This is a genomic window from Hyphomonas sp. (assembly GCF_016125515.1).
Taxonomy (GTDB): Bacteria; Pseudomonadota; Alphaproteobacteria; order Caulobacterales; family Hyphomonadaceae; genus Hyphomonas.
This window is the reverse complement of sequence record NZ_WGLO01000011.1, coordinates 1-55,337: the sequence shown is the minus strand read 5'-3', so window position 1 is coordinate 55,337 and position 55,337 is coordinate 1. Positions and strand designations below refer to the sequence as shown.

Below are 55,337 nucleotides of genomic sequence, written 5' to 3'. Positions count from 1 at the left end.
CTGTTGGACACGACGGTATCCTTGTCGGCGAAGCGGGCGGCTTCGCGGATGACGGTGCAGCCCAACCCCTCGAACCGCTCCTGGCTGTCGACCGGTGCAATCGTCTCGATCACGCCGGCAACATAGGCCTTCACCTTGTTCCAGTCGGCGCGGGCAGGCGGTGCATCGACGCCGTACCTCGCCGCTTCTCTCGGCGCATGCGCCGCCTTGGCAGCAGACAGCAGCGCCTTTGAAGGCACGCAGCCATAGTTGAGGCAGTCGCCGCCCATCTTGTGCTTTTCAAACAAGACGACCTTGAGGCCCAGCATCGCCGCGCCGGCCGCCGCCGAGAGGCCGCCGGAACCCGCGCCGATGACGCAGAGGTCCGCCTTGAGGGTTTTCACGTCAGCCATCAGGCAGGCACCTTTTTCGGGAACAGTTTCTTGTAGGCGACTGGCAGCAAGGAGACGACGCCCAGTGCGGCAAAGGCCGGGATGAGGTTGCGCGCCACGCTGGCAAGGTCGGGATCACCCCCGGCCGCGAACGTCGCGCTCAGCCCAGCGCCGATCCAGGTATAGGCCAGCACGCCCGGCACGATGCCGAGCGCCGTGGTGATCACATAGTCCCGGAATTTGGCGCCGAAGATCGCAGGCGCGATATTGGCGACCGGAAAGGGAACGACCGGCAGGAAGCGCAGCGCGAACATGTAGGAGACCGCGTCCTCCTGGAACCCTTTCTCCATCTTCTGCACGAAGGGGCCGGCGCGTTCGCGCAATGCGGCGCCTACGGAGGATTTTGCAGCCAGGAACAGCGCGCTCGCGCCCAGCGTGGCGCCGGCAATTGTGGCCGGCGTGCCGCCCCAGAGCCCGAACAGGAACCCGCCCGAAATGGTGATCCACAATGCGCCCGGCAGCATCAGCATCGTGGCGGCGGCATAGATGGCGATATAGGCGGCGACGGCGAGCACAAGGTGATCCGAAACGAAGGCTTGCAGGACGCCGCGCTGTTCGCGCAGGGTCTCCAGCGAGAGATAGTTTTGCACGCCGCCGGCCCAGGCCGCCGCCAGCGCGACGATTATGAGGGCAAGCGGCCAGAGGCGGCGCCAGAGCGGGGCGGGGGTGTCGGCCATCGTCTCAGCCCTTCTTCAGCTTCGCCGCATCGTTCAGCGACCAGTCATACCGGTAGCGCACGATTTTCGGGTTGGCGCGGATTTTCTCGGCGAGTTCCGGTTCTGCATATTTCAGGAGATGCGCAATCACGGCGTCTTTGGATCCGCCGAAATCGGCCTGGAACCAGTCATAGATGGAGGACAGGACAAGCCCTTTCGACGTCACCGTCACGCCGCGGGCCTGACTGATGTAAGCGCGTGCGGCTGCGGCGAGGTCCTTGTCCAGCGTGGCGGCCTCCCAGGCCCTGGGGGGCAGGTTCGGGCAGGAATAGGAGGCGCAGTTGATCGAATAGTGCACTTGCGGCGTGCCCCAGGTCTTGCGCAGGATCTTGTGCTCGATGTCATCCAGCGAGACCAATTGGCCGCCCGCGTCCACCTTCACATCCTTCCACGGGCCGCCGGTGAAATAACCGTCCTTGATCGATTTGACCGGATAACGCTCGACGATGTAGCGGACGGTCACCGCGTTGTAGAGGTTCGCCCAGGTCGCAAAATTGGCGTCGGTCTTCGCCGAAAGGTCCATCGCCGCGAAACGGGCGATGTAGGCGTCCAGGGCGGCCCGGTCCTTTTCGGATGCGGCGAGGCGGCCATAATCAAACCGCGTGATGCCGTCGCTGCCCATTTTGACATAGGCTTTCAGGAGACGGGTCCAGTCGGCATGTTTGGCGGGCACGGTTGTCTCCTGTCGGGGTGTCTGCGCTGTATCGGCCGATCCGGGGGCCGGGAAAAGGCTGCCCGCAAGGGTAACAAGGCATAGGGCGGCCAGGCGCATGGGAAACTCCGTTGATCGGTTCAGAGCCCCCATATAGATCAAAGCGCCGGCATGCATCTCACGAGGCGGTGAGGCCGGCCTGCGCGCGACGCGCATTTTTGCATCTCGCCCGGCTTGACCGCGCCGCCGCCCGCCTGTATCAGCCGCGCTTCCCAGTTTCCAAGCCCAGAGCAGTCCCATGAAACGCACTTTCCAGCCGAGCAACCTCCGCCGCAAGCGCACCCATGGCTTCCGCCTGCGTATGGCCACCAAGAATGGCCGCAAGGTGCTCGCGCGCCGCCGCGCCAAGGGCCGCAAGACCCTTTCGGCCTGATTCTCCCTTTTCGGGCGCTTCGGGCCCGGTAAACCGGGAGGCCGAAGATGCCCGGCCCCGAAAATCCTATCCTTCCCGAAACGCGCCGCCTCAAGAAGCGGCGCGAATTCACATTTGCACGTGACGGCGTCACCGAACGACGAAAATCGGTGGTCATCCAGGCCCGCGCCCGGGCGGGTGACGAGCCCGGAACCCATGTGGGCGAGGGCTTTACGGCGACAAAGAAGATCGGCGGCGCCGTGCAGCGCAACCGCGCGAAACGCCGCCTCCGCGAGGCGTCCCGGCGCCTTCTGGCCCGGTATGGCCGCCCGGGCTGGGATTATGTGTTCATCGCCCGGGAGGCGACACTCGAAGTGGGCTGGTCCCGATTGCTTGACGATATGGAAAGCGCGCTGATAAGCCTCGCGCGCATTTGATGCCCCTTGCGCCGCTTCCTGGCGCCCAGCCTACAATCTTGCGGAACGCTCCCGATGGAAAAAGAAGATCAGCGCAATTTCCTGCTCGCCATGGTGGCGATGATCGCGTTCGTCTTCCTGTACCAGACATTCGTGATGGAGCCGGCGCAGAAGCGCTATCAGGCCCAGCAGGCCATCGTCGCTGCGCAGGAGCAGACCGCGACGGTCGACACCGCCGCCGCCGAAGCGGCAGGTCCGAAGCCTTTGCCCGAGGCGCTTGCCGCCTCGCCGCGCGTGCCGATCGATGCTGCGTCGCTTGACGGCTCGCTCCGCCTCGCCGGCGCCCGCCTCGATGACCTGCAGCTCAAGAAATACTTCCTGACCGTCGATGACGAGGAAGAGATCCGCCTGCTTCGCCCTGAAGAAACCGAGTTCGGCTATTTCACCACGTACTACTGGGCGGACGGCAATACGCTCGTCGCGGGCCGCAATTCGGCCTGGACCCAGGTGGGGGAGGGCACGCTGACGGCCACGACGCCTGTCACGCTCCGTCTGGAAACCGAAGGCGTCACCATCGACCGGATTGTCTCGGTCGACGAGAACTACCTCTTCACCTTCACTGACACGGTGACCAACACGTCCGGCGCCGCCAAGACGCTCCGCCCCATTGGCTCGATCGAGCGCGAGGGTGACTGGCAGAGCTTTCTGAAGGCGACCGACCCGGCCTCTGCAGCCTCCAGCGGACTTGCCCATATGGGCCTGATGGGGGTCACCGAGGAAACCCTCCGCCTGCAGAAGTACAAGCCGCTGATGGCTTCGAAGAAAGCCAAGGGCGAAGCGGCCGATGGTGTTTTCCCGTCCACGAAAGGTGGTTGGTGGGGCCTCACCGACATGTACTGGATGAGCGCGCTCGTCCCGGACCAGGCGACGCCGTTCGCCGCTTCCGTCAACCGCGCCAGCCTCGCGCGCGGCGGCCCGCTCGAAGTGCGCACCGAGGGCGCCGATGTCAGCCTCGCGCCGGGCGCGAGCGTGACCGTCCAGAACCGCATCTTCGCCGGCGCCAAGAAGTTCGAAGTCCTGCGCGACTACGAGAACAATCAGGACATCCCCATGATGATCGACGCGATCGACTGGGGCTGGGCCTACTTCCTGACCAAGCCGTTCTTTTACATCCTGCATTGGCTGCACGGCCATGTCGGTTCTTTCGGCTGGGCGATCCTGGCCTTCACCGTCCTGATCAAGCTGCCGCTGGTGCCGCTCTACAATGCCAGCTTCAAGTCGATGGCGAAGCTCAAGAAGCTTCAGGAGCCGATGAAAGAGATCAACGAGCGCTTCGCCTCTGATCCCCAGCGCAAGCAGCAGGAGATCATGAAGCTCTACAAGCAGGAAGGTGCGAACCCCATCGGCGGCTGCCTGCCGATCCTCGTCACCATTCCGATCTTCTACGCGCTCTACAAGACGCTCTATGTGACGCTCGACATGCGCCACGAGCCCTTCTGGTACATGAAGGACCTGTCGGCGCCCGATCCGACCGCCATCGGCAACCTGTTCGGCCTGCTGCCTTGGGCGGCGGCCGACATCAAAGCCGTTCCGATCATCGGCGTGATCATAGGGATCGGCATCCTGCCGCTTCTGTATGGTGGCACCATGGCGGTCCTGCAGTCGCTTTCGCCGCCGCCGCCGGACAAGATGCAGGCGCGCATCATCATGGCGATGCCGCTGGTATTCATGTTCGTGTTCGGAGGATTTGCCGCTGGTCTGGTTCTGTACTGGGTCTGGTCGAACGTTCTCACCTTCATCCAGCAGTACACCATCATGCGCCTCAATGGCGCCGAGACCGAGGTCGGCAAGTTCGTGTCGGGCCTGCTCGGCCGACGCAAGGCACCGGCGGAATAATTGGACGCGCCCTCATACCCCGATGATCAGATCGAAGCCGGCCGGCTGCTCTTCAGCGGCCCGGCCGAATTCGTCATGGGCGTCGTGGACCTCAAGGGCCTTCCTGTCGCCGACCGCGTCGAAGTCTGCTTTGCCGGCCGTTCGAATGTCGGCAAGTCCAGCCTGATCAATGCCCTGACCGGCCACGCCAAACTCGCCCGCTCTTCGGCCGAGCCCGGGCGCACGCGTGAGCTGAACTATTTCGATATCGGAGGCGGCCAGCTCTACCTCGTCGACCTTCCGGGCTTTGGCTATGCGCAGGTTTCGAAAACGCAGGTCGCCGCCTGGACCAAGCTGATCAAGTCCTACCTGCGCGGCCGGCCCAGCCTGCGCCGCGTGTTCCTTCTGGTCGACGCGCGCCGGGGCCTGATGGACACCGATCACGAGATCATGGACCTGCTGGACGGCGCAGCGGTCACCTACCAGATCGTCCTGACCAAGGTCGACAAGGTTCCAAAGGCGGAAGTCGAAAAGACCGCCGCCGATGTGGCCGCCAAGCTTCGCAAGCGCGGCGCAGCCCATCCGGTCGTGATGCAGACCTCGTCCGAAAAGGGCTGGGGCATCGCCGATCTGCGCGCCGAGATTGTCGCCTTTCTCTGATCCCCCCGTCCGGGCTTAATCCTTGCCCGGACGATAGCGGCGTTTGGCATCCGCTTCGACTTCCGCCTTGATCAGCAGGGCCGTGCGCCATTCTTCCTTTGCGAACAGCGGCGCCTGATCTGCATAGTGCGGCGAGGTCTCATCCAGCGTGGCGCTGCCGAACGGGCTGATCACCTGTGCGGTCTGCCGGCCTTCCGGATCCCATTCCACCAGCGCAATCCAGGTGTCGCCGGCCGACATGTGCAGTTCGCCGTCGTCTCCGATTTCCTTCGGATACACGGCCCGCAAAGTATCGGGCGCGCCGCTGATCGGCAGGTTGACGGTTCCGCGCAAGAGCCGGTTCACCTCGCCCCATTCCGGATCGATACGCCCGTGGTGCAACTTCAGCCAGGCGACGGCCTCGCGGAACGCCGTCTCCGGCGCGGGGGCCTTGAGACGGGTGTACTTCTCGGTAATGGTCCGGCTGGTAGTCAGGCTGCCGAGCGCTGCGGTGCGGCTCGCGGCATCGGTACCGTAATCCCAACTCGCGAGCAGCTCGGCCGCCTCGGCCATCTCCGGCTCAGCCGACCAATCCTTGGCCAGCACCGCCTTCACGACCTCGTCTGCCTCGGAGCCTTGCGCGTATTTGTTGTCGAACTTGATCGCCAGGAGGCGCGACCGGTCGATAGGGTCCCTGTCGCCCGTCAGTTCGATCGTGCGGAGCGAGCGGTTGGACTGGTTCGTCTGCAGCCCCATCGATTGCGGAAAGTCCTCCGGTTTCAAATTGTCCGGTCCGTCCGTTGCGGAATAGGGGGCGTTGTTGGAATTGAAGATGAATCCGGAGGCCGGATTGACCAGTTTGGGTACGTCCTTCCAAGGATGATAGCCCTGCCAGACGAGATCCGATCGGTCGCCCGGCAGGTCACCTGACCAGTCCCACGCATCATTGCGGTTCGGGTATTGGGCATTGTGGATGAACGCGATGTTGCCCGCCTTGTCGCCATAGATGTAATTGATCGAGGGCAGGGCGTTCATCGCCATCGCCCCCATGAACTGGTCGAGGTCCTCGGACTTGTTCAGCCGGTAATACTGTTCCAGCTGGCGGATCTCGCCCATTCCGGCAAAGCGGATGGCATAGGTGCCAGTCGGCCCTTCGATCACCGGTCCGTGGACGGACCGCTTCACAGGCCGGGTCGCCGGAAAGGCAAACGGGCCTGCCAGTTTCACATTGATGTGCGCCGTCGTCACGTCAAAGTCCGCCCAGGCGCCGTCCAACCAGTACTGGTTCTTGTTGTCCGGGTTGATTGTCAGAACATATATGTCGACCAGGTCCTGCGCGCTGACCGTGTTGGCCCAGCCGAGATGCTTGTTGAACCCGTGCAGGATGACCGGCGTACCGGGGAAAAGCCCGCCCGTGATGTCGAGGCCCTCGCCGGAGGTCACCTGCGCTTCATACCAGGCGACGGGCCCGGTCAGCGGCTGGTGGGAATTGATCAAAAGGCGCGTGAACCCGTCGCCGGACCGGGCGGGGGCAACGGCAAACGCATTCGAGCCGAGTTCGCTCGCGGGGCGCGGTCCCAACAGGTACGCCTTCTTGGGTCCGGCCGGGTCGAGCGCGATGGACTGGGTATAGTCCGCGCCGAACAATTTCAGCAGCGTATCGTCGAGCCCGTAGAAGAACGGGGTCTTGAACATGAACCCTGCCACCACGTCTTCCGGTGTGAACGGAGCAAGTCCTGCCCAGGTCTCTTCGGGATGTTCGGAAGCGTAGAGGTTCAGGCCGGCGACATAGCCCTCGGCCATGGCCTTCACATCGGCGGGCACGTCGGCGTCGTAGCGTTCCTCGATCGTGCCCCAAACGCGCAGCAGCGAGGCGATGTAGTCGATCGCGGCGGCATCCTTGCCGCGATAGCGCGCCAGCACGCCGCGCGCCGCTGCGACGGTCTCCTGGATGGTCTCAAAATCATCCTCCGCATGCGCATAGGCGAGGCCGAAGGCGGTGTCCGCATCCCGCGCGCCGTAGACATGCGGCACGCCGAAGGAATCGCGGATGATTTCAGCGTCATAATTCGCTGCGGCGGCGGCGAGCTCTGACGCCGGCGGTTGGCTGCCCACCGGGTGCCACAGCCAGATCCCCGTTCCCAACATGCCGAGCACAATGAGCCCGCCCAAACCTGCCAGAATCCGCTTCATGCCCTCGCCCCTTGTGTCTTGTTTGCGGCGGGACCCTACCGGGTCGCGCTGGCCTTGTCGCCTGCACGCTTCGGCAAGGCTTGAGCCGCAAGGGCGCGTGGATTAGCGATGTGCGCTCCGTTCAAGGCCGCCTTCGATGCTCGAAATCCGTCCTGATGATCTCTCCGGCCCAGAAATGGCCGACCTGATCGCCGTCCACGCGCGCACCATGCTGGCCGCCTCGCCGCCGGAAAGCTGCCATTTCTTGCCGCTCGAAGGTCTGAAACAGCCCTCCGTCAGCGTGTGGAGCCTTTGGGAAGCCGGCACCCTCCTCGGCTGCGGCGCCCTCAAGGATCTCGGCGACGGTACGGGCGAAATCAAATCCATGCACACCCGCGAGGTGCAGCGGGGCCGGGGCCTCGGCCGGCGTATGCTCGAACACATCCTCGCTGAGGCCCGCCGGAGGGGCTACACGGCGCTTCTACTGGAAACCGGCTCGATGGATGCCTTCATTCCCGCACGGCGGCTCTATGAGGCCTACGGCTTCACGCTGTGCGGACCCTTCGGGGACTATACCGACGACCCGAACAGCCTGTTCATGCGCCTCGCGCTCGACTGAACGGGCATTGCGCGGGCCCCGCGAAACGCATTACACACCCGGCCCATGACCGACGCCATGACCCAGGCCCTCCTGACGGCCCGCACCCTGTCCGAAGCGCTGCCCTACCTGCAGCGCTACGACAACCAGACCATCGTGATCAAATATGGCGGCCACGCCATGGTTGACCCTGAACTGGCCAAGGCCTTCGCGCGCGATGTCGTCCTGCTGAAACTGCTCGGCATACACCCGGTCGTGGTCCACGGCGGCGGGCCCCAGATCGGTGCGATGCTGGACAAGCTGGCGATCAAGTCCGAGTTCAAGGACGGCCTGCGCGTCACCGATGACGCGACCATGGAAGTGGTCGAAATGGTCCTGTCCGGTCCGATCAACAAATCCATCGTCCGCGCCATCAACTCCGCCGGCGGCAAGGCCGTGGGCCTCTCGGGCGCTGATGGCAACCTGATCCGGGCCCGCAAGGCCACCAAGACCCAGAAGGATCCCGACAGCAATATCGAGAAGATCGTCGATCTCGGCTATGTCGGCGAGCCTGAATTCGTCGATGTTGCCGTGCTGAAGGCGCTGCGCGATTCGGATGCCGACCTGATCCCGGTTGTCGCACCCGTGGGCGTGGGCGAAGACGGCGCGCGCTACAATATCAACGCCGACACCGCCGCCGGCGCCGTCGCCGCCGCACTCGGCGCCAGCCGCTTGCTGCTGCTGACCGATGTGGCCGGCGTGCTCGACAAGTCGAAAAACCTGATCCGGGAAATCCGCGTCAGCGAGGTGGCCGGCCTCATCGCGGACGGCACAGCTGCAGGCGGTATGATTCCGAAACTTGAAACAGCAGCACAATCCGTGGTCCAAGGGGTCGGGGCGGCGGTTATCCTCGATGGGCGTGCGCCGCACGCCCTGCTCATGGAGCTGTTTACCGAACATGGCGCTGGAACGCTTGTTTCTTAGAATTGCCGCCCTGGCGCTGGTGACCGTTACGGCACTGGTCCTGCCGACGCGCGCGCAGGAGGCTGACGGCACAGGCTGGAAGCTCTGCAATCGCACCAGTTACATCATCGAAACGGCGGTCGGCCACGCCCAAGGCACCGGCATCACGGTCGACGGCTGGACGAAACTGCCGCCGGGCACCTGCAAGATCGCGCTACCTGGGCCCCTGACGCCCGGTATCCACTATCTCTACGGCCGCGGATCGAGCGCCCACCAGGGCGGCGGGCGCGAATGGGGCGGCCAGAAGGAGCTCTGCGTCGACCCGACCGGTGGCTTCTCGCTGGAAAGCCCGCCCGACTGCGCCGCCATGGGCCTCGATGCGCAGGGTTTCCGCCCGGTCGACATCAAGCGCTCCGACAATTGGACCAACAATTTCACCGAAATCGAGGACTGGTCGCTGAACGACGCCCGCAATGCGGGCCTGCAGCGCCTGCTCGACGAGGCGGGCATCGTCTCCGGCGCCGTCGATGGGTACATCGGCAATCGCACACGGTCCGCCATCAACGACTTCCTGAAGCTGAAGGGCCTGCCAGCCGACACGTCGGACGCAGACCTGATCGACTATCTCGAACAGGCCGCCGAAGAGCGCGGCCGCAGTGTCGGATTCACGCTGTGCAACCGCACCAAGAACCGCATCTGGAGCGCAATTGCCCGGCGCAGCACCGAAGGCTGGGAAAGCCGCGGTTGGTGGCGCATCGAGGCCGGCGGCTGCGCCCGTGTGATCGACCGCCCGCTGCGCGGCTCAGAACACTTCGTCTATGCCGAGATGGAAGAGCCGACCGGCCTGCGCACCCTGTCGCGGGCGTCCGAAGCGTTCTGCGTCGGCCGGGCGAAGTTCGCAATTTCCGGCCGCGACAAGTGCGAGGAGGGCTCCTACCGCACGGCGTTGTTCGCCCGCACGCCCGCCCCCACCGAGCGCAAGCTGGTCTATGAATTCTTCGAACGGGACTTTACCCAGGCCAATCAGGATGACGAGTAAGCCGCCGCCCGCGCCGGATCTTGCGCACATCTCGAACTGGGTGTTCGACCTCGACAACACGCTCTACCCGGCCGAATGCGATCTCTTTGCCGAGATCGACACACGCATGACGGATTTCGTCGCCCGCCTGACTGGTCTGGAGCGGGACGAAGCCCGCAAGCTGCAGAAGCATTATTACGCAACCTATGGCACCACCCTGTCCGGCCTGATGACCGAGCACGGCCTCGATCCGGCCGAGTTCCTGCACTATGTCCACGAGATCGACCTGTCGCCCCTGCCGGACCTGCCGCATCTGCGCCGCGCCATCGCCGCCCTGCCGGGCCGAAAGTTCATTTACACCAACGGCCCCCGCCGTCACGCGGAGCGGGTGATTGAGAAGATGGGCCTCGCTCACCTGTTCAACGACAGTTTCGGCATCGAGGAGAGCCGGTTCACCCCGAAGCCGCATCTTGCCGCCTACGAAGGCTTCTGCCGGTTGCACAAAGTGGAGCCGCAAGGCGCGATCTTTTTCGAGGATCTCGCGCGCAACCTGTTGCCCGCCAAGTCGCTCGGCTTCACCACCGTGCTGGTCCATTCCGCCAAGGACTGGAGCCATGAGCCCATCGAAGCGCGTCCCGCCGGGGCAGGGGACGTGTTCGGGGGTGACGGGGCTGGACACATCGACTACATCACCGGCGACCTTGCCGGATTTCTGGATTCGGCCCTGGTTCGCCCGGTTGAGAAACGGAAAGACTGACAAGATGACGGATGCCCTTGCCCGCGTGATCGATGCTGCCTGGGAGGCACGCGAATCGCTGTCCACAGAAACCCGCGGTGAAGTGCGCGACAGTGTCGATGCCGCCATCAGCCTGCTCGACAGCGGCGAAGCGCGCGTTGCCACGAAGGAGGCGGACGGCAGCTGGAAAGTGCACCAGTGGCTGAAGAAGGCCGTGCTTCTGTCCTTCCGTCTCAACGCCAATGGCGTCATCGCCGGCACGCCTGGCGGCGGCAACTGGTGGGACAAGGTGCCTTCCAAGTTCGAAGGCTGGGGCGCCACCGAATTCAGGGAAGCCGGCTTTCGCGCCGTGCCGCCGGCCGCTGTGCGCCGCGGCGCCTACATTGCGAAGAACGCGGTGCTGATGCCGTCCTATGTGAATATCGGCGCCTATGTCGGCGAGGGTACCATGGTCGACACCTGGGCCTCGGTCGGCTCCTGCGCCCAGGTCGGCGCCAACTGCCATATCTCGGCCGGCACCGGCATCGGCGGCGTGCTCGAGCCGTTGCAGGCCAATCCCACCATCATCGAAGACAATTGCTTCATCGGTGCGCGCTCGGAAGTCGTTGAAGGCGTTGTCGTCGGCGAGGGCTCCGTGCTCGCGATGGGCGTGTTCATCACCCAGTCCACCAAGATCGTGAACCGCCAGACCGGCGAGATCATCTACGGCAAGGTGCCGCCTTACTCCGTGATCGTGCCCGGCACATTGCCGGATCCCAAGGGCGGCCCGTCGCTCGCCTGCGCCGTGATCGTCAAGACGGTCGATGCGCAGACGCGCTCGAAAACCGGCGTCAACGAACTGCTGCGGGACTAAGCCCTGATCCGATCGCAGAACTGAAAACCCCAGCGCCGTTCAAGGCCGTCGCTGCACCTCCCGAAGGGACACACAATGGCCGACGACAGCATGGGAACCGAACCGATCAAGGGACCGGCGTCCTACTTTCCCTCGATCGAGAAGACCTACGGCAAGAAGATGAGCCACTGGTTCGCCCTCGTTGCCACCCGCAAGGGTGCCAAGCATGCCGAGACCGTAGCCTGGCTCAAGAAAGAGCATGGCCTCGGCCATGGGCACGCCAACGCCATCGTCGCGCATTGCAAATCTGCCGACAAAGGCTGAGAGGCCGGTTAGAGGTCCGATGATCATCAAGGTTCTGGACACCGTCAACGATCCCGGCACGCCGGGCAAGACGGGCGATGACCGGTACGGGTTCGATGCGGCTGCCGGCTGCGCCTGGGTCATCGACGGGGCAACCGACGTGACCGATCTCAAGCCCTTTCCGGACGAAAGCGGCGCGGCCTGGCTCGCAGAAACCGTGTCATCGCGTCTCCTGTCCGGTCCGCAGGCCGGGGAGGGGGCGAAGCCCTATTTCGGCCGTGTGCTGACGGATGTCGCGGCTGAAGCCCGGCGCTGCACCCGGCTGCCCCTCGACACGCTGCCCGGCGAAGCGAGCCCTGTGGCCTCGGCCATCTGGATGCGCCGCGATGGGGAGGCCAGCGAATTTGTCTGGGCAGGGGATTGTTTCGCGATTGCGGAAGCCCCGGGCGGCGCCCGCCTCATCGGCACGCAGGAAAAGGCCGATGCGGAAACGCGCGAAGCGGCCCGCATGCTTGCGCTGCCGGATGCGGAGCGTCTCGCCATCCTTCAGGCGCAGCGCCTCGGCGCCAATGCGCCCGCGCGCGGCCTCATCACCCTCAATCCCGCAGCGGCGGCGCACCTGAACACCGAGCGGGTTGTGCTGCCTTCCGGCGCGCACGTGCTGCTGATGACCGACGGCTTCTTCCGTTTTGTCGAACCCTACGGCCTCGACACGCCAGCGAGCCTGCTGGCCCGGGTGCTGGAGCATGGCCTTCCGGCCGCCATCAACGCCCTGCGCCAGCACGAAGCCAGGCCCCACGGCGTCCGCATCAAAGCCCGCGACGATTCCGCTGCTGTCCTGCTTCAGGTCTAGCTGACCCGTTCCGCCACTTCCCCGCACACCGCCAGCAGCCGCGCGATATCCTCGTGCCGCGACAGCCGGTGGTCGCCGTCCTTGATCAAGGTGAGCACCAGATCGTCTGCGGTCATTGCAGATGCCAGCGCCAGCGCATGGCCCCAGGGCACTTCGGGGTCTTGCATGCCCTGCAAGATCCGCACGGGCCCGTCGAACGCGATGTCGCCATCCATCAGCGACCAGCGCGCGCCGTCCACGATCAACTCCCGCGTGATCGGATAGGGTTCTCCGTAGTCGGAGGGTCTTAGCGTGAAGCCTTCGTCCATGATCTCGGCCTGCTGCGCCGGCGTGAACTCCGGCCACATCAGCTTTTCGGTAAAGTCCGGCGCGGGGGCGATCAGCACCAGCCCTTTCACGCGCCCCGGCCGCGCCAACGCCGCCAGCAAGGCCATCCAACCGCCCATGCTGGAACCGACCAGCACCAATGCCCCCTCCGTCTGCGCATCGATCGCCGCCAGCGCATCCTCGCGCCAGACGCTGATCGTGCCCTCCTCGAATCGCCCGCCCGACTGGCCATGCCCGGAATAGTCGAACAGCATTGCGCCGCAGCCCTGCGCCTTGGCCCAGGCCTCCACGGCCATCGCCTTGCCGCCGCTCATGTCGGACTTGAATCCCGACAGCCACACGAAAGTCGGCTTGCCCGGGGCGGGATCGGTCCGGCGGAACGCCAGGCGGCGTCCCTCGGGTGAGGTGAAAGATTCCATTGTCATAGAGGTTGCCTTCCGCCATCTCTCTCGCCTGTCAAGCGAGTAGGGCGGGCCGCGTATTGGTCGAATTACCAGAACTGAAAGGCCGGACCATTCTCCAGGTCGCGCCGGAACTGTCGGCAGGCGGTGTGGAGCGCACGGTCCTCGAAGTCACCGAGGCCATCGTGGCCGCTGGCGGGCGCGCGCTGCTCGCCAGCAAAGGCGGTCGTCAGGAGCCCGAACTGGCGCGCCTCGGCGGCGAGCTTTTCCGTATGGACGCCAAGAGCCGCAACCCGCTCAAGATCAAGCTCAACGAAGGCAAGCTGCGCCAGATCATCCGCGAGGAGAAGGTGGATCTCGTCCACGCCCGCTCCCGCGCGCCCGCCTGGAGCGCCTGGGCCGCTGCCAAAGCCGAAGGCGTGCCTTTCGTGACCACCTATCACGGCGCCTATTCCGGCACCTCGGGCCTCAAGCGGGCTTACAATTCCGTCATGGCGAAGGGCGACCTCGTGATCGCCAATTCCGAATGGATTGCCGCGCACATCTGCAACGTCCACGGACTCGACCCCGCGAAGATCGTCACCATCCCGCGCGGCGTGGACCTTGATGTCTTCGATCCCGCAAAGGTGCCGGTCGCCGACGTTGAGCGTATCCGCGCCCTCTGGGGCCTCGCGGGCGATCCGCGCCTTGTACTCCTGCTGCCGGGCCGCCTGACGCGCTGGAAAGGGCAGGGCCTCGCCCTCGACGCGTTGGCGCTGCTCGCCCCGGAAGAACGCGCAGGCCTTGTTCTCGTGCTGGCCGGCGACGCCCAGGGCCGCGACGATTACGTGTCGGAGCTCGAACAGCAGATCACCGCCAGCGGCCTCACCGGCTCGGCGTTCCTCTCACCGCACATCAGCGCCGCCGCCATGCCGGCCGCCTATCTCGCGGCTGGGATCGTGCTGGCGCCCTCCATCCGCCCCGAAGCCTTCGGCCGTGTCGCGGCCGAGGCCTCCGCCATGACCCGCCCGGTGATTGTGTCCGACCATGGCGGCGGGCGCGAAACCGTCATCGAGTACGTCACTGGCACCCGCGCCGAACCCGGCAGCGCCCCCGCGCTTGCCGGGGCGATCCGGGCCATGCTGTCGCTCGGCGCTGCCTCGCGCGCCTCCATGGGCCGCGAGGGCCGCGCCCACGTTATCCGGAACTTCTCGAAAAGAGGGCTTCAGGCGGCGACACTGAACGTCTATAAGCGCTTGTTGGAGTAGGGGAAATCTAGGCATTGAGCAGCGCGCGGACGAAAACCGCCAGCCCGGAGAATCCGGGAGCGAAGGCAAAGGAAGTGCTGATCATCAAGCTCAGCGCGCTGGGTGACTTCGTGCTGTCACTCGGCGCCATGCGGGCTGTGCGCGAGTTTCACCCCTCCGCCCGGATCACGCTGCTGACCACGCCGCCCTTCGAGGAATTCGCCAAGGTCTGCCCCTATGTCGATGCGGTCGAAACCGACGGCCGCCCGGAAGGCATGAAGGCCACGGCCGCCCTGGTGCAGCGCATCAAGAAGGCGAAGTACGATATCATCTACGACTTCCAGACCAGCGACCGCACGCGCAACTACTTTGCGGTCCTCTCGCGCGGCGGCAAGACGCCGCTCTGGTCAGGCCACCATGCGAAGGCGGCCTTCTTCCACGACAATCCGGCGCGCGGCAGCATGCATTCGATCGACCGGCTGGCCGAGCAGCTCGAGGTCGCGGGCGTTGCGCCGTCCGGCCGCTGGCTTGGCCGCAATGCGCCGTTCCCGGATCTCGGCTGGGTGCGCCCGAAACTCGGCAACACGCCGCGCCTGAACCCCGCCTATTTCGGGCTCACCCCGCCTTACATGCTGCTGATCCCCGGCGCTTCGGAACACCGCGAAGCCAAGCGCTGGCCGGTCGAGAATTATGCCGAACTCGCCAAGCGAATCGCCGATGCCGGCATCCAGCCGGCCATCATCGGCGGCAAGGCCGAAGGCCAGATCGCGCAGGACATCGTCAAGCGTGAGCCGCGGGCCAAGAGCCTTGTGACGCGTACGGATCTTTTCCAGATCGTGACCCTCGCCGAAACCGCGCTGTTCGTCGTCGGCAACGATACCGGCCCCATGCACATGGCCACGCTCGCCGGCGCGCCGGGCATTGCGCTCTTCGCGCTCACCGAAAGCAATCCGGACCATTCCGCGCCGCGCGGTCCGAAGCCGGTCATCGTCAATGCCGCGCCCACCTTGAAGGAATTGTCCGTGGACGATGTGTGGCAGTCCGTGCGCGCCCTCGGCGTGTTGCCCTGACACTGCGGTTTCAGTGCGCTGGCCCGCTGGCCATGTTCACCGGCTTGCGCAGCACCATGACTGCCCCGAGCACCACGATGAACGAGACGGCCATCCAGAAGAACAGGTTGTTGAACGTCATGATCAACGCTTCCTGCTTCATCCGCATCGCCAGTTGCGCCACCGCCATCGCGTGCGGGTCGGCGGCGCCGTTCAGCTGCATCGCGGCGGTTGTGCGGGCGATATAGTCCTGCACCTCGGGCCGGGCCGGGTCCATGCCGGCCGCCAATTCCTGTTCGTGCAGCGAGCGGAAGTGCAGCATCATCGTATTGAGAAGGGCGATGCCGATCGCCCCGCCCAGGTTGCGGATCGAGGTGAAGATGCCCGAGGCATTGGCCACCTGTTCCGGCTTCAGCAGGCCGATGGCCAGCGTGGTCGTCGGCACCATCGTCATGATCAGGCCGATGCCGCGCAGGAATTGCGGCCAGAACAATTGTTCGAACCCGGTCTCGGATGTCATGTGCGCATTGCCCATCGTTCCGGCGCCAATCAGCACGAGGCCGAGGGTCAGCACGATGCGGGGATCGAATTTCCGCGTCAGCGCGCCGGCAATCGGACCGCCGATGAACATCGCCACACCCGACACGCTCATGATCTGGCCGATCTGCAGCGAGGACAGGCCGCGCGCCTGCCCGAGGAACAGCGGAAGGATATAGACCGATCCGTAAAGGCCCACGCCCATCACGGCGCCCACCAGTGCACCGGAGGCAAAGTTCCGGTCACGGAATACGCTGAGGTCCACGACGGGTGTGTCACTGGTCAGCGAGCGGTGGAAGAAGATGGTCGCCGAAAACAGGCAGACCAGCGATCCGGCGACGATCTCGCGGCTCTCGAACCAGTTCTGTTTCGGGCCTTCTTCGACGACCCATTCCAGCGTGCCCAGCATCAATGCCATGCCGGCCAGGCTCATCAGGTCGATGCGCTTCAGCAGCGACAGGTCGCCATTCTTCCGGGGCACATAGAGGTAGACCAGCACCACGGCGGCGATACCCGGCAGCACATTGAGGAGGAACAGCCAGTGCCAGCTCGAATGCTCGGTCACCGAGCCGCCCAAGGTCGGGCCGATGGACGGCGCCAGCGTCGCTACCATGCCGATCATCACCTGCTGGGTCATCGATCGTCCGCCCGGGAACAATGTGAACGCGGCTGCCATCGTCGTCGGCACCATGGCCGCGCCGATGAAGCCCTGCAGGCAGCGGAACACGATCAGCGATTGCAGGTCCCAGGACAGCGCGCAAAGCACGCTGGCTATCGTGAAACCGGCCGCTGACATCAGGAACAGGCGCCGCATGCCGAACACGCGGTTGAGGAATCCGGAGAGGGGAATGCCGACGACTTCGGCAATCAGGTAAGCGGTCTGCACCCAGGCAATCTCGTCGCTGCTGGCGGAGACGCCGGCCTGGATCTCATGGATGGAACTGGCGACGATCTGCACGTCGAGGATCGACATGAACATGCCGATCACCATCGCGAAGAAGCCGATATGCAGGGTGATCGGCACCTTCTCGTCCGCACCGGTGGCCGGCGCGGCGCCTGGACCGGTCGTCGCGGCGCTCATGTCAGCTGTGGACCGGCTTGACCGTCACGGTCGCCTCAACCGACAGGCCGGGCCGCATCAGGCCGGTTGCCAGCGCTTCAGGCGAGAGGGCGATGCGCACGGGAATACGTTGCACGATCTTGGTGAAGTTGCCGGTCGCGGTGTCCTGCGGGATCAGGCTGAACTGCGCGCCCGAAGCCGGGGCCAGCGACTCGACTACGCCTGTGACCTTCAGGTCCGGATAGGCATCAAAGCGCAGCTCCACGGGCTGGCCGGCCTGCATGCGCTCGACCTGCGTTTCCTTGAAGTTCGCGACGACATAGGCCTTCTCGACCGGCACGATCGACATGGCCTGCTGGCCCGGGCTCAGCATCTGGCCTTCCGAAACGGTCTTGTTGGCGACGATGCCGGCCACCGGCGCCCGGATTTCGGCACGGCCATTGTTCACTTGCGCCGACTCGACACGGGCCTGCGCCGCAGCAACGCGGGCATCGGCGCTGGCGACGGCGGCTTCGGCGGCGGCCACGTCGCTTTCGGCGCGGCTGATGCCGGCGCGGGCGAGGGAGATCTGACTGCGCTGCGACACGACGGCGGCGCTGGCCTGATCCAGCGCGGCGGCAGCAGCTTCGGCCTGCGTTTCAGCGGTGGTAACGCGCGCCTCCGGGTAATGGCCCTTGGCGGCAAGGTCACGGTCGCGGTCCAGTTCGTCCTTGGCCAGCTTCGCTTCGGCGGCCGCGGCTTCCCTGCCGGCGCTGAATTCGTTCAGCTTGTTTGTCTGCGCCTGCAGCTGGGTTTTTGCCGAGAGCAGCAGGTTGCGCTGGGCGGCCAGCTGCGCGCGGGCCTGGGCGGCGTCGGATTTCGCCTGCGCCAGCGCGGCCTGCGCCTCGGCCAGCAGCGCGGTACCGTCAGCATTCTCCAGCACCAGCAGCAGGTCGCCCGGCGCGACGACCTGGTTATCGGTGACCGCGATCCGCGAAACATAGCCCTGGATACGCGGAGAGATCGAGGTGATCTCGGCGCGGACATAGGCGTTGTCGGTGCGCACTTCGAACCGCCCGGTCGTCCACCAGTCGGCGATCTTGAACAGTGCCAGCAGTGCCAGGACGGCGCCAAGCCCCGTCAGGACGGTCCGGCGTTCAAGCCGGAATCGCCCGATGGCTGACCCGGCCGGGGAGGAATCGGCCGGGCCAGGCATTTCGGCCCCGTCTGCCGGCGCCTCCATGGGCTGGCGCAGAAGCGGTTTGATGTTCAAGGCGTGTTTCACCGGGAGGCTCCGCTACGTCGGAGTGGCTTGTAATTCCGGTTACACTTAGCTATGAAAAGTGTAATGTCAATTACCGGTGGAGCCGGATGTCTAAACCGCCCGTTCACGAACTCGAACCCAGCCCCCCTGCCACCAAGAGCCGGGGCGACCTGCGCCGTGAAGCCTTCCTCACGGCGGCGCGCGAAGTGTTCCTGGAGCAGGGGTATGACGCCGCCAGCATGGCCGAGATCGTCCGGCGAGCCGGCGGGTCCCTGACGACGCTCTACAACCAGTTCGGCGACAAGCAGGGCCTGTTCCTCGCCATGATCCGCGAGCGGGCGCAGCTGCTGTCAGCCTCGATGTTCGTGGAACTCTCCGCCCACACGCCCATCGAAACCGGCCTCACGCGCATCGCCGAACAGTCGCTGACCATGCTGCTGGAGCCGCAATCGCTGGAAATGTACCGACTGTTGCTGAGCCTCGGCGCCAAGCATCCGGAAGTCGCCGCCGCCTTCCAGGCGAACGGGCCGGACCGCGTCAGCGAAGCGCTCGCCGCCTATCTGATGGACCGCGCCGAAGCCGGCGAAATCGCAGTCGAGGACCCCGTGGAGGCCGCTTTCCTCTTCATCGCGCTCGCCCGCGCCGGTCTGGTCACCCGGGCGCTGCTGAATCCTTCGTTCCGTCCGGGTCCGGACGAGATCAAGGCCTCCGTGCGCACCGTCGTGCAGCTATTCCTCCACGGCGTGCAGGTCCGCTAGCGCCTCACGGCACGCAGTGCCAGCATTCCTCGGCCTGACCCATCGCACCGATCGGGCTGCCCGGCGGCGTCTCAGGGGCAGGGAGCAGCGCTATCTCTGCGCCTGACAGGTGCCGGCCGATCTCGGCCGCCAGCTGCGCGACATGCGCCTGCTCAACCGCCGTCCGTGCACGGCTCTTCTTCTCCAGCCGCGTCTTGACCGCCGCGAGCTTTGCATCCACCGCCGCGCGCACACCCGGCGCCGCTTCGCCCTGGCGCGACAGGCCGATCAGTTCCGAGATGAAGCGGGCCTGCACCACCTGGTTCAGCGCCGCCCGCCGCGCGTCCGCCTGCGCGGCGAACACGGCCGCGTCCAGCGTATCCAGCGTCTCGCCCAGCGTCATCGCGTCCGCCCCGCGCTGCGCATACGCCACCAGCCGGTTGGCGCGCGACGGCTCCAGCACCGCGCCCAGCGTCAGGCGCGCCGCCGTATCCGCCGCTGCCGACAGGTCGAACACCGGCCCCGTCCTGCCCTCGAACACTTCCTCCTGCGCGCCGCCGCCTGCATAGCCGACATCGCCCGGCGTCAGCTGGTTCAGCAGGCTGTCCGGCAGGTCCAGCGCCGCCGGGTCCAGCGTCCGGATCAGGGCCGCCAGCGCGCGGCGCTGCTCGCTCGCCGCCACCGGCTTCGCCTCCGCCGCGCCGTCACCGGTCACCGCATAGCGGAAGTCCAGCCCGCCGATGAACTTCGCCGCCGCGTCCACCTGGTAGCGATGGTAGAGATAGATCGGCACAATCACCGCATTGAGATCCGACGTCGGACGACCGCTCGCCAGCGCGTCCGGCCCGAAATTCTTCAGCGCAATCGCGCGCACCTGCATCGTCTCGTCCAGCGCCGCCACCGGATCGGCTCCATTGTCCCAGACCGATCCGAACGGATGGCCCGTGTCCACCGTGCGCGCATGCGCGTCGGACACGAAGCGCAGCCCGGCGCCATAGGTCTCGCTTACCATCGCGTCCAGCGCCCCCCGGTCGTCGCCGCCCCCGGGAAATTCCGTGTACAGCCATTTTACCGTGAACAGGTCCCACGCCCCCATGCCGGTCGCATAGGCTTCGGAGAAGTCGAGCGTCCCGTCCGCTTTCGGGTGCACCCAGGGCGCGGGATAATCCATCACCGAGGCGCGCCCATTGGTGCTCGCCGCAAAATTGTGCGCAAAGCCCAGCGTATGGCCCACTTCATGCGCCGCCAGCTGGCGGATGCGCGCCAGCGAGATCTGCACCGGATCGTCCGTGCTGCCCGTGCCGGTCTTGTCCGCCCCGGCGAGGCCTTCAAAGATCATCCGGTCCTGGCGCACGCGCTGCGAGCCGAGGATCACGTTTGCCTTCAGGATTTCCCCGGTGCGCGGATCGGAGATGCTGCCCCCGTAAGACCAGCCGCGCGTCTGCCGGTGCACCCAGTTGATCACATTATAGCGCACGTCCAGCGGGTGGACGCCCTCCGGCAACACCTCCACGCGGAACGCGTCCTCGAAGCCTGCCGCGGCAAAGCCGTCCGCCCACCAGCTCGCGCCTTCGATCAGCGCATCGCGGATTTCCGGCGGGGCGCCGTTGTCCACATAGAACACGATCGGCTCTTTCACCGGGCCGGACGCCGCGCCAGAGTCCATCCGCGCCAGCCGGAATCGGCGCGACAGGCGCGTCACGATGGGCGCGCCCAGCGGCGCAGAAAAGTCATAGAAGCCCATGCCGATATTGGCCGTACGCTGATCGAATGCGCGCGGTTTGTAGCCTTCGTCGGGCAGGCGCACGAAGGAATGGTGCAACACCAGCGTCACGGCCCGCCCGTCCGCCGCCGTCGCAGTCGTCTGCGCGTTCGGCTTCGACGTCTCGAAGGTCAGGAAGGCGTCGATCTCGGAATTGTCAGGAAAGGACAGCACGCCCGCCGGGTCGGGCAGGGACCGGTCCGCCGCCAGCCGGTAATCGCCGGCCTCCTTGCCGAATTTCATCGCAGCGCCGAAATCGGCCGCATCGCGCACCAGGAATCCCGTGAGGTCAATCAGCATCCGACCGCCCTCGTCCGTCGCCTCCACGCCGGTCGACCACAGGAACGAGGTCGCAAAGCTCTGCTGCACGGCGCGTTCTTCCGCTTCCCGGCCAGAGGTTGCCCGGTAGCGCCAGTTCTCCTGCTCGGCGATCACCTTGTCGCCGATCCGGCGGAAGCGCACGATATCACCCGACGAGCCATTGCCCCGGTCCAGCCCGATCGGGTTGGAGCCGAGCCCCGCCGTCAGCCCCGTCGCATAGATGAACCGTACCGCCACCCCGTCTTCGCCCGACGCGGGGAGGGCGACAAACACATGCCCGGTCGCCGCATCGGTATAAAGGTCCAGGAAGCCTGGCGCCGCCGTCATCCCCGCCACCCGTTCGGTCAGGGTTTTCGGTTTCGCCGCCTCATCCTTGGCAAAGGCGGGCGCGGCCACCATCAGGCAGGCGGCGGCAAGCAAGGCGAAAAGTCTCATGGTCAGGCCCCGGATCGGTTGTTCCGGCCCAGCAAAGCCGATCCCCCGCCCGAGGGCAACGCAGTTCCCCCAAGTTTACCAATTGCGCTCGGGCGCGGCGCAGGCCAAAGCATCGCGCCTTGAAGATGCCTGCAAACACAGGCATATTCACGGCGTTATCAACATCCCCGGAAGGAGTTCCCCAATAGCTCGCAGACCAGAAGCCGAAGCGCCCGCCAAAAAGCAGGTCGGCCCCCGTATCAACGAAGAGATCCGCGCCGCCCGCGTGCTGCTGATCGACGAAAAGGGTGAGAAGCAGGGCGTCATGCCCCTGGCCGCCGCGCTGGACGCTGCGCGCGAAGCCGCTCTCGACCTTGTGGAAGTTTCCGGCGACCAGGAAGTCCCGGTCGTGAAAATCCTCGATTATGGCAAGGTCCGCTTCGAGGAGCGCAAGAAGAAGGCCGCTGCCCGGAAGAAGCAGAAATCTTCCGAGCTCAAAGAGATCAAGATCCGGCCGAACATCGACACCCACGATTATGAAGTGAAAGCGCGCGCCATCACCCGTTTCTTCGAGGACGGCGACAAGGTGAAGATCACGCTCCGCTTCCGTGGCCGCGAGATGGCCCACCAGCATCTCGGCATGCAGCTGCTGGAGAAGATGAAGAAGGATTTCGAGGAAGCGGCGAAAGTCGAACTCGAGCCCAAGCTTGAAGGCAAGCAGATGACCATGGTCCTGGCTCCGCGCTGATTTCCAGCTCTGGCTAACGCCTCACGAAAGCCCTCGCCCAAGCGGGGGCTTTTTGCGTTATGGGCCGGGCGGGAACGGCTTTGCAGGGTTGCGCCAGGCCCGCCAGGGCGCACCGCCGCCCGTCTGGACAGCTTTTGGGCGGTTTAGAGGGCGCGGCTTTCAATCAAAGGATGCGGCGTGAGGAACCCTCTTGATTCCTGCGTGCGGCTCCGCCATAAGCCGCCTCTTGCCGGACTCCAGGGCGACGGCATTGCCCCCAGTCCGTGTATCCAGGGCCGCCCGATCGGGTGTGAGCTCTATAGTTTGAGGAGAAAAACATGCCGAAGATGAAGACCAAGAAAGCCGCTGCAAAGCGGTTCAAGATCACCGCGACAGGAAAGCTGAAGCATGGTGTGGCCGGCAAACGCCACCGCCTGATCAGCCACAATTCCAAGTACATCCGCCAGAACCGCGGCACGTCCGTCGGCGCGAAAGCAGATGAAGCCCGCGTCAAGAAGTACCTGCCTTACGGCCTGTAACTTCTCATTTTTTTGATCTTGAACACGAATTGACAGGAGGCCCCCATGCCCCGTTCACGCGCCAAAGTGCCCGCCCACGCCCGCCACAAGAAGATCCTGAAGCAAGCCAAAGGCTTCCGCGGCCGTCGCAAGAATACCTTCACCAACGCCGCCGCTGCCGTCTGGAAAGCCGGCGAGTATGCCTATGTCGGCCGCAAGGTGAAGAAACGCCAGTTCCGCTCGCTTTGGATTCAGCGCATCAACGCTGCGGTCCGTATCCACGACCAGGACCTGACCTATTCCAGCTTCATCAACGGCTTGACCAAGGCCGGCATCGAAGTTGACCGCAAGGTCATGGCCGACCTCGCCGTGCGCGAGCCCGAGGCTTTCGGCGCTCTCGTCGCCCAAGCCAAATCAGCCCTCGCCTAAGGAGATCGACCGATGAGCAAGTCCCCGAACAGCGTTCTCCACCCGAGCAAGAAGCCGCGCGTCAAACGCCGGAACTCGAAATGGACCGCCAACCTCTCCAAACGCGCCAACATAGGCATTTTTGGCAATACCAAGAAGGCCCGCAACGCCCGAAAGAAGGCGGCGCGCGCCTGAGCTGATACGCCCGCTGGCCGAGGCCGCGTGGCTGAATTAAGCCTCCCGTGACCGTCGTCACGGGAGGCTTTTTGCATGGGCGTCACGAAACTCAGCGCAGCGTTGCGGATTCCACTGGGCCTTGGCCTGGTGGGCTTTGCGCTGGCGGCCGGGCTCGTGCAGCGCTCGCCCTGGATCCTCCCATTCCTGGGGGCGGGGTTCACGCTGGCCTACCTGTTCGGCCAGCTGCGGCTCTGGCGCGTCGCGCGCAATTCCGGGACGCTGAAACGTTATTGGTTGCAGCTGCCGGCTGACTTTGCCCTGCAATTGCTGCTCGTGTCGGCGCTTTACCTCATCGGGTTCGGCCTCAGCGCGCTGTTCAGCGGCGCGGTGAACGTGGCACCCTTCGGCCCCGCGGATGCCATCTGGCCGATCGCGGTGGGCGTGGTCGGCGCGATCATGGGGCTTTATATCGACCGGCTGGAGGGCAAGCCCGCCAGCTTCCTGCCGCTCTGGATGCTGCCGGACGACGACACCCCGGCCGAACGGCAGTCCGACCTCATCGTCTCGGCAGATCCGGTGACGCTCGACACGTTCTTCTCGGGCGAGGCGGCGGGCGAGGGCGGCCTCAGTGAGGACGACATCACCCGCGTCGAGGCCCGGCTCGGCCGCGCGCTGCCGGACACGCTGATCGAGCTCTACCGGCGCCAGAACGGGGGCAATGTGGCGGGCCTGTGCATCCCGAAGCGCGGCATCACCCATCCGGACCGCTACGAACACGTGATGACGCCGTTCGGCGCCTATAACGACCTCGTACCCGCCGAAAGCCTGCGCACCCTCTGGGACACGGTCTGCGACTATGCCGACCCGGACGATCCGGACGAGGCGGACCAGTTCCCGGAAGGCAGCAAGGCGATGATCGTGCTGGCGCAATGGTACCGCGAAACCCTGTTCCTGGACTATAACCAGCCCGGCGCGCCCAGGGTCGGCTTTACCGATTTCGACCGGTTCGATGTTGATGGCGAGCCGGACCCGGTGATCTGGTGGACCGATTTTGACGCCTTCTTTGCGAGTCTGCGCCACTACGAACCGGTCTGACCCGCATGCAAGCGGGTTGGCGTGGGCCGCGGACGCCGCTAAACACCCGGCTTGGTTTTCTGGAAGGGGCATTCCGTGTCCGACATTACATCTATCGAGCAGGAAGCGCTGGCCGCCATTCACGGCGCGGCGAGCCTTGAGGCGCTGGACGCGGTCCGGGTTTCCGAGCTCGGAAAGAAAGGCCGGGTCTCGGGCCTGATGGGCACACTCGGCGCAATGTCGCCCGAGGAGCGCAAGGAAAAGGGCCCGGCGCTGAACGCGCTGAAGGGCCGTATCGAGGACGCTGTGCGTGCCCGCAAGGGTGCGCTGGAGGCCAAGGCGCTTGAAGCCCAGCTGGCACGCGAGAAGATCGACCTGACCCTGCCGGCGGCGCCATCGGCCGGGGAAGGGGCGCTGCACCCGGTGATGCAGGTGTTCGAGGAAATCGCCGCCATTTTCGGCGACATGGGCTTCCGTGTGGCGGAAGGCCCGGACATTGAGGATGACTGGCACAATTTCACCGCGCTGAACTTCCCCGAGGGCCACCCGGCCCGCGAGACGCACGATACGTTCTTCCTGAAGCAGGGGCAGGGCAACCTTCCCAAGGTGCTCCGTACACATACGAGCCCGGTTCAGGTGCGCACGATGATGACCGAGAAGCCGCCGATCCGGATTCTTGTGCCGGGCCGTGTGTTCCGCAACGACTGGGACGCGACCCACACGCCTATGTTCCATCAGGTCGAGGGCCTCGTCATCGAGGAGGGCATCCATATGGGCCACCTGAAAGGCTGTCTCGTCGATTTCGTGAAAGCCTTCTTCGAGGTCGACAATGTCACCGCACGGTTCCGGCCGCACTTCTTTCCGTTCACGGAGCCTTCGGCCGAGATGGATGTGCAGTGCCAGCGCTCCGGCGGCGTCGTCGAAGTCGGCAAAGGCACGGACTGGCTGGAAGTGCTCGGTTGCGGCATGGTGCATCCGAACGTGCTGCGCAATTGCGGCCTGGACCCGGCCGTCCACCAGGGCTTTGCCTTCGGCATGGGCGTCGACCGTCTCGCCATGCTGAAATACGGCATGCCTGACCTGCGCCCGTACTTCGAAGCGGACCCGCAATGGACCCGCCATTACGGCTTCTCACCCTGGCTGACACCGTCGGTCAGCGGCGGGCTGAGCTGAGGCAGCAGAGTTATGGGTACTGGCAACAAAGCTGAAATGCTGATCGCGATCTGCGCCGTGTTGACGAGCGTGATTGCGTTGTTTGTTGCCTGGGACCAGGGCCGGGTGATGCGCGCGCAGCAGCACGGTTCGGTTTATCCGGTCGTGCAGATGGACGGATTTGTCTCGCGCGTGCCGGATCATGTGTCGATGGGCCTGCATATCAGCAATAGCGGTGTTGGGCCGGCCCTGATCGAATCCGTTACGATGCTGAAGGACAAAAAGCCGCTCGCCGGTTTGACGGCGTACCGGGACCGCTTGCCGGCGGGCTATGATATTTCCTGGACGAGCCTGACCGGCCGGGCGTTGGCGCCGGGCGCGCAAGTCACCGCGCTGGAGATTTCGTGGCCGCGCGAAAGCATCACCGACGACCAGCTATACCAGATTGCGGCCGAGTGGGGCGAGCTGGAGATGGAAGTCTGCTATTGCTCCGTGTTCGACCGGTGCTGGCTCGCCCGCGACCTTGATCGCGAGCGCGCTATGCGCGTGCCAGCCTGCGAACGCGGTACTTCCGACATTTTTGAAGCCCTCCAGACCACTGGCTCCGAAGGCGCTCCGCCCGAACAACCCCTTCAAGGGACGAACCCATGAAATTCACGCTCTCCTGGTTGAATGATCACCTTGTGACCAAGGCCTCGCTCGACGACATCCTCGGATACATGGGCAAGGCAGGCCTTGAAGTCGAACACGTGATCGATCCGAGGAAGGCGCTGGCCGCCTTCACGGTGTGCAAGGTGCTGGAAGCCGAGCCTCATCCGCAGGCGGACAAGCTGCGCGTCTGCAAGGTCGAGACCATCGACGGCGTCAAGCAGATCGTCTGCGGCGCACCGAACGCGCGCGCCGGCATGACCGCTATCTATGCACCGCTCGGCACATGGATCCCGGGCCTTGGCATGGCGCTAGACAAGAAGCCGCGTGCCATTCGCGGCATCGACAGCCATGGCATGATGTGTTCCTCGCGCGAGCTGGAACTTGGTGATGACCATGACGGCATCATCGATCTCGATGGCGAGTACATGGTCGGCATGCCGGCTGCAGAAGCGATGGGCTTCACCGATGCGGTGATCGATTTCGAAGTGACGCCCAACCGGCCGGACTGGCTGGGCGTGCAGGGCATTGCGCGCGATCTGGCGGCCGCCGGTGCGGGCCGGTTCCTGCGCAATGACGTCAAGAAAGCGCCCGGCAGCGGCGAGTGCCCGGTCGAGATCAAACTGGAAGCACCCGAGGCCTGTCCGATGTTCGCAGGCGCACTGATCCGCGGCGTCACCAATGGTCCGTCCCCGGACTGGATGCAGGCGCGCCTGATCGCGGCCGGGCTTCAGCCCCGTTCGCTGCTGGTCGATGTGACGAACTATATCTCCCTCGATCGCGCCCGTCCGCTGCACGTCTATGATGCGGCCAAGCTCACCGGCGCGGTTGTGGCGCGTCTCGGCAAGACGGGCGAATCGCTCGAGGCCCTGGACGGCAAGACCTACAAGGTCAGCGAAGACATGTGCGTGATCGCCGACGGATCCGGCGTGATCGGTCTTGGCGGCGTGATGGGTGGCCAGTCGACTGCCGTTTCGGCCGACACGACGGATGTGTTCATCGAGAGCGCCTGGTTCGATCCGCTGCGCACGGCGCGCACGGGCCGCACGACCGGCATCCATTCGGATGCGCGCTACCGGTTCGAGCGCGGCGTCGATCCGCAAAGCTGCGTCGATGGCCTGAACCTCGCGATTGCACTGATCCTCGAATACGGTGGCGGCGCTGCGACCAAGGGGCGGATTGTGGGCAGCATCCCTGCGCGCCTGAACAAGGTCACCTTCTATCACGGCGATGTCGAGCGCCTGACGGGGCTCGTGGTCAAACCGGCCGAGATGAAGCGGATCCTCAAGGATCTCGAGTTCGACATCGAGGATGCCGGCGATGCCTGGTACCTGATGCCGCCGTCGCACCGGTTCGACATTGATCGGTCTGCGGACATTGTGGAAGAGATCGCCCGTCTCGTGGGATATGACCAGTTGCCAACGACCTCGTTGCCGATGCCGGAAGGCCTGAAGCAGAGCGTGGCGGCGGCGCGCCAGTCGCGCGTGTCGATTGCGCGGCGCGCGATGGCGGCCCGGGGCTTCCTCGAGGCGGTTACCTGGAGCTTCATGGCGCGCGAGCACGCGGCGCTGTTCGGGAAGGTCGAGGATGCACTGACGGTTGCCAACCCTGTGGCCAGCGAGCTCAACTACATGCGCCCGACGGCGCTCGGAAACCTTGCCCAGGCGGCGCAGCGCGCGGCCAATCGGGGCGAGCGCAGCATCCGTCTGTTCGAAGCCGGCCCGATCTATCTGGGCGATGGCCCGAAAGATCAGCGTACGGTCATTGCCGGTCTGGTGCAGCCTTCGCCCCAGCGCCATTGGCAAGGCACACCGCAGCCCTATGACGCGTTCGCCGCGAAGGCGGATCTGTTCGCGCTGCTCGCCGCGCTTGGCCAGCCGGGCGACAAGTTCCAGATCGGCGCGGCGACCCAGCCGCACTGGCATCCCGGCCAATCGGCGAGCCTGAAGCTGGGCCCCAAGATGACGGTCGCCAATTTCGGCGCGCTGCATCCCGCCGTTCTGAAGGCGCTGGACGTCGACGGCCCGGTCTATGCGTTCGAGCTGAACCTCAACGCGCTGCCGGTGATGAAGGCGAAGTCGACCAAGACCAAGCCGGTGCTTGAACGCGCCGACCTGACGCCGATCCGGCGCGACTTTGCCTTTGTGGTGGATGCCGACGTGCCGGCGGGCGAACTGGCGCGCCATGCGCTCGGCGCCGACAAGCAGCTGATCTCCAAGGTGGACGTATTCGACGTCTATCAGGGGCAGGGCGTTGCCGAGGGCAAGAAGTCCGTCGCCTTCGAAATCACGCTCCAGCCGCGCGAAGCGCTGAAGGATGACCAGATCCAGGCGATCATGGACCGCGTGATCGCTTCCGTGTCAAAAGGGACGGGTGGTGTGTTGCGCGGCTAGCGCGAAGGGGTCCGGATGAGCGTCAAGCAATGGCTCTATGTCCAGCTCGTGCCGGAGGCACGCGCGTCGGGCATTTCCCGGTTGAACCTGTTCATCGTCGCCATCGTGCTGGCGTCGTTCCTGTTCCTGGCGCTGGAGACCGAGCCGACGCTGAACACCGATCCGCGCTGGATGCGTGCGTTCGATGTGTTCAACATCACGGTGCTCGGGATCTTCGCGGTGGAATATGTCGCGCGGCTCTGGGTGGCGGGGTTGGACCCGCAATTCAAGGGCATTGGCGGGCGGGTGAAATATGTCACGCGGTTCTATTCGATTGCGGACCTTCTGGCCTTTGCGCCCGAGCTGGTGGTGATGGCGCTCGGCGGTGGGGGATCGCTGCTGGTGCTGCGCGTGCTGCGTCTGGCGCGCCTGGTGAAGATTGCGCGCTTCGTGCCGGCGTTCGATGCGCTTGGCGCGGCGCTGCGCCGGTCGAGTTCGCAGCTTCTCACCAGCCTCGCGGTGGCGCTGACGCTAGTGTATGTCGCGGCGGTGCTGCTGTATTTCGTCGAAGGCGTCGGCGGGGAGCACCAGGAACAGTTCGCTTCCATTCCGCGCGCCATCTGGTGGGCGGTCGCCACGCTGACCACGGTCGGCTACGGCGATGTGTATCCGGTCACGCCGCTCGGGCGTTTCTTCTCGGCGATCATCGCGATTGCGGGTATCGGGGTGGTGGCGTTGCCGGCCGGTGTGTTCGCCAGCGCCTTTTCGGATGAACTCAGGGAACGCCGCGAGCGGGGACCGAACCCATGACGACTGCAGGAACTGCATTGAAGGTGGCCGTGGCCGGTGTGGCCGGGCGCATGGGGCGACAGCTCGCAGGCATGGCGATCAGCCAGGGGCTGACCCTGTCGGGCGCCAGCGAAGTGGCAGCGGCCGGAGTGTTCGATGAGGACATCGGCGTGCTGGCGGGGCATCGCCCGGTCGGCATCTGGCCCACGCCCAACGTCGCCGAAGCGGCGGCCGGGGCCGACATCTGGATCGATTTCACGCGGCCCGAGGCGACAATCGCGGCGCTGGACGCCTTGAAGGGAACGTCCGTGCGCGCCGTTGTGATCGGCACGACCGGGCTCGGCGCGGAGCATGCAGCGGCGATCCATGCGGCGGCGGTGCGGTTCGCCATCGTCAAGTCGGGCAATTTCTCGCTGGGCGTGAACCTGCTGCAGGCCTTCACGCGGCTCGCTGCGTCGCGCCTCGGCAAGGACTGGGATATCGAGATCCTCGAGTCCCACCACCGGATGAAAATCGATGCGCCTTCGGGCACGGCGCTGATGTTGGCAGACGCCGCCGCGCAAGGCCGGGGCGGCACGCGGGAGGACCTCGTCGCGCCGCCTTACCTGGGGCCGGACGCGCCGCGCAAGGAAGGCCAGATCGGCATGTCCGTGCGCCGCGCCGGGGGTATTTATGGGGAACATGAAGTGCTGTTCGGCGCCGCCCGCGAGGTGCTGCGCTTCTCGCACATGGCGCTCGACCGGGCTGTATTTGCCGAAGGCGCTTTGCATGCGGCGGTCTGGGCGGCCAGCCAGCCCCCCGGACTCTACGGCATGGATGATGTGTTGGGTCTCGGCCACACCGGCTAGGGAAACCAACCAGGTTCCCGCTGATTGACGCTTGACGCGCCGCAGCATCGTGACAACGTGACAGTCCTGTTACGTTTGATTTCACTGTCCCGAAGGCAAATGATCGGCATCGTCGTCGTCAGCCATGGCAAGCTTGCACACGAACTCGTCGCCGCCGCGGAGCACGTGGTTGGACGGTTGTGGCGCACGCGTGCCGTTTCCATCGATGCCGACGAAGACCTCGACCTGAAGCGCGAGGCCATCCTCGAAGCGATCAAGGCCTGCGATGCCGGGCGCGGCGTGATCGTCCTGACCGACATGTTCGGGGGCACCCCTTCAAACCTCGTTCTTTCCCTCCGCAGCCGGGCCAAGATGGAGATCGTCTCCGGCGCTAACCTTCCGATGCTGATCAAACTGGCCCAGACGCGCGACGTGCTGAGCCTCGAGGAAAGCGCCCAGGATGCCGCCGAAGGCGGGCGAAAGTACATCACCATCGCCTCGGACATCCTTGCGAAGCTGCCTTCCTACTGATGTCTGATGCATTCCCGGCCATCCGCCGCACCACCATCGTGAACCGCAAGGGCCTGCACGCGCGGGCGTCGGCCAAGGTGGCCAAACTCGCCGGCGAGTATGATGCGCAGGTCTTCGTCTCCCACGAAAGCGAAACCGCCGATGCGCGCTCGATCATGGACCTGCTGATGCTGGTGGCACACACAGGCTGCGTCGTCGAGATCAAGGGAAGGGGCGCTCAGGCAGACGAAGCCGTGGAGGCCATCGTCCGCCTGATCGATGACGGTTTCGGAGAAACCGACAGCTAAGCGTCAGGCCGCCTTGCGCTTCGATTTGCGCACTTCGAACTTGTTCAGTGCGTGGAGATAGGCCTTCGCGCTGGCGACCAGCGTGTCCGGATCCGACGACCGGCCCGTTGCCATGATGCCATCACCGTTGAGGCGAACCGACACAGTCGCCTGCGCGTCCGTCCCGCCGGTCACCGCGTGCACCTGGTAAAGTTCCAGCACGGCCTGATGCGGCACGATCTGGCGGATGGCATTGAACACCGCGTCCACCGGGCCATTGCCGCGCGCGATCGCGAACTTCTCCTCACCATCCACGATGAGATCGATTTCGGCCGTCTGCGGACCATCCGTACCCGCCACAACGCGCAGGCGCTTGAAGCCGATCCGCTCGCCTTCGGCGGCGAGCTGCTCGTCCACCAGCGCGATGATGTCGTCATCGAACACGTGCTTCTTGCGGTCGGCGAGGTCCTTAAAGCGCTTGAAGGCATCGTTCAGGGCATCGCCTTCGATGAAATAGCCCATTGATTCCAGCTTGTCGCGGAAGGCATTGCGGCCCGAGAGCTTGCCCATCACCAACGAGGTTTTCGCGACGCCGACATCTTCCGGCTTCATGATCTCGTAGGTTTCGGAATTCTTCAGCATGCCATCCTGGTGGATGCCGCTTTCATGCGCGAAGGCGTTCTTGCCGACGATGGCCTTGTTGTACTGAACCGGGAAACCCGTGATGCGGCTGACCATCGCCGACGCGCGGGCGAGGTAGGTCGTGTCGATCTTGGTTTCGTAGGGCAGGGTGTCGCCGCGCACCTTCATCGCCATCACGATTTCTTCCAGCGCCGCATTGCCGGCGCGCTCGCCAAGGCCGTTGATGGCGCATTCCACCTGGCGGGCGCCATTGGCAACGGCCGACAGCGAGTTGGCGACGGCCAGGCCGAGATCGTTGTGGCAGTGCGCCGACCAGATCACCTTGTCCGAGTTCGGAATGTTCTCGATCAGACGGCGGATCAGCTCGCCATACTCATGCGGGTGCGAATAGCCAACCGTATCGGGCACGTTGATCGTGCGCGCACCGGACGAAATGGCAATGTCTATACACTTGCACAGGAAGTCGAAATCGGTGCGCGTCGCATCTTCGGCGCTCCATTCCACATCGTCGACGAGGCCGCGGGCCTGCGTTACGGAGCGGCCGATGGCTTCCAGAACGGCGTTCGGGCCCATCTTGAGCTTGTGCTTCATGTGCACTTCGCTGGTCGAGATGAAGGTGTGGATGCGCGGGCGGGCCGCGTTGCGCACGGCTTCGCCGCAACGGTCGATGTCTGCCGGTGTGGAGCGGGCGAGGCCGCAGATGACGGCATTCTTCGACTGGGCGGCGATGGCGCTGACGGCGGCGAAGTCCCCGTCCGATGCGGCCGGGAAGCCGGCCTCGATGATGTCGACGCCCATCTCTTCCATGAGGCTCGCCATTTCGAGCTTTTCATTGTGGGTCATCGATGCGCCGGGCGATTGCTCGCCGTCGCGCAGGGTCGTGTCAAAGATGAATACGTGGGGTTTCTTCGCGGGTTTCGCGTTGGATTTCGAGGTCATGGAAAGCGGGCTCAGCGGTCAATTCGAGGGATTGGGCTCAATTCAGTCTGGGCATCCCCTGGCCGCGCGTCCGCCTCTCAGATCGAGGCGACCGGCTCCGGCCAGGGGCCGGTAAGCAGCAGAAGAAGGGGCAAGACTTTGCGCATAGAGGGACTATTCGCCGTGATTTTGGCCGCTGTCAATTGTTGCGGCGGGCGTTTCGGGAATATCTTGCCAGGTCTTGCGGGCCTGACGCACCACGAACCAGGCGACGGCCGCGTAGAGCACGAGGCCTGCGGCGGCGAACAGGCCGGCAACCACCGGGTTGCCGTCGAACGCGGAATCCAGCGATTTCCAGCCGACCGCGACCAGCGCGATCTTGGGAACGATGCCGAGGCCCATGCCGATCCAGTAGTCGCGGAATTTGGCGGCGCTGGCGCCGAAGACCATGTTCACGATCAGGAAGGGGCCGGCCGGCACGCTGCGCACGACGGCGCTGGCGATCAGGGCGTTCTGGCCGATCAGGCGCGAGAGTTTCTGGGCGCGCGGGCCGGCATAGCGGCGCACGACCGCTTCGCCGCCGGTGCGCCCGATCCAGAAGGTCAGCGCGCCGGACAGCATGTTGGCGACCCAGCCATAGACCGCGCCCATCAGGGGGCCGAACACGGCGACCGAGGCCGCGATCAGTGCAAACTGCGGCACGCCGATGAAGGCGGCGACACAAAAGACGAGGATCACCGCCGGCAGACCCCAGGGGCTGCCCGCCAGATTGCGCAGCCAGGTTTCGGCCTCTTCCAGTCCGGGCAGGTAGCCGAGCTTTCCAAGCGCGAACACGCCGAGCACAGCCGCCAGCAGACTGAGCCCCAGATAGAGGGCGCGGCGTGGAACCGGGGCGGGAACGGCGGTTTCGTGCGTCATCGCGGCCTCACGTGCGCCCGAAGAAGCGGCGCGTCAATCTGGCGAAGGCAGGCAGGCTGTCAGGCGTCTGCCAGCAGTTTTTCGCTCATCGCCCAGAGCCGCTCGGCCCGGGCATCGTCGACGATCCACTCACGGGCGTGTTCCCAGCGCTGGCTGTCCGGTCCGGCCAGCTTGGCGATGTCGCAATCCTCGCAATAGACGCCGCCCTTGCCGTTGAGCTGCGGCGAGGTGGCCGCCCAGACGGTGGTGGAGGCGCCCTGTTCGGGTGTCTTGAACATGGCCTTCACCATGTCGGGGATGGTGCCGTCCGGATTCTTCCAGCCGAGCGCTGCCATTTCCTCGTCAGTGAGGTGGCGCTGCAGCGGCGTGAAGATGCCGCCGGGGTGAACCGAAAAGGCCCGCACGCCGATATCGCGGCCGAGCAGATCGACGCCGAGCGCGAACAGCGCGTTGGCGGATTTCGCCTGTCCGTAGGCTTCCCATTTGTCATAGGAGCGGGTGGTGTAGTTCGGGTCATCCCAGATCACGTCCGAGCGGACATGGCCGGTGGACGACAGGGCCACCACGCGCGCGCCCTCGGCTTCCTGCAGCGCCGGGGCGAGCTTCATGGCGAGGGCCATGTGACCGAGATGGTTGGTGCCGAACTGGGTTTCCCAGCCATTGCCGACGCGGCCGAAGGGCGTGGCCATCACGCCGGCATTGTTGATCAGGATGTGCAGCGGACGGCCGGTTTCGGCATACTCGTCGCCGAACTTGCGCACGCTGGCGACGTCGCCAAGATCCATTGCGGCAATCTCGATTTCACCGGCGACAGCGGCGAGCGCCTCGGCGGCGACATCCGGCCGGCGGGCCGGAACGGTGACGCGGGCGCCGGCTGAGGCGAGGGCGCGGACGGTCTCGAGGCCGATGCCGGAATAGCCGCCGGTCACGATGGCATTCTTGCCGGAGAGGTCGATTCCGCGAACGACTTCTGCGGCCGTGCTCTTTGCGGGAAAGCCCGATCCGACGGGGTTCTGATCCTGTGCGGCCATGACGTGTTTCCTTCCTCTGGTCTCTTCTTGCGAATGAGGTTAGCGGGATGAAGCTGCAGCGGCTACTGCAAACTCCCGGGCGACTTGCCCCCGCGTTGCCCCAATTTGCCGCTAGACCGCCCAACTGAAAGGAGACCGGACCCATGAAACTGCATCTGATGCTCGGAGCCGTTCTTTTGAGCGGCGCACTTGCGCTTCCGGCCGCGGCCCAGTTCGGCCGCGTGGAACGCTCAGAGGCAGAAATCGCGCTGGAACAGGCGCAGGACCGTCAGGCCAAGCAGAAAGCGGCGCGTGCAGCCGCGACCGAAGCCTGCGCGGCCAAACAGGTCGATGGCTGCTTCAAGCTGGCCGACATGCAGCGCACCGGCGCGGGCGGCGCGCAGGACCTGGCGGCGGCGGCGAAGACGTACAAGATCGTTTGCGATGCCAAGGACGGGCGCGGCTGCGCCGGGCTTGCCTATCTCACTGTGCAGGGGCGCGGCGTGACCAAGAACCAGACAGAAGGGCGCGCCCTTTACAAGAAAGCCTGTGATTATGGCGATGTCAGTGGCTGCGCGGCCTATGGCAACATGGCCTTCACCGGCTCGGGCGGGCGCAAGGATACGGTGGCCGGCACCCAGGCGCTGACCAATGCCTGCGACCGGGGCTATACTTGGGCCTGCACGCGGATGCGCGATCTCGGTGTGTTTGATCCGGACGACAATTCGTTCGAACGTCTCAAGGACATCCGCGGTTAGGGCGCCTCCGGGATTGATCAGCCTGCGGCGGTTTTCACTGCCGCTGCATCGACCGGTGCTTCGGCACGCGGCGAAGCGAGCGGCGCGACGTTCGACAGGTCGGGCACAGACGCGGCCTTGTTGATATGCGCGACCGTGCGTTCCGGCGCGATCAGCAGGTCAGCGCTGACGATGGTGCGTTCTTCCACCCGCATAGACGGCGAGAAAGCCACGCCTTCAAGGCGTCCGCCAGTGCAGACTTCGAGGCTGCGGCTGGCTTCGATATCTCCGGCCACAACGCCGTGAACGATCAGCGTGGCGGCCCGGATGCGGCCTTCGATCCGGCCCGTGGCTTCCACCACGATCAGGTCGTCGCTTTCGATCTCGCCGCGAAGTTCGGCGCCGAGGATCAGCGGCCCGGTAAAGCGGAACTTGCCTTCCAGGCGCCCACCTGGCGCAATCGAGTTGCCGGCGCCCGCCTTGGCAGGCTTGGCTGGGGGTTCAGTCCGGTTCGGTGTGGTTGCCATCGCCCGTGTCCTTCTTTGCGCCCTTTTCCACAGGTTAACCTATTGTTAACGAAAGAAGAAGGGGACCTCCTGGATGCTTGCAAGAATTGTGCGGACTTTGCGTTGGCCCGTGGCGGCAGCCTTCGGCGCGCTTGTACTGGCCGCGTGCAGCCCCGAGCCCGACGGGCCGGCGGCGCCTTCAGGGCCGCATGGATTGCTGCCGCCCGGCGCGGAAGGGATCGACCTCTCGCACCATAATGGCCTGGTCGACTGGGCCCGTCTCGGCACAGAGCCGTTTTCGTTTGCCTATCTCAAGGCGACCGAGGGCAGCGACCACATCGATCAGGAATTCCAGGCGAACTGGCGCGCGGCGACCCGGCTCGGCTGGCGCGTCGGCGCCTACCATTTCTTCCTCCTGTGCCGGGAGGGCGCCTCGCAGGCCGAGAACTTTATCCGGCAGGTCGAGGTGCGGCCCGGCACGCTTCCGCCCGCCGTTGACCTGGAGCAGGCCCACAATTGCAAACCGCGCGGCGGCCGCGAGGCCACCCTGGACGAAATCCGCGTCTTCCTCGAAGCGGTCGAAGTCGAATACGGCGCCGTGCCGGTGATCTACACCACGCCGGCGTTTCATGCCGAGTGGATTGCGGGGGAGGGCTTCGAGCGCCATCCGCTCTGGATCCGCTCGCTCGACGGGCCGCCGCAAGGCGACTACGCGATCTGGCAGTATTCGATGAAGGGCAAGGCCGCTGGCGTTGAAGGCCCGGTCGATCTCAACCGCGCCGCAGACTAGATCGCCTTGCCCATCCGCGCGCCCGGCACGTCGATCCCGTCGATCGATGCGCTGATGATGACCTCGATCAGCTGGTAGCCGCAGGCGCGGTAGAGCGGCTGGCCGGCAAGCGTGGCCATCAATTCGACACGTGTGAAACCTGCGTCCCTCGCTGCGCCCTCGCAGATTGCCAGAACGTAGCGCCCCAGACCGCGGCGGACGAAATCCGGATGGGTGTACATTGCGCGGATGCGGGCAGCATCTTCGCCTATCCTGAGCAGCGCAGCATTGCGCTGGGCGGTCGAGTGATCGCCGCCATAGAGCGTCGTGCGCCGGCTCCAGCCGCCGCAGGCGGCGAGGCGGCCGCTTCCGGTGTCGTGCACGACAAAATACGTGGCATCCGCGATCAGCTGACGGTCGAGTCCCATGATGCTGCGGGCAACCGCGATCTGCGCCTCCGACAAAAAACCGCGCTGAAGTTCACCGATTGCGGTGTCCATCAGCGCGGCGATTTCGTCTGTATCCGCCTCGGTAGCGAGGCGATACGCGAAGCCCTCAAGCAAGGGCTCCGGCATTGTTAGTTGCGGGTCTTGTCGACCAGGCGATCATTCTTCGCCCAGTGCATCATGCCTCGCAGCTTTTCGCCCACAGCTTCGATGTCATGCGAGGCCATACGCTGGCGCATGGCGTGGAAGCCCGGCGCGCCGGCCTGGTTTTCCAGAACCCAGTTGCGGGCGAACGTGCCGTTCTGGATGTCTTCCAGGACCTTTTTCATTTCCGCTTTCGTCGCGCTGTTCACGACGCGCGGCCCGGTGACGTATTCTCCGTACTCGGCCGTGTTCGAGATCGAGTAGTTCATGTTGGCGATGCCGCCTTCATAGATCAGGTCGACGATCAGCTTAGTCTCGTGGAGGCATTCGAAATAGGCCATTTCCGGCGCGTAGCCTGCCTCGACGAGGGTTTCGTAGCCGGCCTTGATCAGTTCCACGATTCCGCCGCACAGCACGGCCTGCTCGCCGAAGAGGTCGGTTTCGGTCTCTTCGCGGAAGCTGGTCTGGATGACGCCGGCGCGCGTGTTGCCAATGGCTTTCGAATAGGAGAGGGCCACGGCCTGCGCCGTGCCGGTGGCATCCTGGTGGACGGCGATCAGGCCCGGCAGGCCGAAGCCCATCTGGTACTGCGCGCGCAGCGTATGGCCGGGGCCTTTCGGCGCCGACAGAGACACGTCAATGTCCGCCCGCGGACGGATCAGGTTGTAGTGGATGTTGAAGCCGTGGCCGAACATGATGTGCTGGCCAGCGCGCAGGTGCGGTTCGATCTCGTTGGCGAACAGCACAGCCTGCTTCTCGTCGGGCACGAGGATCATCAGTACATCGGCCCATTTGGCTGCTTCAGCCGGGGTGACGACTTCCAGCTTCTCGGCTTCGCATTTCTTGCGGCTGCTGGAGCCTTCCTGAAGCGCAACCTTGATCTGCTTCACGCCGGAATCGCGAAGGTTCAGGGCGTGCGCGTGGCCCTGGCTGCCATACCCGACGACTGCGACCTTCTTCTTCTGGATCAGGCTGATGTCGGCGTCTTGCTCGTAATAGACTTTCATGTGCGTTCGGATGCTCCGCTGGAGGGGGAAGGGAAGGTTGGTTGTGGAAGGGATCCGTCAGGAGGCTTTGCAGTCCCAGGCCGGGCTGACATTGGCAAAGCCGATGACGAGATTGTTGAGACGGTTTACCGGATCGTCCGATCCGGCATGCCGGGAAAATTGTCGCGTGCCAATCGGGGTTTCGGCCCGCGTGATTACATCATGGCTGTCGATCACCAGGCGCACATTGCGCGAGCCATCGGGATTGACCGTCACTTCCTCGCGGGGGCCATAGGCGGGCAGTGCAGGATCGGCGGCGGTCGACAGCAGGGCGCTCAGGGATTTCGCGGTATCGTCAGGCAGGGTCGCGCGCAGGCGGCAGCGCATCCCCTTGCCGTCCGGCACGGAACGCGCATCAAGGCGCAGCTTTCCGTCCTGGTCCAGCACGTCGTAGACATAGGCGGCGCCGCTCGGCGATGCCGTGTCGATGATCTGGACCAGTGAGTTGGCTTCGCTGCCGTAATAGCGGGTGGCCCGGTCGCGGATCAGGCTCGCCCGCAACAGGTCGCAATTCATCTTGGCCGCATCCGGATCGGCCGGACCCGAATAGGCCGCGGTCGAAAGCGTCGTATTGCAGCCGTCCATCTGCGCATGCGCCGCAAGCGGTACAAGGCAGGCGGCCAGGCTCACCAGAACGGCGCGCCAGAGAGAGGCTTTCATCCCTTCTCCTTTCCCCGTTTGATCGACAGGACGCCGGTCCGGCTGACTTCGACCAGACCGAGTGGACGCATCAGGTCGACGAACTGGGTCAGCTTTTCCGAGGCGCCCGTGACCTCAAAAATAAAGCTCTCATTTGTCGTATCTATCACATGTGCGCGGAAAATCTCAGCGATGCGGAGCGCTTCGACGCGCTTTTCGCCCGTTCCAGCCACTTTCACGAGCGCAAGTTCGCGTTCGATGCCCGTTTTGGAATTGGTGATGTCGATGACTTCGGCGACCGGCACGATGCGCAGCAGCTGGGCCTCGATCTGTTCGAGGATGTGCGGCGTGCCCTGCGTGACGATGGTGATGCGCGAGCGATGTTGGCTGGCGTCAACCTCTGCGACCGTCAGGGAGTCGATGTTGTAGCCCCGCCCCGAAAAAAGGCCGACGACGCGGGCGAGCACGCCCGGTTCGTTGTCGACGAGCACGGCCAGGGTGCGCCGCTCGATCCCCTCGTCCGAATGGGCGAGGAAATAGGCAGATTTCGGGCCGTTGCCGTTTGTCGGGGTGGACGTGTCGTTCATTGCAGCCTCGTGGACGCGGCCGGCGCCTCGGCGCCGAATTTGAACCCGGGCCGCCGGGTTTCGAGTTTTGATTTCAACGCTTGCGACTTGGCAATGGCGTCGCTGCGGTTTTCACCGGTCTGGTCGTCATAGCGTTCGACCACTTCATCCTTGCGGCGCGGGTCGAGATAGGCCTGCAGTTCGGAGACGAGCAGGCGGCGGCATTCATCGATATAGGCGGCGGAGTCTTCCGAACCCGGCCCGCCCTCGCGGGTGATCGCTTCCATCTCGTGATAGGTCCACATCAGCGCGTCGAGGATCGGCGGGCGGTGGCCGCGATAGGCGCCTTCCTTTTCGGCGCCCTTCTTGTCGGGATTAAGGTTCGGAAAGAACATCCGGCCCCGGTCGACCAGGGTCGACAATACGACAAGCATGTTCGCCTTGTTGGCGAGAAAGGCGCCGTCATTCGCCTGCAGGTGGCGGGTGCGGGCAAACATGGCGCAGCGGGCGAGGGAGTCGATGGCCGCATTGCCCCAGTCGAGGCTGGCCGCGTCGATGCTCTGGCGCAGGCGTTCGGTCTGCAGCTTGCGCTGACGGCGGGTCTCACCGCGCGCAATCACGGCGCTCATCACGGCGACGAACGCCGAACCGATCGTCAGGATCAGGTCCGTGTTGCTCTGCAAAAGTTCCAGAACGCTGGCCACGTCCATCACCATCCCCTCCGCTAACGTTTCAACGCCTTGTTATCTCAAACGAGCTTGCGGCCCGCCTCGCCGATTTCGTTACCAGTTATCTCGCCCAGGATCATCTGGTTGTGCGCAGAGCCCGACGGGATCATCGGCAGGCAGTTTTCCGCCCGTTCCACGCGGCAGTCGAACAGAACCGGGCCGGGATCGTCAATCATCTCGAGGATCTTCGCGTCCAGCTCCTCGGGCTTGTCACAGCGGATGCCGTGCCCGCCCATGGCGTTCGCCAGCATCACGAAGTCGGGCAGGCTTTCGGAATAGGAGTGCGAATAACGCTCGCCGTGCAGCAATTCCTGCCACTGGCGCACCATGCCCATCCACTCATTGTTGAGGATGAACACCTTCACCGGCAGCCTGTGCTGGACGGCGGTGGACAGTTCCTGCGTCATCATCTGGATCGAGGCTTCGCCCGCGATGTCGATGACCAGCGCGTCCGGATGCGCCGCCTGGACGCCGACCGCGGCGGGCAGGCCATAGCCCATGGTGCCAAGGCCGCCGGAGGTCATCCACCGGTTCGGTTCGTTGAAATGGTAGAACTGCGCGGCCCACATCTGGTGCTGGCCGACTTCGGTGGTGATGTAGGTGTTGCGGTCCTTCGTTAGCGCGTACAGTCGCTCGACCGCGTATTGCGGTTTGATCACATCGCTTGAGTTCTTGTAGGCAAAGCACTTGAGCGCCCGCCAGCCATCGATCTGCGCGCGCCATGCGGTCAGGTCCGGCATCTTTCGCTTCAGCGCTTTGATCTCTGTAATCAGCGCGTCCAGCGCTTCGGCGCAGTCCGCCAGCACCGGCACATCCACGCGCACGATCTTGTTGATCGAGGACGCATCGATATCGATGTGGATCTTCTTCGACTTCGGCGAGAAGGCATCGATGCGGCCGGTGACCCGGTCGTCGAACCGCGCGCCGACGCAGATCATCAGGTCGCAGTCGTGCATCGCATTGTTGGCTTCGTAGCTGCCATGCATGCCCAGCATGCCCAGCCAGTCCGGGTGCGAGGCCGGGAAGGCACCGAGACCCATCAGCGTGGAGGTCACGGGAAAGCCGGTCAGCTCCTGCAGCTCGCGCAGCTTCGCGGCGGCCTGCGGTCCGGAATTGATGACGCCGCCGCCGGTATAGAACACCGGCCGCCAGGCTTTCGTCATCAGGTCCGCAGCCATCTTGATGGCGTCCCGGTTCGGCTCGCGCTGGGGCACATAGGTCGGCTTGAAGATGCCGTCCTTGCCGACATAGGGCCCGGTCGCGAACTGGATGTCCTTCGGAATGTCGATGACCACCGGGCCCGGCCGTCCGCTGGTCGCGACATAGAAGGCCTCGTGCATGATCCGTGCGAGCTGGTTCACATCGGTCACGAGATAGTTGTGCTTGGCGCAGCTGCGCGTAATGCCGGTCGTGTCGCATTCCTGGAACGCGTCGGTGCCGATCAGGTGGGTCGGCACCTGGCCGGTGATCACAATCATCGGGATCGAGTCCATCAGCGCGTCCGTGATCGGGGTGACCATGTTGGTCGCGCCGGGACCGGACGTCACCAGTGCCACGCCGCATTTGCCCGTCGAGCGCGCATAGCCTTCGGCGGCGTGGCCGGCGCCCTGTTCATGGCGCACCAGGACGTGGCGGATCGCGTCCTGCCCGTAGAGCGCATCATAGATCGGCAGGACCGCCCCGCCGGGATAGCCGAACATCACCGATACGCCCTGCTCGCGAAGCGCTTCCACGACAATCTGGGCGCCGGTCATCATGCGCGGGGCATCGGTCTGGGAGGCGGCGGGCTTGGCCTTGGTCTTGGTGGTCATGTCGGGGCTCGGAGGTTTGGGAGGGACGGGGTGTCAGTCGGGGTATCGGCCAAACAAAAAAGGGCCTCCGGAGGAAGCCCTTTTATGTGCGCACCCGCAACCGCCTGAAAGATCAGGCAGCTACGGGCGCCGAAGGATTACTACGGTCATTTTGCGCAAGGGGCGTTTCCTCGAATTAGTGGGCTCAGGCATAATCTTCCGCTTGGGCCGTGTCAATCTCCCTGTAAAGGGCAAAAATGACCCTCAAACGGTCGCCCATCTCCGGGGAAGGTATGCGCGTCCAGAACGGAAACTGGCGCCCGATCCATGTGAACTGCCTTTTTGCATAGCGGCGCGTATCGCGCTTGGCGTTCTCGGCGGCCTCTTCCGGGCTCATTTCGCCCCGGGCAAAGGCCGTCAGCCAAGGCATGCCGCAGGCCTTCATCACCGGCAGTTCCGGGTCCAGCCCGCGCGCCACCAGCTCACGCGCCTCGTTCATGGCGCCCTGCATCAGCATGCCCTCGAACCGGCGGTCGATCTTCTTGTAGAGCGCCGCGCGCGGCGGGGTCAGGGCAAAGCCGGTCCATTCGGCCGGCTGCAGCACGGGCGGCTGGCGCTCGGTCTGGAAATCGCTCAGCGACCGGCCGGTGGCCAGCCACACTTCGTAGGCGCGGGCGAGGCGCTGCTTGTCGCCGGTGCCGAGCCGTTCGGCCAGTTCGGGATCGTGCGGCATCAGCCGCGCCCGGAGGCCATCGGCGCCCTCGGTATCGCTGATCGTGCGCACTTCGGCGCGGATCTCGTCCGGCACTGGCGGGATGTCGGACAGGCCCTGCGTCAGCGCCAGCAGGTAAAGCCCGGTGCCGCCCACAAAGATTGCGCGCTTGTTCTGCCGCTGCAGCTTCTTGATGACAGCGCGCGCGGCTTCCAGCCACTCGCCGGTGGAATAGCGTGTTCCCGGGTCGACATAGCCGAACAGATGGTGGGGCACGCCCGCCATTTCCTCTTCGGTCGGCCGGGCCGAGATCACCTGCACGTCTTTGTAGACCTGCATGGAATCGGCATTGATCACCTCGCCGCCGAGCCGCCGGGCGACTTCAATGGCGAGGGCGGACTTGCCGCTGGCGGTCGGGCCGTGGATCAGGATCACAGGATGCATGAACGGGAGTCTAGGGGCTTGCCCGCCTTGAGGAAAGGCTCCTACAGACACCCTGCCTCAAAGCGGAGCGTCCGATGACAAATGAGTGGGTGGTGATCGCAGCGTCGCGCCAGGGTGGACCAGCCGGGGCCCATGCCCTGCAGGCCGCCATCGCGGCGGAAGGCGGCCTCACGGGGGAGGGCCTGTCCCTGTCGGATGCCGATCCGATCCATGCCGGCGGCTTTACCTTCACGATGCCCGAAGGCACAGCGCCCGCTGGCTTGCGCGCCCGGCTTGAAGCCGAACTGGAAGCCGATATCGCGGTGATGCCGCGCACCCGGTTCGGCCGGAAACGCCTGCTGATCTCCGACATGGACTCCACTATCATCGGCCAGGAATGCATCGACGAGCTTGCCGACGCGGTCGGCCTGAAAGCCGAGATCTCCGGCATCACCGAACGCGCCATGCGCGGGGAGCTGAACTTCGAGTCCGCACTCACTGAACGGGTCGCCATGCTGAAAGGCCTGCCGCTGGGCGAATTGCAGCGCACCCTCGAACAGCGCCTCACGCTCAATGCCGGCGCGCGCACCCTCGTCGCGACAATGAAGGCGCACGGCGCCAGGACGGTTCTCGTGTCTGGCGGCTTTACGTTCTTCACGTCCCGCATCGCGGCGCTCGCCGGGTTCGAGGCCCAGCAGGGCAACACGCTGCTGGATGACGGCGCCGCGCTGACCGGCGAGGTCGGACTGCCCATCCTCGGGCGCGCGGCCAAGCGCGAAGCGCTCGAAACCTTCGCATCGGCGGGCGGTTTTGCACCGTCCGAAGCCCTCGCGCTTGGCGACGGCGCGAACGATCTCGACATGATCAAGGCGGCCGGTCTTGGTGTGGCCTATCAGGCCAAGCCCGTGGTCGCCGCCGAAGCCCACGGCGCGGTCCGTCACACGGACCTGACCGCCGCATTGTTCTTCCAGGGCTACACCGCCTCAAACTTCGTCCACGGATAATTCCCTTATGCCTTCGTTGCGCACACTTGCCTTCCAGGCCTGGTTCAGGGTCAGCCGCCCGATGACGCTCGGCGTGCGCGCGGCGGTGGAGAATGCAAACGGTCACGTCTTCATGGTGCGCCATACCTATATCAATGGCTGGTTCATGCCCGGCGGCGGCGTCGAGCGCGGTGAACCGGTGATCGAAGCCCTGCGCCGCGAGCTGCATGAAGAGGCCGGCGTGCGCCTGATCGCCGATCCGCCGGTCGTCGGCGTCTATTCGAACCATCACAATTTCCGGAATGACCATGTGATCCTCTACCGTGTGCCGTGGGGCACCTGGGCGCAGGAGACCGCGACCAGCGTGGGTGAGATTGCCGAAACGACCTGGGTCGATCCGCACGCGCCCATCGACGGCATCACGCGCGGCACGCAGCAACGCTTCGACGAACTGTATCGCGGCGCGCCGCTGTCACCCTGGTGGGCGGCCAAAACCTAGCGCTGCATTGCCACCATGATCTGTTCCAGATCGGCCCGCAGCGCCCGGATGCGGCTTTCGGGCAAGCCCTCGATGCATTCCGCTTCGACCGCATCGCTCAGCCGGTTCAGGGTCGCCAGCGCCGCGTTGCCCCGCCGGGTCAGCCGCACCAGCCGGGCCCGCCCATCCGTGGGGTCGGGAATGGTTTCTGCAAACCCGTCCGCCTCGAGTGTTTCGATCAGGTAGGACACCGATTGTTTGGTGATCCCGGCCCGTTGGGCGAGGTCGGACGCGCGCGACCCCTCCGGCGCGATGTTGCGGAAGATCACCGAATGCGCAGGCCGGATTTCGGCAAAGCCTTCGCCGGCGAGCCCGGCATACACGCGCGCCTGCGCCGCCTCATAGATCAGGCGGGCCAGTCGGATGATGCGGGTCGGGGCGGCAGGGGATGCCGTTCGCTCGTTTTGTATCATGGAGGCTACTTGACGATAGTCAGACAGTCTGTCAATAATAGACAGACAACCTGACTAAAAGGATTTCCTCTCATGGCTGATGGTCAGATGATTGAACCCGACCTGATCGCCCGCAACCTCGAAGTCGTTCAGGCCCACCTGGAAGGCGAGGGGCGAGACCCCGCCAGCGTCATGTCGCTCTACACGGATGATATTGTGCTTGAGGTCCCGGGGCGCGGTCTGCGCTTCGACGACAAGGCCGCGATCGAGGCGAACTATATCGCGATGTTCGGTTCGATGTCCGAGCTCGAAATGTACCCGCTCGACCGGTTCGCCACCGCCGACCGGGTCTTTGACGATTGCCGCGTCCGCTTCACGCTGACCGGAGCCGGCTTTGCCGGCGCGCCCGTGCCGCTCGGCACGCGGGTCGAAGTGCGCCTGCTGCATGTGTTCGAGATGCGCGCCGGCCTGATCGCGCGCGAGACGGTTCACGAAAGCTGGAAAGTGCTCGCCTGAAGCCGGCTCACCTTTTGGCGGCGATCACGTAACGCTTTCCCGACACGGTCACTTTCGGCACCTGTCCGGTCTGCTCGAAGGTGGTCCAGGCCGGGGCGATCTGGTTCCAGAACGCCGCATCCGCTTCGCCGGCATGCACCTTCAGGTTCGCCTCGGTCATCGGGAAAGGGAAGATATGGACCGGCACTTCGCTCTGCCCGTTCGCAAAGGCGGCCTGCATCAGGGTCCAGATCTGTTCGATCACCGGATCCGTCATGGCGAAACAGCCGATCGACACACAATTGCCGTGCACCATCAGGAAGCTGCCTGTGCGGCCATTGGCGCGGTCGAAGGCGTTCGGGTAGCCCAGATTGAACGAGAGGTGATAGCTGGACGACGGGTTCATCTGCGCCGGCTTGATCATGTAGAAGCCCTCCGGCGCCTGTCCGTCGCCTTCCGCTTTCTTCGGGCCCAGCGTTCCGGATACGGAGCAGACCGGCCAAGTACGGAACGGTATGTACACACCACTCGCATCCTGGACGTAAGCGGTCAGTTCGGCCGGTGCCTTGGTGATGCGCAGGAAGACCGGACTGCCCAGCGACAGGCCTTGGGCTTCCAGGTCGCGTGCCAGTCCGGGCATTGCGGATTCATAGGCCTGGTCGGACACGCGGGAGGACGGAATCGTACCGGCCTGGGCGAAGGCGAGCAGGGCGGGCAGGCAGAGGAACGCCAGCGCGGCGAGCAACAGCGCGACGAGATTCGGTCGGGGCCCAGCCTTGTGTCTCATGCCTGCGAAACTTCGGGGCAATCATGGCAGCAGTCGGGCAGGACTGCGCCGCGCGCGCGGCGATGATCCTAAAATTTCCGTAGACCAATTTTACGATTTGTTGAGCGCAGCCCGCTAATCTCGGCCCCGTGACGTTTCCCCCCTGCGTCACGTTTAGACATGGGCGAAGCGGGCTTCTCCCTCCAAGCATCCCAGCCGCTTTGCCTTGCGCCGGCTTCCCAGTCCCCGGGAAGCCGGCGTCCCCGCTTTCAGGGCCGGCATTCGGGAAGGCATCAGGCCTTGCGGATGGCCCGCACGTATTGCGACGCCGTGTAGAGCGACAGGGCAGCGGCCGCCCAGAGCAGCACCACCAGAGCGGCCGCGGCCAGCTGCGCCGGCAGGCTCGCCTCCAGCGCGAGCTTTTCGGTCGATGCCGGCGCCAGCGCAAAGGGCATCATCAGTCCGGCAATCGCCAGCATCTCCACCGCCGTCTTCACCTTGGCCAGATGGCTCGGCGCGACCACGCCCGATGCCTCCGGCCGTGTGCGCAGCCAGGTCATGAACACGTCTCGGGCGATGATCAGCGCCGCCGGCAGGTAAATCAGCCAGGACCTGAGCGTCAGCGCCAGGCCCAGCAGCGCAAAGCTGACCAGCAGCTTGTCCGCAATCGGGTCCAGCCAGACGCCGAACCGGCTTTCCGCCTTGAAGGTCCGCGCCGCCCACCCGTCCAGGAAATCTGTCAGCGCGCCGGACAGGAAAGCCAGAAGCGCAAACTGGTGCCAAAGCTGCTCCATGGTTGCCAGCCGCAGCGCTTCGTCGCCCTCGGCGGTCTTGAACGCATCGCCAGACGCCGCCGCGTTCAGGGCGGCGAACAGGACCAGCGCCGCGAATACGCAGCGCGAAATCGTCAGGGCATTGGGAATCCAGGCCAGCATCGTGGACCAGCCATAGCGAGGGGAGGGCAGACCCTGCAAGGACCGGGGCTCAGTGTTTCAGGCGCAAGTCGGAGATCGAGCGCGCAATCGTGCGATAGACCTCGATCAGCTCGTCGCCATTGTCGGCGCTGAAGGCATGGCCGGGCGAAGTGGCGCAGTATTCGAGGATGGTCCGGCCGTCGCCGGTACGCTGCACGCTGGACGGCACCTGGAAGCCCACGGTGAAAATCTGGATATTGCTGGGCAGCGACTTCATCTGGTCGCACAGGTCCATCGATTGCCGGAACGAGCTGCGCGTTGCGGTCGGGTGCTGGATGTTGAAATCGCCGTCCGTCATCAGGATGAGGAACTTGGTGGTGCGCTGGCCGCCATAGGGGCGCGGTTCGGATTCCGCAGGCCAGATGCCGGCCCAGTTGGGCGAGATCAGGTACCAGCCCCAGGCCAGGCCAAGATGGCCGGCCGTACCGCCCGAAGCGACGAGGCTGTTGACGTGTGCCTTCAGCGCGGCCTTGTCCTCGGTCAGCGGAACCGGCCCCGACGGCTGGCAAAGTCCGTGGCGGCCCTCATGGGCGCCGACGCCATAGCCGGTCGCGCCGCTGTTTTCGACATTCTTCCAGCCATCGTATTTCGAGGTCGACCCGGCCGAGAAGTTCCAGCGCGGATTGCCGGCGCCCAGCCAGCGGCCGTATCCCGGCGCGGCGTCGGTGGCCGCATCGGCGCCGGTGCGCTCATAGATGCAGCTGTCGGACAGGCCTGTATCCTCGAAGAAGTAGCGCGCCGTGTTCCAAGTATAGCTTGAGCTGCGCCCGCAGGGACTGCTGCTCGTGCAGGTGCCCTTCTGATAATAGAAAAAGCGTTTGCCGGTCGCCGCATCGATCATGCGTTCGTCATTGTACGAATTGTAGTTCGACTGCGCCGCCGAGTTCGACGAATCCCCGTTCAGCGTGGAGGTATCGGTCACGGCGTTGATGTACGGCCCGGCATTGAGCGAATTGTTGTAGCTGGTGATCGCGATGCGAACCGAGCCGTCCAGCACCGCATCGTCCGGCAGCAGCTCGTCAAAGGCGGCCTTCGCTGCGGTCTTCAGCTGTGACAGGCGGTTGTAGCTGTTCATCGAGCCGGAAACGTCGAAGATGAAGGCGATATCGACCACGCCGATGCCATAGGTCGAGATGGCGTCGACGTTGAATTCCAGTTCGTCGTGTCCGATGATCTGGGTGAGGTAAGTGGGCTGGCGGCAATGGATCGAGCCGGCGATATCCTGGTTCTCGGTGTTGAACACGACCGACATCGCGTCACAGAGCAGGCCGCCGCCCTGCTGGCTGATCATCGAGTTGGCGTATTGCTTCACATCGGCGATGACCGCTTCTTCGCTCATCCCGCGCTGGCGCTGCAGCGCGCCGGCCAGCACGGCCGAATCGACAGCCGCCTGGACCTTGGATTTCTGGCGCACCGTGTTCTGGAGATCGATCGCGATGCCGGCGAGCGCCAGCACGGCAGGAACAACGAATGCGGCGAGCATCGCCACGTTGCCCGATTCGGATCTGCCGAAGCCGCGCAGCGGCCGTTTCCTGGTCATGTCCATGACGGGCCTTCTGACTCCGTATGCGAACAGTCTAGTGGACGAGGCGGACCTCGTTGATGGCCCGGCCGATCTGCTGGAACACTTCGATCAGTTCCGACGAACCGCTGGGGAAGTAGGCGTATTGCGAGCTGGTTGCGCAGCTCTTCAATGCGTTCTTCAGCGTCGTGTTGGTGACTTCAAACCCGATTGTGTAGACGACGATGCCTTGATCCTTCATCGCCGTGCAATATTCTTCCGCCTGCGAGAAGGAGTTGCCGTTTTCGGAATTGCAGTTGATCTGGTCCTGCGTGGAGCCCGAACCCGAGGTCGAAGTTTGCGACAGTACACCTTTGCAGAACGATGAGTTGAAGTCGCCGTCCGTCATGAATACAGCGAACTTGTGCAGCTTGGGGCGGCCAAAAGCGGCCGGCTGACTCTCAGTCGGAAAGACCGATCCGAAATTCGGTGACAGCGTGTAGAGGCCCCAGGCCGCCCCGAGGTGACCAGCCGTCGAACCGCCGACAGAAAGGTCGTCGATCGCATCGCTCAATGTGGTCTTGTCGCTCGTCAGCGGAATGAGCGCATTGTCCGGGCAGGGGTTGTTCGTAGACAGATAACCAAGACCGACCGGATTGCCGGTGGGCGAAATGTCGGTAAAGGCATCTGTGCCGGTGCGCTCGGTCGCGCAATTGCTGATCTGGTGAACGCGTTGCGCGCCATTGTAGGCGTTGTTGAACCGGAAGTATTCGCAGCCCGACACGGTGCAATAAGATGTGCCGCCGCTCGTGTACGTGCTGTAGTCCGGGCCATACGAACCACTCAATACGAACGTATTGGCGGTCACATCGGACACCTGCCATGTGGCGTTGGTGGCGGTGTTGATCTGCGTCATGCCTTTCACGCCGGAAATCACGATACGGTCGTTGTCGGTCAGTCCGTGTCCGGCCGCCGTTACCTGGACTTCGCAATCGTCGCTTATGCACTTCTCGGCCGTGCCGTTCTTCTTGTAGGTCGAGTAGGAGGAGCTTTTCACCCCCGAGAGCTGGAACGTGTTCGTGGTGGCGCCTGCGACGGTGTAGACGTTGCCGTTGACCTGCGTCATGCCGCTGACGCCGCTGATATAGACACGGTCCCCGTTGCTGAATCCGTGGTTGCTTGACGTCACAACCGCCGGGTTCGCCTTGGTGATGCCCGTGATGCTTTTGGAGCCGGATTTCCAGGCCGCATTCGATATCGACTTGCCGGGCTCGATCGGGCCACGCACGGCTTCCGCATAGGTGCCTGTATTGACGGCTACGGAATAGGGCACCATGGCGATCTTGGAATAATAGGGGTCCTGTTCGTCGCGCACGACGATATCGACGAGATCCTTCGCAGCGGTGCGCAGCGCCGTAATCCGCGTTCCGGACATCGAGCCCGTGATGTCGAGGATCATCGCCACTTCGATGTCCGAGCCGCCTTCGATCGCGCCCGAGCGCACCGTGACGGCAACATCATTGCGCCCCATCATCTTGGCGATGGTTGTCTCGACGGTCAGGTGGGTGACCAGAAGGATCTTGCCGTTGGCATCTTGGCTCAGCTCGTAGGTGATGTCGCGGCCGAGCTCTTCCTCAAGGTGATTGAGGTGGGCCTCGATGATCGAGCGGCGCTCATCGGCCTCCATGAAGGAATCGTGCGCGGCGGCCAGCGCCGCAGCGTCCGTCGCCATCTGCAGCTTGTGTTCGTCGACGATCACGCGCGAGAAATCGATCGCGAACCCGACGAGCGGGAAGATCACCATACACGCCAGCGCGAACAACATCGCGACGTTACCGCGATCATCGCGGACAAGCCGGGTGTTCCGGCGCTTCGTTTCAATCTGATCGGCCATGGCCAAGCGTCCTCAAGGCGGAAATCCGCACTCACCAGAGGACGCTTATGACAGAACAGCATTGCGGGACGGTTTCCGGTCCACGCAGAAGTGTAACTGTTCTGAGAGGTTTTTGTTAACTGTACCTGAGCCGCCCATACGCAATCCGGGCGGCAGGACCGTCAACCGGTCAGGGCGCGCGGCGGCGGACGAGCGCCCGTTGAGCGGGAGGATCCACCGTTGTTCCGACTCTGGTCTTTTCGTGAGTCAAAGCTGTGTTCATGGTGAACCTCACATTTCCGTACCCAGACGGCATCAGTGGACGAGCCGGACTTCGTTGATCGCGCGCCCGATCTGCTGGAACACGTCGACAAGCTCTGCCGGGGCTTTGGGGAAATAGGCGTACTGCGAGCTGGTAGCGCAGTTGGTCAGCGCCGTCCTTAGGCTGCTGGAAGAGACCTGCAGGCCGACCGTATAGACCACGATGCCTTCCTTTTTCATGGCCGAGCAGTACTTCTGCGCCTGGGAGAAGGAGTCGCCGTTCTCTGCATAGCAATTGATCTGGTCGGAGGACGACCCGTTGCTGCCCCGCGCCAGAACGTTCTTGCAGAAGGACGAGTTGAACTCGCCGTCGGTCATGAACACCGCAAACTTGTGCAGCTTCGGCCGGCCATAGGCTGCCGCGCGGCTTTCGGCAGGGAAGATGTCGCTGAACGTCGGCGAAAGCGTATAGAGACCCCAAGCCGCACCCATGTGTCCTGCTGTCGAGCCGGCCGTGTTCAGCGCCTTGATACTGTCCGACAACAGCTTTTTGTCGTTGGTCAGAGGAATGAGCTGATTGGCCGGGCAATCGCCGGAATTGCGGGAATAATGCAGGCCAACGGGATAATCCGTAGGCGAAGCGTCGGTAAAGGCTTCGGCGCCGGTGCGCTCGGTTGCGCATTGACGAACTTGGAAGACGCGCTGGGAGTCGCTGTACGCGTTGTCGAACCGGTAATATTCGCAGCCCGTCTTCGTGCAATAGACCGTGCCGCCTGATGTGTAGTCGCCGTAGTTCTTCCCGTCCGAGCCCTTGAGGCTGAACGTGTCGTCCGTAACGTTGGAGATCTGCCAGGTGACATTGGTGGCCGTGTTGATCTGGGTCATGCCTTTGACACCGGAAATCACCACATGGTCACCTTCCGAAAGTCCATGTTCTTCGGCGGTCACAACGACTTCGCAGGACTCCGTCAAACAGGGCTGTTCTGCGGTGCCCTTTTTCTTGTATTTCTTGTAGGATGAGCTGTTGATGCCTTTCAGCTCGAATGTGTCGTTGGTCGCATTGATGACTGTGAACGTCTTCTTGTTCAACTCTGTCATGCCTTTGACGCCGCTGATATAGACCTCCTCCCCGTCCGCGAAGCCGTGATTCTTGGACGTCACGACGGCAGGGTTCGATTGCGTGATGTCGGTGATTTTCTTTGTCCCGGCCCCGCGCCATTGCGCGTCCGAGATCTCGATCCCCGGCTTGATCGCTCCCCGTGCGGCTTCCGCATACGGCCCAACGTTCACGGCAACCGCATAGGGTACCATGGCGACTTTCGAATAATATGGGTCCTGTTCGTCGCGCACGACGATATCGACCAGATCCTGCGCGGCCGTGCGTAGCGCAGAGATCCGGCTGCCGGCCATCGAGCCCGTGATGTCGAGGATCATTGCCACTTCGATGTCCGAGCCGCCTTCGACCGCTGCAGACCGTGCCGTAACCTCGACAGTGTCGCGTCCCATAACCTTCGCGATCGTGGTCTGGGTCGTCAGGTGGGTGACGAGAAGGATCTTGCCGTTGGAATCCTGGCTCAGTTCGTAGGTGATCTTGCGGCCGAGCTCCTCTTCGAGATGCGCGAGGTGGGCGTCGATGATCGCGCGCCGCTCGTCGGCCTCCATGAAGGAATCGTGCGCGGCGGCCAGCGCGGCGGCGTCGGTGGCCATCTGCAGCTTGTGCTCGTCGACCACGACACGGGAAAAGTCGATGGCGAACCCGACCAGGGGGAAGATCACCAGACAGGCCAACGCGAACAACATCGCAACATTGCCCCGCTCATCGCGGGCAAACCGGGACTCCCGGCGAGTGGTTCGTGCGTAGTCCATAACCGGTGTCCTTGTGCGGTCGGTATCCTTTTGAGCGAGCGTACAAGGGTGTATGCAGGGGTAATCTTGAGTTACGGTTTCCAAATCGCGATTAAAAGTTACTGGCGCACCGCGGACCGGTTAACTTACAATGTCCCGATTCGAGAGGACCCCGGGATGAAGCAGTATCACGCGCTCATGCAGGACATCCTGCAGAACGGCCATGAACGCGGCGACCGCACGGGCGTGGGCACGATCGGTGTGTTCGGCCGGCAGATGCGTTTCGACCTTGCCGACGGCTTCCCGCTGCTGACCACGAAGCGCCTGCACATCCGCTCGATCATCATCGAACTTCTCTGGTTCCTGCGCGGTGAAACGAACATCGCCTGGTTGAAGGAAAACGGTGTCTCGATCTGGGATGAATGGGCCGACGAGAATGGCGACCTCGGCCCCGTCTACGGTAAGCAGTGGCGCAGCTGGGCCGCGCCGGACGGGCGCACCATCGACCAGATCCAGTGGGTGCTCGACGAGATCCGCACCAATCCGAATTCCCGCCGCCTCATCGTCTCGGCCTGGAACCCGGCTGACGTCAACGACATGGCGCTGCCGCCGTGCCACTGCCTGTTTCAGTTCAATGTCGCCAACGGCCGCTTGAACTGCCAGCTCTACCAGCGCTCGGCGGATGTGTTCCTGGGCGTGCCGTTCAACATCGCCTCCTACGCACTGCTGACGCACATGATGGCGCGCGCCACCGGCCTTCAGCCGGGGGAGTTCGTGCACACGTTCGGCGACACGCACCTCTACCTGAACCATCTGGACCAGGCTCGCCTGCAGCTGACGCGCGAGCCGCGCCCGCTGCCGACGCTCTGGATGAATCCGGACAAGACCGATCTCTTCGGCTGGACCTATGAGGACTTCCGGATCGACAATTACAATCCGCACCCGCACATCAAGGCGGCTGTCGCGGTCTGAACCCGGCTACTTGCCCGTCAGCGTGCAGTGAACCATTCCGCCCGTCTCCACGGCGATCGGCAGCACTTCGTCGAATTCCGAACAGGTAATCAAGGACTGGGCGGCATAGGCGCGAACGGGGAAGACCATGACGCGCACGCGCGCATCGCCGGCCACTTCACGCGCCACCCGCGCCGCATCAATCTTGCCCTTCATGGTGACCGACCGGTTGCCGGCCGACACCGTCTCCATCTCGCCGCCGAGCCAGACGCCGAGGTCCGGATCAAGTCCAGGCGCTGCAGGGTCCTTCGGCACGCCGTAATAGTCTGCCGAGACGCCGAGTTCGGCATGCGTTTCCTGCATCTTTTCCAGCGCGTCGGGGCTGAACGTGATGTCCACCCGGAAGGGCAGGGAGACGATCTTCGCGACATGCGCTTCCGGGGCAGCCGGGCTGGTCGGGGCCGGTGTGGCGGCTCCGGCGGTTTCGGTGCGCTCGGGCGCGGGCGTTTCGGTGGTGCCGCAGCCTGCCAGCGCGGCGGCAAGTGCTGAGAGCGTCAAGGCGCGTGCCGTCTTCATGCGGTCGGTCTCCCGTGTCGTTTCCAGACTTCCTGTGTTGCCGCATCGGCCGCCGAAGGCAAGACCGCCTGAGCGGCTTGCCGCAGGCCCCGAAGCCCGGCAACTTCCGCGCGCGTACCGAGAGGGGCGCTCCGGCTCAAATGGCCGCAAATAGGGGAAGACCATGAAAATATTCATCGCCGAACTCATCGGCACATTCACACTGGTCCTTTTGGGCTGCGGCTCGGCCGTGCTGGCGGGCGGCGAAGTCGGCCAGCTCGGCATCGCCTTCGCCTTCGGGCTTGCCATCGTCGCCATGGCCTACGGAATCGGGCCGATCTCTGGTTGCCACGTCAATCCAGCCGTCAGCTTCGGCGCTTTTGTCGCTGGCCGCCTGTCGATGAACGCCATGTTCCAATACTGGGCCGCCCAGTTCCTGGGGGCGCTGCTCGGCGCCGGCGTGCTCTACCTGATCGCCACCGGCAAGGCCGGCTATGACCTCGCCGCAAACGGCCTCGGCCAGAACGGATGGGGCCCCGGCTATCTCGGGGAGTACAATCTCACGGCCGCCTTCGTGTTCGAGATCGTGGCCACCTTCCTGTTCCTCGTGGTGATCCTCGGCTCCACTCAGAAATCGGCCCCCGGAATGGTCGCCGGTCTCGCCATCGGCCTCACCCTGACGGTCATCCACATCGTCGGCATCCAGGTCACCGGCGTCTCGGTCAACCCCGCGCGCAGCTTCGGACCGGCCGTCATTGTCGGCGGAACGGCCATCAGCCAGCTCTGGCTGTTCCTGATCGCCCCGCTCATCGGCGCGGCGCTCGCCGGCTACCTTTTCAAGCAGAAGCTGCTCGAAACCGATTAAGCCCGTCCGGCCCGCCCCGTCTCGCAAGAGGCGGGGCGTCGCCTAGGTGTGATCTTTCAATAGGTTGTCCATTCGGGCCTGACCGAGGAGATTGAGGTTGCGAGACTTCAACTCCAGGAAAGGACACCGAATGGACATCCACGAGAATGCCCGCACCACACCGCATAGTCGAGCCGAGATTGT

Annotated in this window: 59 protein-coding genes (1 of these 59 running past the window's edge); 33 read left to right on the top strand and 26 right to left on the bottom strand. The window is 64.5% G+C overall.

What is annotated here, in order from left to right; all coding sequences use genetic code 11:
* The 3 genes in view from GC148_RS10540 to GC148_RS10530 are tightly spaced (at most 4 nt apart) and all read right to left on the bottom strand, a layout consistent with a single transcriptional unit that may run on beyond the window.
* On the bottom strand, positions 1 to 392 hold the 5' end (the start) of the coding sequence (locus tag GC148_RS10540; RefSeq protein WP_291070708.1) for an FAD-dependent oxidoreductase. It extends 1,042 nt beyond the left edge of the window; only the first 392 of its 1,434 coding nucleotides appear in the window; the start codon lies at positions 390 to 392; its stop codon lies off the left edge, out of view.
* Complete coding sequence (locus GC148_RS10535) at positions 392 to 1,108, bottom strand: VTT domain-containing protein (RefSeq protein ID WP_291070707.1); 717 nt, start codon at positions 1,106 to 1,108, stop codon at positions 392 to 394. The genes GC148_RS10540 and GC148_RS10535 overlap by 1 nt, the downstream gene beginning before the upstream one ends.
* Positions 1,109 to 1,112: 4 nt before the next feature.
* Positions 1,113 to 1,820 carry a DUF547 domain-containing protein gene (locus GC148_RS10530; protein ID WP_291070706.1) on the bottom strand — a complete coding sequence of 236 codons (708 nt, stop codon included), beginning with the start codon at positions 1,818 to 1,820 and terminating at the stop codon, positions 1,113 to 1,115.
* Positions 1,821 to 2,097: 277 nt separating this feature from the next.
* On the opposite strand from GC148_RS10530, the gene rpmH reads away from it, so the two are divergent.
* The 4 genes from rpmH to yihA are packed head-to-tail and all read left to right on the top strand — an operon-like array spanning position 2,098 to position 5,162.
* Positions 2,098 to 2,232: a 50S ribosomal protein L34 gene (gene rpmH, locus GC148_RS10525; RefSeq protein WP_291060395.1), complete on the top strand. Its 135-nt coding sequence runs from the start codon at positions 2,098 to 2,100 to the stop codon at positions 2,230 to 2,232.
* Between the two features lie 47 nt (positions 2,233 to 2,279).
* Positions 2,280 to 2,648 (top strand): ribonuclease P protein component, encoded by a 369-nt coding sequence (gene rnpA, locus GC148_RS10520; protein ID WP_291070705.1) that lies wholly within the window; start codon positions 2,280 to 2,282, stop codon positions 2,646 to 2,648.
* 54 nt (positions 2,649 to 2,702) lie between these two features.
* Entirely contained in the window at positions 2,703 to 4,523 is a 1,821-nt protein-coding gene (gene yidC / locus GC148_RS10515; protein ID WP_291070704.1) for a membrane protein insertase YidC, read from the top strand.
* Positions 4,524 to 5,162 carry a ribosome biogenesis GTP-binding protein YihA/YsxC gene (gene yihA / locus GC148_RS10510; protein ID WP_291070703.1) on the top strand — a complete coding sequence of 213 codons (639 nt, stop codon included), beginning with the start codon at positions 4,524 to 4,526 and terminating at the stop codon, positions 5,160 to 5,162.
* Between the two features lie 15 nt (positions 5,163 to 5,177).
* On the opposite strand, the gene GC148_RS10505 is transcribed toward yihA, so the two are convergent.
* Positions 5,178 to 7,334, bottom strand: coding sequence for an acylase (locus tag GC148_RS10505; protein ID WP_291070702.1), 2,157 nt, complete (start codon positions 7,332 to 7,334; stop codon positions 5,178 to 5,180).
* Between the two features lie 136 nt (positions 7,335 to 7,470).
* On the opposite strand from GC148_RS10505, the gene GC148_RS10500 reads away from it, so the two are divergent.
* The 7 genes from GC148_RS10500 to GC148_RS10470 all read left to right on the top strand — a co-directional run bounded on the left by GC148_RS10500 (position 7,471) and on the right by GC148_RS10470 (position 12,595).
* Positions 7,471 to 7,932, top strand: a complete 462-nt coding sequence (locus tag GC148_RS10500) for a GNAT family N-acetyltransferase (RefSeq protein WP_291070701.1) — start codon at positions 7,471 to 7,473, stop codon at positions 7,930 to 7,932.
* Positions 7,933 to 7,989: 57 nt separating this feature from the next.
* Positions 7,990 to 8,874, top strand: a complete 885-nt coding sequence (gene argB / locus GC148_RS10495; protein WP_291070700.1) for an acetylglutamate kinase — start codon at positions 7,990 to 7,992, stop codon at positions 8,872 to 8,874.
* Positions 8,849 to 9,892 (top strand): DUF1036 domain-containing protein, encoded by a 1,044-nt coding sequence (locus tag GC148_RS10490; protein ID WP_291070699.1) that lies wholly within the window; start codon positions 8,849 to 8,851, stop codon positions 9,890 to 9,892. Before argB ends, GC148_RS10490 begins: the two co-directional genes overlap by 26 nt.
* Positions 9,882 to 10,628, top strand: a complete 747-nt coding sequence (locus GC148_RS10485; RefSeq protein ID WP_291070698.1) for a pyrimidine 5'-nucleotidase — start codon at positions 9,882 to 9,884, stop codon at positions 10,626 to 10,628. The genes GC148_RS10490 and GC148_RS10485 overlap by 11 nt, the downstream gene beginning before the upstream one ends.
* 4 nt (positions 10,629 to 10,632) lie before the next feature.
* Positions 10,633 to 11,460 (top strand): 2,3,4,5-tetrahydropyridine-2,6-dicarboxylate N-succinyltransferase, encoded by an 828-nt coding sequence (gene dapD / locus GC148_RS10480; protein ID WP_291070697.1) that lies wholly within the window; start codon positions 10,633 to 10,635, stop codon positions 11,458 to 11,460.
* A 90-nt stretch (positions 11,461 to 11,550) separates the two neighbouring features.
* On the top strand, positions 11,551 to 11,763 hold the full coding sequence (locus GC148_RS10475; protein ID WP_366063687.1) for a DUF4287 domain-containing protein: 213 nt from the start codon (positions 11,551 to 11,553) through the stop codon (positions 11,761 to 11,763).
* 19 nt (positions 11,764 to 11,782) lie between these two features.
* On the top strand, positions 11,783 to 12,595 hold the full coding sequence (locus GC148_RS10470) for a protein phosphatase 2C domain-containing protein (protein WP_291070695.1): 813 nt from the start codon (positions 11,783 to 11,785) through the stop codon (positions 12,593 to 12,595).
* On the opposite strand, the gene GC148_RS10465 is transcribed toward GC148_RS10470, so the two are convergent.
* Positions 12,592 to 13,347, bottom strand: coding sequence for an alpha/beta hydrolase (locus tag GC148_RS10465; RefSeq protein WP_291070694.1), 756 nt, complete (start codon positions 13,345 to 13,347; stop codon positions 12,592 to 12,594). The genes GC148_RS10470 and GC148_RS10465 overlap by 4 nt on opposite strands.
* Before the next feature lie 56 nt (positions 13,348 to 13,403).
* Here GC148_RS10465 and GC148_RS10460 point away from each other — a divergent pair, with 56 nt between their 5' ends.
* Together GC148_RS10460 and GC148_RS10455 are read left to right on the top strand one after the other, a co-directional pair.
* Positions 13,404 to 14,570, top strand: coding sequence for a glycosyltransferase (locus GC148_RS10460; protein ID WP_291070693.1), 1,167 nt, complete (start codon positions 13,404 to 13,406; stop codon positions 14,568 to 14,570).
* Between the two features lie 14 nt (positions 14,571 to 14,584).
* Positions 14,585 to 15,619, top strand: coding sequence for a glycosyltransferase family 9 protein (locus GC148_RS10455; RefSeq protein ID WP_291070692.1), 1,035 nt, complete (start codon positions 14,585 to 14,587; stop codon positions 15,617 to 15,619).
* A 10-nt stretch (positions 15,620 to 15,629) separates the two neighbouring features.
* Here GC148_RS10455 and GC148_RS10450 read toward each other — a convergent pair whose 3' ends face one another.
* Complete coding sequence (locus GC148_RS10450) at positions 15,630 to 17,216, bottom strand: DHA2 family efflux MFS transporter permease subunit (protein WP_291070691.1); 1,587 nt, start codon at positions 17,214 to 17,216, stop codon at positions 15,630 to 15,632.
* Position 17,217: 1 nt separating this feature from the next.
* Positions 17,218 to 18,459, bottom strand: coding sequence for an HlyD family secretion protein (locus GC148_RS10445; protein ID WP_291070690.1), 1,242 nt, complete (start codon positions 18,457 to 18,459; stop codon positions 17,218 to 17,220).
* 86 nt (positions 18,460 to 18,545) lie between these two features.
* On the opposite strand from GC148_RS10445, the gene GC148_RS10440 reads away from it, so the two are divergent.
* A complete protein-coding gene (locus GC148_RS10440) occupies positions 18,546 to 19,196 on the top strand; it encodes a TetR/AcrR family transcriptional regulator (RefSeq protein ID WP_291070689.1) in 651 nt (216 codons plus the stop codon).
* A 4-nt stretch (positions 19,197 to 19,200) separates the two neighbouring features.
* Here GC148_RS10440 and GC148_RS10435 read toward each other — a convergent pair whose 3' ends face one another.
* Complete coding sequence (locus GC148_RS10435) at positions 19,201 to 21,693, bottom strand: zinc-dependent metalloprotease (protein ID WP_291070688.1); 2,493 nt, start codon at positions 21,691 to 21,693, stop codon at positions 19,201 to 19,203.
* 184 nt (positions 21,694 to 21,877) lie between these two features.
* Between GC148_RS10435 and infC the strand changes: the two genes are divergently transcribed.
* The 12 genes from infC (at position 21,878) to GC148_RS10375 (ending at position 31,182) form a co-directional block, all read left to right on the top strand.
* A complete protein-coding gene (gene infC, locus GC148_RS10430; protein ID WP_291070813.1) occupies positions 21,878 to 22,420 on the top strand; it encodes a translation initiation factor IF-3 in 543 nt (180 codons plus the stop codon).
* Positions 22,421 to 22,737: 317 nt separating this feature from the next.
* Entirely contained in the window at positions 22,738 to 22,938 is a 201-nt protein-coding gene (gene rpmI / locus GC148_RS10425; RefSeq protein ID WP_220985917.1) for a 50S ribosomal protein L35, read from the top strand.
* Between the two features lie 45 nt (positions 22,939 to 22,983).
* The gene (gene rplT / locus GC148_RS10420) at positions 22,984 to 23,346 is read left to right on the top strand and encodes a 50S ribosomal protein L20 (RefSeq protein ID WP_291070687.1); all 363 of its coding nucleotides are present in this window, start codon (positions 22,984 to 22,986) and stop codon (positions 23,344 to 23,346) included.
* Between the two features lie 12 nt (positions 23,347 to 23,358).
* Complete coding sequence (locus GC148_RS10415) at positions 23,359 to 23,520, top strand: hypothetical protein (protein ID WP_291070686.1); 162 nt, start codon at positions 23,359 to 23,361, stop codon at positions 23,518 to 23,520.
* A gap of 75 nt (positions 23,521 to 23,595) precedes the next feature.
* On the top strand, positions 23,596 to 24,597 hold the full coding sequence (locus GC148_RS10410) for an SMI1/KNR4 family protein (protein ID WP_291070685.1): 1,002 nt from the start codon (positions 23,596 to 23,598) through the stop codon (positions 24,595 to 24,597).
* A 75-nt stretch (positions 24,598 to 24,672) separates the two neighbouring features.
* Positions 24,673 to 25,749, top strand: coding sequence for a phenylalanine--tRNA ligase subunit alpha (gene pheS, locus GC148_RS10405; protein WP_291070684.1), 1,077 nt, complete (start codon positions 24,673 to 24,675; stop codon positions 25,747 to 25,749).
* Positions 25,750 to 25,761: 12 nt separating this feature from the next.
* A complete protein-coding gene (locus GC148_RS10400) occupies positions 25,762 to 26,379 on the top strand; it encodes a hypothetical protein (protein WP_291070683.1) in 618 nt (205 codons plus the stop codon).
* Positions 26,376 to 28,769: a phenylalanine--tRNA ligase subunit beta gene (gene pheT / locus GC148_RS10395; protein ID WP_291070682.1), complete on the top strand. Its 2,394-nt coding sequence runs from the start codon at positions 26,376 to 26,378 to the stop codon at positions 28,767 to 28,769. Before GC148_RS10400 ends, pheT begins: the two co-directional genes overlap by 4 nt.
* Positions 28,770 to 28,784: 15 nt before the next feature.
* Entirely contained in the window at positions 28,785 to 29,558 is a 774-nt protein-coding gene (locus GC148_RS10390; protein ID WP_291070681.1) for an ion transporter, read from the top strand.
* Positions 29,555 to 30,385 carry a 4-hydroxy-tetrahydrodipicolinate reductase gene (dapB, locus tag GC148_RS10385; protein ID WP_291070680.1) on the top strand — a complete coding sequence of 277 codons (831 nt, stop codon included), beginning with the start codon at positions 29,555 to 29,557 and terminating at the stop codon, positions 30,383 to 30,385. The genes GC148_RS10390 and dapB overlap by 4 nt, the downstream gene beginning before the upstream one ends.
* A 99-nt stretch (positions 30,386 to 30,484) precedes the next feature.
* Entirely contained in the window at positions 30,485 to 30,895 is a 411-nt protein-coding gene (locus GC148_RS10380; protein WP_291070679.1) for a PTS fructose transporter subunit IIA, read from the top strand.
* Complete coding sequence (locus GC148_RS10375; RefSeq protein WP_291070678.1) at positions 30,895 to 31,182, top strand: HPr family phosphocarrier protein; 288 nt, start codon at positions 30,895 to 30,897, stop codon at positions 31,180 to 31,182. The genes GC148_RS10380 and GC148_RS10375 overlap by 1 nt, the downstream gene beginning before the upstream one ends.
* 3 nt (positions 31,183 to 31,185) lie before the next feature.
* Here the strand turns inward: GC148_RS10375 and GC148_RS10370 are convergent, their stop codons facing one another.
* The 3 genes from GC148_RS10370 to GC148_RS10360 form a co-directional block, all read right to left on the bottom strand.
* Complete coding sequence (locus GC148_RS10370) at positions 31,186 to 32,742, bottom strand: 2-isopropylmalate synthase (protein WP_291070677.1); 1,557 nt, start codon at positions 32,740 to 32,742, stop codon at positions 31,186 to 31,188.
* A gap of 153 nt (positions 32,743 to 32,895) precedes the next feature.
* The gene (locus tag GC148_RS10365) at positions 32,896 to 33,639 is read right to left on the bottom strand and encodes a VTT domain-containing protein (protein ID WP_291070676.1); all 744 of its coding nucleotides are present in this window, start codon (positions 33,637 to 33,639) and stop codon (positions 32,896 to 32,898) included.
* 59 nt (positions 33,640 to 33,698) lie between these two features.
* Positions 33,699 to 34,670 (bottom strand): oxidoreductase, encoded by a 972-nt coding sequence (locus GC148_RS10360; RefSeq protein ID WP_291070675.1) that lies wholly within the window; start codon positions 34,668 to 34,670, stop codon positions 33,699 to 33,701.
* A 143-nt stretch (positions 34,671 to 34,813) separates the two neighbouring features.
* Here GC148_RS10360 and GC148_RS10355 point away from each other — a divergent pair, with 143 nt between their 5' ends.
* Positions 34,814 to 35,407 (top strand): tetratricopeptide repeat protein, encoded by a 594-nt coding sequence (locus tag GC148_RS10355; protein WP_291070674.1) that lies wholly within the window; start codon positions 34,814 to 34,816, stop codon positions 35,405 to 35,407.
* Between the two features lie 17 nt (positions 35,408 to 35,424).
* Here GC148_RS10355 and GC148_RS10350 read toward each other — a convergent pair whose 3' ends face one another.
* Complete coding sequence (locus GC148_RS10350) at positions 35,425 to 35,913, bottom strand: polymer-forming cytoskeletal protein (RefSeq protein ID WP_291070673.1); 489 nt, start codon at positions 35,911 to 35,913, stop codon at positions 35,425 to 35,427.
* Between the two features lie 109 nt (positions 35,914 to 36,022).
* Between GC148_RS10350 and GC148_RS10345 the strand changes: the two genes are divergently transcribed.
* Positions 36,023 to 36,682, top strand: a complete 660-nt coding sequence (locus GC148_RS10345) for a GH25 family lysozyme (RefSeq protein WP_291070672.1) — start codon at positions 36,023 to 36,025, stop codon at positions 36,680 to 36,682.
* Here GC148_RS10345 and GC148_RS10340 read toward each other — a convergent pair.
* The 7 genes from GC148_RS10340 to miaA form a co-directional block, all read right to left on the bottom strand.
* Entirely contained in the window at positions 36,679 to 37,236 is a 558-nt protein-coding gene (locus GC148_RS10340; RefSeq protein ID WP_291070671.1) for a GNAT family N-acetyltransferase, read from the bottom strand. The two genes, GC148_RS10345 and GC148_RS10340, sit on opposite strands and share 4 nt — an antisense overlap.
* A 2-nt stretch (positions 37,237 to 37,238) precedes the next feature.
* Entirely contained in the window at positions 37,239 to 38,258 is a 1,020-nt protein-coding gene (gene ilvC, locus GC148_RS10335) for a ketol-acid reductoisomerase (protein WP_291070670.1), read from the bottom strand.
* 57 nt (positions 38,259 to 38,315) lie between these two features.
* Positions 38,316 to 38,957, bottom strand: coding sequence for a hypothetical protein (locus GC148_RS10330; protein ID WP_291070669.1), 642 nt, complete (start codon positions 38,955 to 38,957; stop codon positions 38,316 to 38,318).
* Positions 38,954 to 39,523, bottom strand: coding sequence for an acetolactate synthase small subunit (gene ilvN, locus GC148_RS10325; RefSeq protein WP_291070668.1), 570 nt, complete (start codon positions 39,521 to 39,523; stop codon positions 38,954 to 38,956). Before ilvN ends, GC148_RS10330 begins: the two co-directional genes overlap by 4 nt.
* Positions 39,520 to 40,218, bottom strand: coding sequence for a hypothetical protein (locus GC148_RS10320; protein WP_291070667.1), 699 nt, complete (start codon positions 40,216 to 40,218; stop codon positions 39,520 to 39,522). The genes ilvN and GC148_RS10320 overlap by 4 nt, the downstream gene beginning before the upstream one ends.
* A 32-nt stretch (positions 40,219 to 40,250) precedes the next feature.
* Positions 40,251 to 42,041 (bottom strand): acetolactate synthase 3 large subunit, encoded by a 1,791-nt coding sequence (locus GC148_RS10315; RefSeq protein WP_291070666.1) that lies wholly within the window; start codon positions 42,039 to 42,041, stop codon positions 40,251 to 40,253.
* A 184-nt stretch (positions 42,042 to 42,225) separates the two neighbouring features.
* Positions 42,226 to 43,176, bottom strand: coding sequence for a tRNA (adenosine(37)-N6)-dimethylallyltransferase MiaA (gene miaA / locus GC148_RS10310; protein ID WP_291070665.1), 951 nt, complete (start codon positions 43,174 to 43,176; stop codon positions 42,226 to 42,228).
* A 74-nt stretch (positions 43,177 to 43,250) separates the two neighbouring features.
* Here miaA and serB point away from each other — a divergent pair, with 74 nt between their 5' ends.
* The gene (gene serB / locus GC148_RS10305) at positions 43,251 to 44,159 is read left to right on the top strand and encodes a phosphoserine phosphatase SerB (protein ID WP_291070664.1); all 909 of its coding nucleotides are present in this window, start codon (positions 43,251 to 43,253) and stop codon (positions 44,157 to 44,159) included.
* 7 nt (positions 44,160 to 44,166) lie between these two features.
* Complete coding sequence (locus tag GC148_RS10300; RefSeq protein WP_291070663.1) at positions 44,167 to 44,637, top strand: NUDIX domain-containing protein; 471 nt, start codon at positions 44,167 to 44,169, stop codon at positions 44,635 to 44,637.
* On the opposite strand, the gene GC148_RS10295 is transcribed toward GC148_RS10300, so the two are convergent.
* A complete protein-coding gene (locus GC148_RS10295) occupies positions 44,634 to 45,089 on the bottom strand; it encodes a MarR family winged helix-turn-helix transcriptional regulator (RefSeq protein WP_291070662.1) in 456 nt (151 codons plus the stop codon). The two genes, GC148_RS10300 and GC148_RS10295, sit on opposite strands and share 4 nt — an antisense overlap.
* A gap of 72 nt (positions 45,090 to 45,161) precedes the next feature.
* Here GC148_RS10295 and GC148_RS10290 point away from each other — a divergent pair, with 72 nt between their 5' ends.
* On the top strand, positions 45,162 to 45,584 hold the full coding sequence (locus GC148_RS10290; RefSeq protein WP_291070661.1) for a nuclear transport factor 2 family protein: 423 nt from the start codon (positions 45,162 to 45,164) through the stop codon (positions 45,582 to 45,584).
* A gap of 7 nt (positions 45,585 to 45,591) precedes the next feature.
* Here GC148_RS10290 and GC148_RS10285 read toward each other — a convergent pair whose 3' ends face one another.
* The 5 genes from GC148_RS10285 to GC148_RS10265 form a co-directional block, all read right to left on the bottom strand.
* Entirely contained in the window at positions 45,592 to 46,350 is a 759-nt protein-coding gene (locus GC148_RS10285) for a murein L,D-transpeptidase family protein (RefSeq protein WP_291070660.1), read from the bottom strand.
* Positions 46,351 to 46,622: 272 nt separating this feature from the next.
* On the bottom strand, positions 46,623 to 47,303 hold the full coding sequence (locus tag GC148_RS10280; RefSeq protein ID WP_291070659.1) for a CDP-alcohol phosphatidyltransferase family protein: 681 nt from the start codon (positions 47,301 to 47,303) through the stop codon (positions 46,623 to 46,625).
* A 10-nt stretch (positions 47,304 to 47,313) separates the two neighbouring features.
* Positions 47,314 to 48,843: a pilus assembly protein gene (locus GC148_RS10275; protein WP_291070658.1), complete on the bottom strand. Its 1,530-nt coding sequence runs from the start codon at positions 48,841 to 48,843 to the stop codon at positions 47,314 to 47,316.
* Between the two features lie 37 nt (positions 48,844 to 48,880).
* On the bottom strand, positions 48,881 to 50,698 hold the full coding sequence (locus GC148_RS10270) for a TadE/TadG family type IV pilus assembly protein (RefSeq protein ID WP_291070657.1): 1,818 nt from the start codon (positions 50,696 to 50,698) through the stop codon (positions 48,881 to 48,883).
* 294 nt (positions 50,699 to 50,992) lie between these two features.
* Positions 50,993 to 52,804, bottom strand: coding sequence for a ubiquitin-activating E1 FCCH domain-containing protein (locus GC148_RS10265; protein WP_291070656.1), 1,812 nt, complete (start codon positions 52,802 to 52,804; stop codon positions 50,993 to 50,995).
* A gap of 156 nt (positions 52,805 to 52,960) precedes the next feature.
* Here GC148_RS10265 and GC148_RS10260 point away from each other — a divergent pair, with 156 nt between their 5' ends.
* Positions 52,961 to 53,755: a thymidylate synthase gene (locus GC148_RS10260; protein WP_291070655.1), complete on the top strand. Its 795-nt coding sequence runs from the start codon at positions 52,961 to 52,963 to the stop codon at positions 53,753 to 53,755.
* 6 nt (positions 53,756 to 53,761) lie between these two features.
* Here GC148_RS10260 and GC148_RS10255 read toward each other — a convergent pair whose 3' ends face one another.
* Complete coding sequence (locus tag GC148_RS10255) at positions 53,762 to 54,310, bottom strand: hypothetical protein (RefSeq protein WP_291070654.1); 549 nt, start codon at positions 54,308 to 54,310, stop codon at positions 53,762 to 53,764.
* A 163-nt stretch (positions 54,311 to 54,473) separates the two neighbouring features.
* On the opposite strand from GC148_RS10255, the gene aqpZ reads away from it, so the two are divergent.
* Positions 54,474 to 55,154, top strand: coding sequence for an aquaporin Z (aqpZ, locus tag GC148_RS10250; protein ID WP_291070653.1), 681 nt, complete (start codon positions 54,474 to 54,476; stop codon positions 55,152 to 55,154).
* The last annotated feature ends 183 nt before the right edge of the window (positions 55,155 to 55,337 follow it).

Coding starts and splice junctions, on each gene's coding strand:
- GC148_RS10535 (WP_291070707.1), bottom strand. CDS start 1,108: ATGGCCGACACCCCCGCCCCGCTCTGGCGCCGCCTCTGGCCGCTTGCC.
- rpmH (WP_291060395.1), top strand. CDS start 2,098: ATGAAACGCACTTTCCAGCCGAGCAACCTCCGCCGCAAGCGCACCCAT.
- rnpA (WP_291070705.1), top strand. CDS start 2,280: ATGCCCGGCCCCGAAAATCCTATCCTTCCCGAAACGCGCCGCCTCAAG.
- yidC (WP_291070704.1), top strand. CDS start 2,703: ATGGAAAAAGAAGATCAGCGCAATTTCCTGCTCGCCATGGTGGCGATG.
- GC148_RS10505 (WP_291070702.1), bottom strand. CDS start 7,334: ATGAAGCGGATTCTGGCAGGTTTGGGCGGGCTCATTGTGCTCGGCATG.
- GC148_RS10500 (WP_291070701.1), top strand. CDS start 7,471: ATGCTCGAAATCCGTCCTGATGATCTCTCCGGCCCAGAAATGGCCGAC.
- argB (WP_291070700.1), top strand. CDS start 7,990: ATGACCCAGGCCCTCCTGACGGCCCGCACCCTGTCCGAAGCGCTGCCC.
- GC148_RS10490 (WP_291070699.1), top strand. CDS start 8,849: ATGGCGCTGGAACGCTTGTTTCTTAGAATTGCCGCCCTGGCGCTGGTG.
- GC148_RS10485 (WP_291070698.1), top strand. CDS start 9,882: ATGACGAGTAAGCCGCCGCCCGCGCCGGATCTTGCGCACATCTCGAAC.
- dapD (WP_291070697.1), top strand. CDS start 10,633: ATGACGGATGCCCTTGCCCGCGTGATCGATGCTGCCTGGGAGGCACGC.
- GC148_RS10475 (WP_366063687.1), top strand. CDS start 11,551: ATGGGAACCGAACCGATCAAGGGACCGGCGTCCTACTTTCCCTCGATC.
- GC148_RS10470 (WP_291070695.1), top strand. CDS start 11,783: ATGATCATCAAGGTTCTGGACACCGTCAACGATCCCGGCACGCCGGGC.
- GC148_RS10465 (WP_291070694.1), bottom strand. CDS start 13,347: ATGACAATGGAATCTTTCACCTCACCCGAGGGACGCCGCCTGGCGTTC.
- GC148_RS10450 (WP_291070691.1), bottom strand. CDS start 17,216: ATGAGCGCCGCGACGACCGGTCCAGGCGCCGCGCCGGCCACCGGTGCG.
- GC148_RS10440 (WP_291070689.1), top strand. CDS start 18,546: ATGTCTAAACCGCCCGTTCACGAACTCGAACCCAGCCCCCCTGCCACC.
- GC148_RS10435 (WP_291070688.1), bottom strand. CDS start 21,693: ATGAGACTTTTCGCCTTGCTTGCCGCCGCCTGCCTGATGGTGGCCGCG.
- rpmI (WP_220985917.1), top strand. CDS start 22,738: ATGCCGAAGATGAAGACCAAGAAAGCCGCTGCAAAGCGGTTCAAGATC.
- rplT (WP_291070687.1), top strand. CDS start 22,984: ATGCCCCGTTCACGCGCCAAAGTGCCCGCCCACGCCCGCCACAAGAAG.
- GC148_RS10415 (WP_291070686.1), top strand. CDS start 23,359: ATGAGCAAGTCCCCGAACAGCGTTCTCCACCCGAGCAAGAAGCCGCGC.
- GC148_RS10410 (WP_291070685.1), top strand. CDS start 23,596: ATGGGCGTCACGAAACTCAGCGCAGCGTTGCGGATTCCACTGGGCCTT.
- GC148_RS10400 (WP_291070683.1), top strand. CDS start 25,762: ATGGGTACTGGCAACAAAGCTGAAATGCTGATCGCGATCTGCGCCGTG.
- pheT (WP_291070682.1), top strand. CDS start 26,376: ATGAAATTCACGCTCTCCTGGTTGAATGATCACCTTGTGACCAAGGCC.
- GC148_RS10390 (WP_291070681.1), top strand. CDS start 28,785: ATGAGCGTCAAGCAATGGCTCTATGTCCAGCTCGTGCCGGAGGCACGC.
- dapB (WP_291070680.1), top strand. CDS start 29,555: ATGACGACTGCAGGAACTGCATTGAAGGTGGCCGTGGCCGGTGTGGCC.
- GC148_RS10380 (WP_291070679.1), top strand. CDS start 30,485: ATGATCGGCATCGTCGTCGTCAGCCATGGCAAGCTTGCACACGAACTC.
- GC148_RS10375 (WP_291070678.1), top strand. CDS start 30,895: ATGTCTGATGCATTCCCGGCCATCCGCCGCACCACCATCGTGAACCGC.
- GC148_RS10370 (WP_291070677.1), bottom strand. CDS start 32,742: ATGACCTCGAAATCCAACGCGAAACCCGCGAAGAAACCCCACGTATTC.
- GC148_RS10365 (WP_291070676.1), bottom strand. CDS start 33,639: ATGACGCACGAAACCGCCGTTCCCGCCCCGGTTCCACGCCGCGCCCTC.
- GC148_RS10360 (WP_291070675.1), bottom strand. CDS start 34,670: ATGGCCGCACAGGATCAGAACCCCGTCGGATCGGGCTTTCCCGCAAAG.
- GC148_RS10355 (WP_291070674.1), top strand. CDS start 34,814: ATGAAACTGCATCTGATGCTCGGAGCCGTTCTTTTGAGCGGCGCACTT.
- GC148_RS10350 (WP_291070673.1), bottom strand. CDS start 35,913: ATGGCAACCACACCGAACCGGACTGAACCCCCAGCCAAGCCTGCCAAG.
- GC148_RS10340 (WP_291070671.1), bottom strand. CDS start 37,236: ATGCCGGAGCCCTTGCTTGAGGGCTTCGCGTATCGCCTCGCTACCGAG.
- ilvC (WP_291070670.1), bottom strand. CDS start 38,258: ATGAAAGTCTATTACGAGCAAGACGCCGACATCAGCCTGATCCAGAAG.
- GC148_RS10330 (WP_291070669.1), bottom strand. CDS start 38,957: ATGAAAGCCTCTCTCTGGCGCGCCGTTCTGGTGAGCCTGGCCGCCTGC.
- ilvN (WP_291070668.1), bottom strand. CDS start 39,523: ATGAACGACACGTCCACCCCGACAAACGGCAACGGCCCGAAATCTGCC.
- GC148_RS10320 (WP_291070667.1), bottom strand. CDS start 40,218: ATGGTGATGGACGTGGCCAGCGTTCTGGAACTTTTGCAGAGCAACACG.
- GC148_RS10315 (WP_291070666.1), bottom strand. CDS start 42,041: ATGACCACCAAGACCAAGGCCAAGCCCGCCGCCTCCCAGACCGATGCC.
- miaA (WP_291070665.1), bottom strand. CDS start 43,176: ATGCATCCTGTGATCCTGATCCACGGCCCGACCGCCAGCGGCAAGTCC.
- serB (WP_291070664.1), top strand. CDS start 43,251: ATGACAAATGAGTGGGTGGTGATCGCAGCGTCGCGCCAGGGTGGACCA.
- GC148_RS10300 (WP_291070663.1), top strand. CDS start 44,167: ATGCCTTCGTTGCGCACACTTGCCTTCCAGGCCTGGTTCAGGGTCAGC.
- GC148_RS10295 (WP_291070662.1), bottom strand. CDS start 45,089: ATGATACAAAACGAGCGAACGGCATCCCCTGCCGCCCCGACCCGCATC.
- GC148_RS10290 (WP_291070661.1), top strand. CDS start 45,162: ATGGCTGATGGTCAGATGATTGAACCCGACCTGATCGCCCGCAACCTC.
- GC148_RS10285 (WP_291070660.1), bottom strand. CDS start 46,350: ATGAGACACAAGGCTGGGCCCCGACCGAATCTCGTCGCGCTGTTGCTC.
- GC148_RS10275 (WP_291070658.1), bottom strand. CDS start 48,843: ATGACCAGGAAACGGCCGCTGCGCGGCTTCGGCAGATCCGAATCGGGC.
- GC148_RS10270 (WP_291070657.1), bottom strand. CDS start 50,698: ATGGCCGATCAGATTGAAACGAAGCGCCGGAACACCCGGCTTGTCCGC.
- GC148_RS10265 (WP_291070656.1), bottom strand. CDS start 52,804: ATGGACTACGCACGAACCACTCGCCGGGAGTCCCGGTTTGCCCGCGAT.
- GC148_RS10260 (WP_291070655.1), top strand. CDS start 52,961: ATGAAGCAGTATCACGCGCTCATGCAGGACATCCTGCAGAACGGCCAT.
- GC148_RS10255 (WP_291070654.1), bottom strand. CDS start 54,310: ATGAAGACGGCACGCGCCTTGACGCTCTCAGCACTTGCCGCCGCGCTG.
- aqpZ (WP_291070653.1), top strand. CDS start 54,474: ATGAAAATATTCATCGCCGAACTCATCGGCACATTCACACTGGTCCTT.